General features: G+C 44.9%; 38 protein-coding genes and 1 tRNA gene (1 of these 39 running past the window's edge). 16 read left to right on the top strand and 23 right to left on the bottom strand.

Annotation, left to right across the window (positions count from 1 at the left end; translation table 11 throughout):
* Positions 1-3 precede the first annotated feature (3 nt).
* The 8 genes from ACFSKO_RS01840 to ACFSKO_RS01805 all read right to left on the bottom strand — a co-directional run bounded on the left by ACFSKO_RS01840 (position 4) and on the right by ACFSKO_RS01805 (position 7,805).
* The gene (locus ACFSKO_RS01840; RefSeq protein ID WP_380247799.1) at positions 4-492 is read right to left on the bottom strand and encodes a F0F1 ATP synthase subunit B family protein; all 489 of its coding nucleotides are present in this window, start codon (positions 490-492) and stop codon (positions 4-6) included.
* Positions 493-494: 2 nt separating this feature from the next.
* Positions 495-989 carry a F0F1 ATP synthase subunit B family protein gene (locus ACFSKO_RS01835; RefSeq protein ID WP_380247797.1) on the bottom strand — a complete coding sequence of 165 codons (495 nt, stop codon included), beginning with the start codon at positions 987-989 and terminating at the stop codon, positions 495-497.
* Between the two features lie 114 nt (positions 990-1,103).
* Positions 1,104-1,331, bottom strand: a complete 228-nt coding sequence (locus tag ACFSKO_RS01830) for a F0F1 ATP synthase subunit C (RefSeq protein WP_269423962.1) — start codon at positions 1,329-1,331, stop codon at positions 1,104-1,106.
* Positions 1,332-1,398: 67 nt separating this feature from the next.
* The gene (locus ACFSKO_RS01825) at positions 1,399-2,109 is read right to left on the bottom strand and encodes a F0F1 ATP synthase subunit A (protein WP_380249418.1); all 711 of its coding nucleotides are present in this window, start codon (positions 2,107-2,109) and stop codon (positions 1,399-1,401) included.
* A gap of 41 nt (positions 2,110-2,150) precedes the next feature.
* The gene (locus ACFSKO_RS01820) at positions 2,151-2,495 is read right to left on the bottom strand and encodes an AtpZ/AtpI family protein (RefSeq protein WP_380247795.1); all 345 of its coding nucleotides are present in this window, start codon (positions 2,493-2,495) and stop codon (positions 2,151-2,153) included.
* A gap of 286 nt (positions 2,496-2,781) precedes the next feature.
* The gene (smc, locus tag ACFSKO_RS01815) at positions 2,782-6,258 is read right to left on the bottom strand and encodes a chromosome segregation protein SMC (protein WP_380247793.1); all 3,477 of its coding nucleotides are present in this window, start codon (positions 6,256-6,258) and stop codon (positions 2,782-2,784) included.
* A gap of 226 nt (positions 6,259-6,484) precedes the next feature.
* The gene (locus tag ACFSKO_RS01810; RefSeq protein WP_380247791.1) at positions 6,485-7,102 is read right to left on the bottom strand and encodes a DsbA family protein; all 618 of its coding nucleotides are present in this window, start codon (positions 7,100-7,102) and stop codon (positions 6,485-6,487) included.
* Between the two features lie 100 nt (positions 7,103-7,202).
* Positions 7,203-7,805, bottom strand: coding sequence for a DUF721 domain-containing protein (locus ACFSKO_RS01805; RefSeq protein WP_380247789.1), 603 nt, complete (start codon positions 7,803-7,805; stop codon positions 7,203-7,205).
* 180 nt (positions 7,806-7,985) lie between these two features.
* Here ACFSKO_RS01805 and mutY point away from each other — a divergent pair, with 180 nt between their 5' ends.
* Complete coding sequence (gene mutY, locus ACFSKO_RS01800) at positions 7,986-9,056, top strand: A/G-specific adenine glycosylase (protein WP_380247787.1); 1,071 nt, start codon at positions 7,986-7,988, stop codon at positions 9,054-9,056.
* Between the two features lie 61 nt (positions 9,057-9,117).
* Here mutY and ACFSKO_RS01795 read toward each other — a convergent pair whose 3' ends face one another.
* The 6 genes from ACFSKO_RS01795 to ACFSKO_RS01770 all read right to left on the bottom strand — a co-directional run bounded on the left by ACFSKO_RS01795 (position 9,118) and on the right by ACFSKO_RS01770 (position 15,952).
* Entirely contained in the window at positions 9,118-10,221 is a 1,104-nt protein-coding gene (locus ACFSKO_RS01795; RefSeq protein WP_380247785.1) for a site-specific DNA-methyltransferase, read from the bottom strand.
* A 67-nt stretch (positions 10,222-10,288) separates the two neighbouring features.
* Positions 10,289-10,951, bottom strand: a complete 663-nt coding sequence (locus ACFSKO_RS01790) for a ribonuclease HII (RefSeq protein WP_380247783.1) — start codon at positions 10,949-10,951, stop codon at positions 10,289-10,291.
* 2 nt (positions 10,952-10,953) lie between these two features.
* On the bottom strand, positions 10,954-12,372 hold the full coding sequence (locus tag ACFSKO_RS01785) for a cation:proton antiporter (RefSeq protein WP_380247781.1): 1,419 nt from the start codon (positions 12,370-12,372) through the stop codon (positions 10,954-10,956).
* A gap of 70 nt (positions 12,373-12,442) precedes the next feature.
* The gene (gene moaB, locus ACFSKO_RS01780; protein ID WP_380247779.1) at positions 12,443-12,979 is read right to left on the bottom strand and encodes a molybdenum cofactor biosynthesis protein B; all 537 of its coding nucleotides are present in this window, start codon (positions 12,977-12,979) and stop codon (positions 12,443-12,445) included.
* Positions 12,963-14,870: a lytic transglycosylase domain-containing protein gene (locus tag ACFSKO_RS01775; RefSeq protein ID WP_380247777.1), complete on the bottom strand. Its 1,908-nt coding sequence runs from the start codon at positions 14,868-14,870 to the stop codon at positions 12,963-12,965. Before ACFSKO_RS01775 ends, moaB begins: the two co-directional genes overlap by 17 nt.
* 248 nt (positions 14,871-15,118) lie before the next feature.
* A complete protein-coding gene (locus ACFSKO_RS01770) occupies positions 15,119-15,952 on the bottom strand; it encodes a uracil-DNA glycosylase (protein ID WP_380249416.1) in 834 nt (277 codons plus the stop codon).
* A gap of 390 nt (positions 15,953-16,342) precedes the next feature.
* Between ACFSKO_RS01770 and ACFSKO_RS01765 the strand changes: the two genes are divergently transcribed.
* The 3 genes from ACFSKO_RS01765 (at position 16,343) to ACFSKO_RS01755 (ending at position 20,820) form a co-directional block, all read left to right on the top strand.
* On the top strand, positions 16,343-18,001 hold the full coding sequence (locus tag ACFSKO_RS01765; protein WP_380247774.1) for an electron transfer flavoprotein-ubiquinone oxidoreductase: 1,659 nt from the start codon (positions 16,343-16,345) through the stop codon (positions 17,999-18,001).
* A 167-nt stretch (positions 18,002-18,168) separates the two neighbouring features.
* Entirely contained in the window at positions 18,169-19,932 is a 1,764-nt protein-coding gene (locus ACFSKO_RS01760) for a tetratricopeptide repeat protein (protein ID WP_380247772.1), read from the top strand.
* Between the two features lie 21 nt (positions 19,933-19,953).
* Positions 19,954-20,820 (top strand): 4-(cytidine 5'-diphospho)-2-C-methyl-D-erythritol kinase, encoded by an 867-nt coding sequence (locus ACFSKO_RS01755; RefSeq protein ID WP_380247770.1) that lies wholly within the window; start codon positions 19,954-19,956, stop codon positions 20,818-20,820.
* Between the two features lie 27 nt (positions 20,821-20,847).
* Here the strand turns inward: ACFSKO_RS01755 and ACFSKO_RS01750 are convergent, their stop codons facing one another.
* A complete protein-coding gene (locus ACFSKO_RS01750; protein ID WP_380247768.1) occupies positions 20,848-21,612 on the bottom strand; it encodes a peptidoglycan-binding domain-containing protein in 765 nt (254 codons plus the stop codon).
* Positions 21,613-21,880: 268 nt separating this feature from the next.
* On the opposite strand from ACFSKO_RS01750, the gene ACFSKO_RS01745 reads away from it, so the two are divergent.
* Both ACFSKO_RS01745 and ACFSKO_RS01740 read left to right on the top strand, forming a co-directional pair.
* A tRNA-Gln gene (locus ACFSKO_RS01745) sits at positions 21,881-21,955 on the top strand.
* A gap of 252 nt (positions 21,956-22,207) precedes the next feature.
* On the top strand, positions 22,208-22,891 hold the full coding sequence (locus ACFSKO_RS01740; RefSeq protein ID WP_380247766.1) for a nitroreductase family protein: 684 nt from the start codon (positions 22,208-22,210) through the stop codon (positions 22,889-22,891).
* Positions 22,892-22,918: 27 nt separating this feature from the next.
* On the opposite strand, the gene ACFSKO_RS01735 is transcribed toward ACFSKO_RS01740, so the two are convergent.
* Positions 22,919-23,701 (bottom strand): GNAT family N-acetyltransferase, encoded by a 783-nt coding sequence (locus ACFSKO_RS01735; RefSeq protein WP_380247764.1) that lies wholly within the window; start codon positions 23,699-23,701, stop codon positions 22,919-22,921.
* Positions 23,702-23,899: 198 nt separating this feature from the next.
* Here ACFSKO_RS01735 and ACFSKO_RS01730 point away from each other — a divergent pair, with 198 nt between their 5' ends.
* The 5 genes from ACFSKO_RS01730 (at position 23,900) to ACFSKO_RS01710 (ending at position 30,792) form a co-directional block, all read left to right on the top strand.
* Positions 23,900-24,790 carry a fused MFS/spermidine synthase gene (locus tag ACFSKO_RS01730; RefSeq protein ID WP_380247761.1) on the top strand — a complete coding sequence of 297 codons (891 nt, stop codon included), beginning with the start codon at positions 23,900-23,902 and terminating at the stop codon, positions 24,788-24,790.
* Positions 24,791-24,862: 72 nt separating this feature from the next.
* Positions 24,863-25,300 (top strand): YaiI/YqxD family protein, encoded by a 438-nt coding sequence (locus tag ACFSKO_RS01725; RefSeq protein ID WP_380247758.1) that lies wholly within the window; start codon positions 24,863-24,865, stop codon positions 25,298-25,300.
* A gap of 139 nt (positions 25,301-25,439) precedes the next feature.
* Positions 25,440-27,248 carry a sensor histidine kinase gene (locus tag ACFSKO_RS01720; RefSeq protein WP_380247756.1) on the top strand — a complete coding sequence of 603 codons (1,809 nt, stop codon included), beginning with the start codon at positions 25,440-25,442 and terminating at the stop codon, positions 27,246-27,248.
* Between the two features lie 293 nt (positions 27,249-27,541).
* Positions 27,542-28,567 carry a TAXI family TRAP transporter solute-binding subunit gene (locus ACFSKO_RS01715; RefSeq protein WP_380247754.1) on the top strand — a complete coding sequence of 342 codons (1,026 nt, stop codon included), beginning with the start codon at positions 27,542-27,544 and terminating at the stop codon, positions 28,565-28,567.
* 110 nt (positions 28,568-28,677) lie between these two features.
* Positions 28,678-30,792: a TRAP transporter permease gene (locus tag ACFSKO_RS01710; RefSeq protein ID WP_380247752.1), complete on the top strand. Its 2,115-nt coding sequence runs from the start codon at positions 28,678-28,680 to the stop codon at positions 30,790-30,792.
* Between the two features lie 74 nt (positions 30,793-30,866).
* Here ACFSKO_RS01710 and ACFSKO_RS01705 read toward each other — a convergent pair whose 3' ends face one another.
* Entirely contained in the window at positions 30,867-31,529 is a 663-nt protein-coding gene (locus ACFSKO_RS01705) for a hypothetical protein (RefSeq protein WP_380247749.1), read from the bottom strand.
* 228 nt (positions 31,530-31,757) lie between these two features.
* Here ACFSKO_RS01705 and ACFSKO_RS01700 point away from each other — a divergent pair, with 228 nt between their 5' ends.
* The gene (locus ACFSKO_RS01700) at positions 31,758-32,897 is read left to right on the top strand and encodes a DNA alkylation repair protein (protein ID WP_380247747.1); all 1,140 of its coding nucleotides are present in this window, start codon (positions 31,758-31,760) and stop codon (positions 32,895-32,897) included.
* 225 nt (positions 32,898-33,122) lie between these two features.
* Here ACFSKO_RS01700 and ACFSKO_RS01695 read toward each other — a convergent pair whose 3' ends face one another.
* The 4 genes from ACFSKO_RS01695 to ACFSKO_RS01680 form a co-directional block, all read right to left on the bottom strand.
* The gene (locus ACFSKO_RS01695) at positions 33,123-33,632 is read right to left on the bottom strand and encodes a copper chaperone PCu(A)C (protein ID WP_380247744.1); all 510 of its coding nucleotides are present in this window, start codon (positions 33,630-33,632) and stop codon (positions 33,123-33,125) included.
* Between the two features lie 75 nt (positions 33,633-33,707).
* A complete protein-coding gene (locus ACFSKO_RS01690) occupies positions 33,708-34,142 on the bottom strand; it encodes a hypothetical protein (protein WP_380247742.1) in 435 nt (144 codons plus the stop codon).
* Between the two features lie 35 nt (positions 34,143-34,177).
* Positions 34,178-34,852, bottom strand: a complete 675-nt coding sequence (locus tag ACFSKO_RS01685) for a tetratricopeptide repeat protein (protein WP_380247740.1) — start codon at positions 34,850-34,852, stop codon at positions 34,178-34,180.
* Positions 34,853-35,013: 161 nt separating this feature from the next.
* On the bottom strand, positions 35,014-35,283 hold the full coding sequence (locus ACFSKO_RS01680) for a hypothetical protein (protein ID WP_380247738.1): 270 nt from the start codon (positions 35,281-35,283) through the stop codon (positions 35,014-35,016).
* A 459-nt stretch (positions 35,284-35,742) separates the two neighbouring features.
* Between ACFSKO_RS01680 and ACFSKO_RS01675 the strand changes: the two genes are divergently transcribed.
* Both ACFSKO_RS01675 and ACFSKO_RS01670 read left to right on the top strand, forming a co-directional pair.
* Positions 35,743-38,766 carry a phosphoenolpyruvate carboxylase gene (locus tag ACFSKO_RS01675; RefSeq protein ID WP_380247736.1) on the top strand — a complete coding sequence of 1,008 codons (3,024 nt, stop codon included), beginning with the start codon at positions 35,743-35,745 and terminating at the stop codon, positions 38,764-38,766.
* Between the two features lie 60 nt (positions 38,767-38,826).
* Positions 38,827-39,366 (top strand): DUF924 family protein, encoded by a 540-nt coding sequence (locus ACFSKO_RS01670; protein WP_380247734.1) that lies wholly within the window; start codon positions 38,827-38,829, stop codon positions 39,364-39,366.
* 100 nt (positions 39,367-39,466) lie between these two features.
* On the opposite strand, the gene ACFSKO_RS01665 is transcribed toward ACFSKO_RS01670, so the two are convergent.
* Together ACFSKO_RS01665 and ACFSKO_RS01660 are read right to left on the bottom strand one after the other, a co-directional pair.
* On the bottom strand, positions 39,467-40,441 hold the full coding sequence (locus ACFSKO_RS01665; protein WP_380247731.1) for a glutathione S-transferase family protein: 975 nt from the start codon (positions 40,439-40,441) through the stop codon (positions 39,467-39,469).
* Between the two features lie 21 nt (positions 40,442-40,462).
* On the bottom strand, positions 40,463-41,185 hold the full coding sequence (locus ACFSKO_RS01660) for a pirin family protein (RefSeq protein ID WP_380247729.1): 723 nt from the start codon (positions 41,183-41,185) through the stop codon (positions 40,463-40,465).
* Positions 41,186-41,356: 171 nt separating this feature from the next.
* On the opposite strand from ACFSKO_RS01660, the gene ACFSKO_RS01655 reads away from it, so the two are divergent.
* Positions 41,357-42,259: a LysR family transcriptional regulator gene (locus tag ACFSKO_RS01655; RefSeq protein ID WP_380247727.1), complete on the top strand. Its 903-nt coding sequence runs from the start codon at positions 41,357-41,359 to the stop codon at positions 42,257-42,259.
* Positions 42,260-42,587: 328 nt separating this feature from the next.
* Positions 42,588-43,065, top strand: the 5' portion of a protein-coding gene (locus ACFSKO_RS01650) for a GNAT family N-acetyltransferase (protein ID WP_380247724.1). It continues 68 nt past the right edge of the window; 478 of the gene's 546 nt are visible here — the first part of the coding sequence; its start codon is at positions 42,588-42,590; the stop codon falls past the right edge of the window.

Here is a 43,065-nt window from a genome sequence, read left to right as displayed (position 1 = left end):
AAATCAGTGGAATTTATCACCAAGAGAATTGATTGAATCGTCTAACAATGCTTTGGATTTTGCTTTTGTCATGCTGGCCGTCAAAAGATTTTTTGTTGCAGCCATAGCAATTTCAACAGCTTGATTGCGGACTTCATTCAGAGCAGCAGTTTCTGCTTGAGTAATTTTGTCCATTGCTTGTTGTTCGCGACGCTTTAGTGATTCTTCGAGATCCTTGGCAGCTTCGACATGGAGGCGTTTGGCTTCCTGTTTTGCGTGCTCAATGATTTCTTCTGCTTCACTCAATGCATCACGTTGCTTGCGTTTATATTCAGCAAGAGTTTTCTGGGCTTCTTCTCGTAATTTTTGAGCTTCATCAAGTGTCTTGCGGATAGCTTCGCCACGTGCGTCTAAGCTAGCAACGATTCCTTTGCCGCCTTTAACAACAACAATGAACACAAACATAAAGAAAGAAACGCCAACCCAAAAACCAGGATTATTTAAGAATTCCATAACTAGCCTTTCCCTCCCAGTGCATCGTCAACAGCTTTGCTGACTTTGGACTCGGTCACATCAGACCCTAGGAGTTTGCCAGTTGCTGCAGCAGCAACCTCAACAGCCACATCTTTGATGTGCTCCATTGCTTCGCTACGAGCAGCATTAATTTTGTCTTCTGCGATCTGGGTTTTGTCTGCGAGTTGAGCGTCGAATTCAGCCTGGCGTTTAGCACCAATTGCTGCGATTTCATCTGCAGATTCTTTCAGAGCCGCAAGAGCAGAAGCTCGCGCATCTGCAATAGCCTTTTGATAATCCGAAAGGACTTCTTCAGCTTCTTGCTTTAAGCGTTCTGCTTTTTCCAGATCACCAGAAACTCTGTTTTCACGTTCTTCCAAAATGGAAGTAAGACGTGGCAATGCAAGTTTGGCCATCAGGAAATAGAGCGCACCGAAGGTAACGATAAGCCAGAAGATTTGGCTTACGAACGTATCGATTTGTTCAAATTGTGGCATCGTGCTACACGCCTTGTTCAGTTATCAAAATCGGATCAGATAAAAGTCTGATAGGCCGACACACAACCAGACATCAAAGATATCTGTGAATATCGGCCTAACAATCTGTTTCGATTAAGCGACGAACAGAAGGATCAGAGCAACTAGTAGTGAGAATAGTGCGATAGCTTCTGTAACAGCAAAGCCGATCCAGATGTTTGCACCAATTTCGTCTTTAGACGCTGGGTTACGAGCAATCGCCTGAAAATAGCTTGACCATACGTTACCAACACCAACACCTGCACCAATCATACCAAGAGTAGCAAGACCAGCACCAATGAGTTTTGCAGCTTCTGCTTCCATAGTTCTCGAGCTCCTTATAACGCTGAGCGTTAGATAGATAAAAAATAAATCGATTTCTGAAATGTTCTTAGTGCAGATGGATCGCATCATGCAAGTAGATACAAGTCAGGATAGTGAAGACGTAAGCTTGTAACGCCCCCACCAAGAGTTCCAGCGCTTGAATACTGACGAGGACTGGCAAAACAAAAACGCCAAACACGCCAAGCATAATCAAGAAACCGCCAAGGACTTTCAGTAGAACGTGGCCAACGACCATGTTTGCAAAAAGTCTCACAGACAGGCTGATGGGTCGTGATAGATAAGAAACTAGTTCGATCGGGATCAAGATGACCGCAGTCCACAACGGCGCACCGTGTGGGAAGAAAAGGCGAAGAAAACCTGTTCCATGGCGGACAAATCCGATTACCGTAACAGCTAAAAAGATAACAATTGCCATCGCAAAAGTAACTACAATATGGCTGGTAAAGGTAAAGGTTCCCGGTACGAGACCAATAATGTTTCCAAAAAGGATAAACATGAAGAGCGAGAAGACAAACGGGAAGTACTGACGGCCGGCTGAACCGACGTTATCCCGGAGAAGGTTTGCAACCATCTCGTAACTCATCTCTGCCATGCTCTGCCAACGACCGGGAACCAATGCCCGTCCGCGGGTTGAATAGACAAGAAATCCTGTAATTAGAACAGTAGACAGCGCCATAAAGAGGGCTGAATTGGTAAAGGAAATATCGTAATTACCTAGTTGTATGGACACAAGCGATTGTATCTCGAACTGGTGCATTGGGTCGATTGAACCTGATGCCACGAGTCATCCCCTCTAATTTACTCTGCGTCATCTTCACGATTATCGCGAAGATGCTTCTTGTTTTCTAACTGTTTAGCGACCCTCAGTATATTTACAAAGGCCGCCCCGATACCAAGGAAGAAGAAAATAATCATCAACCAAGGTTTTGTCCCTAACCATATGTCGAGATAATAACCAATCCCGAAGCCCATGATCAGAGCTGCAACTATTTCAACCGATATGCGGAAACCTACCGCCATACCGCTTGCCGCCTCAGCTCGATTATTGGATACAGGATTATTTACCTGTTCATGACGCTCGCGAGCCGCGCGCAGTCTTTTATCCAAGTCCGTCAAAGACGAATGATCTTCAGGATTTGGCATATTTTAGCCCTCCTGATGGCTACTAATTGAGCTGAAGTAGCACCTGTTAAACGCGGGCGCAACATACTGGTAGGTTCATAGCTATGTCAAGAGAGAAACCGCCCTGTTTTCGCCCTAATTCGTGATCAAGTGCACCGTAATTTTATTGTAACTGAGTAGAAGGGCTTGAGAGCCGTGCATTAGGCGCTAATAACTTTGGTGGTAAATGCTTGATGCAAATAGAAACTTACATACTGGTCACTATAAAGCAGTAAGGGGGCTCTCAAGGATAAATCCTCTAGGTTTCCTATTTGTCAGGATTTGTTTCTTCTGCTAATTCATCAGCCGTTTCCAAATTTACCGAAACCAGCTGACTGACCCCGCGTTCACTCATCGTGACGCCAAATAAACGGTGAACACGGGCCATCGTCATGCGGTGGTGCGAAATGATTAAAAACCTTGTGGATGTGCTTTGAACAAGCTCTTCAACAAGCTTGCAAAAGCGATCGACATTTGCGTCATCAAGAGGAGCGTCAACTTCATCTAAAACGCAGATAGGAGCGGGGTTCGTTAAGAAGACCGCAAATAAAAGTGATAAAGCAGTAAGTGCTTGTTCTCCGCCAGACAAAAGCGACATAACTTGGAGGCGCTTTCCAGGCGGACTTGCCATAATTTCCAACCCTGCTTGTAGGGGGTCCTCAGCGTCAGTGAGGGCGAGATAGGCTCGTCCGCCGCCAAAAAGACGTACAAAAAGTTCGGAAAAATGTGTATTCACAAGATTGAAGGCCTTGAGAAGTCTTTCGCGACCCTCTTTGTTGAGATTGGCGATGCCCTGACGAAGCTTGTTAATTGCGAGAAGGAGGTCTTCTTTATCACTTAACGTTGTCTTGATTTGAGTATCGAGTTCTTCGGCCTCTTTTTCTGCCCTAAGATTCACAGGTCCCATATTGTCACGCTCAGAGGTTAATCGGGCGTGTTTTCTGGTGACATCTTCTTTGGAGGGAAGATTTTCGTCAAGTTTGATTTCTGCAATGGAGAGTGCTTTTTCGAGAGAGCAGCCTAACCTTTCTCTTACACGATCAATCAGCACTCCCACGGATTGTTTTGCTTGGGAAACTTCGGATTCTGCACGAATCATGATTTCTCGAGCTTGGAACAGGCTTTGTTCAGATTCTCTAAGCTGTCGATCTATTTCCGCTTGTTGTAATTCTGACACTCGGAGAGCCTCGGTTGCCTCTTTTTGTTCGTTCTCGGCTCGTTTGAGCGATATTGTTAAGGCTGTGCGCTGTTGTTGGAGCTGGTCGGGCTTTTTGTTCCAGATACTAATCTCTGATTCGATCCGTTGAATTCGGGTATCGATTTCACTTAAGTATTGCTTCGCTTCTTTTGTGCGTCGTGTCCAGGATATGAGCTCTTCCTTAATATTGGCAAGACGCTGTTTCCGCCTGTTGGTATCATGCTTAAACTGATCAAGCTTGGCCCTGTTGGATGCGAGCGCCTGTCTGTTTGTAGAGAGCTTTCTTTTTAAGTTTGATATTCGATTTTTTTCATTCTCAAGATTGGGTAAATTTTTTAATTCGTTCTTTATTTCTTCCAGATGGTTGAGGGTTTCCTTGTGGTCTTGGTTTAATCGCCCGATGTTTTCTTCTGCAACATTGAGCTGATGGACGAGGTGATCTTTTTCTCTGGTGAGTTCAATTTGTTTGTTTTTTAAAGCTGAGACATCGTTGAAGGCTTTGTTAGTTTTCTCCCGCAGATCTTTTTCTTGTTCCAATGACTTTTCTAACTGGCTTTTTATTTTGGAGTGTTTCTTCTGCGCGCGTATAAAAATGTTATGGGCTTTTTCTTTCAGATGATGAAGTTTTTCTAATCTGTTTTTCTGTTCTAATCTGACTGTGGCAGAGGATGGTGCGTCGTCGCGAATAGTTAATCCGTCCCAACGCCACAAGGTTCCTTCACGTGATACTAAGCGTTGCCCAGGGGCAAGTTGGGCATAGCTGTCTTTAGTTATATCCCCGGTTTCGATTAACCCGATTTGAGAGAGGCGAGTGTGTAACCGTACCGGTGCTGTCACGACCTCAAGCAGAGAAGGGATGCCTTGGGGGAGAGAAGGAAGACCTGTTCTTAGGGGGAGATCGTGCCAATGAGCAACGGCTTCTTCTTGCGATCCTGCATTTAGATCTTCGCCCAATGCTGCTCCCAATGCCTTTTCATATCCAGACTTTACGGTCAATTCTTCAAGGATGGGATCGGAAACACCACCAATTTCGTGATGAAGCATCTTTGTCAGGGCCTCAAACTCTGCCGTTATTTTTTGGTAATTATTTTGTGTCTCTTGAAGTGCATCTCTTGTTTCTCCCTCTTCTTCGCGGAGGGTTTGTAATGTCAATTCAGCGTTTGTTGCTTGGTTTTTGGTGTGATTGAGATTGGTTTCAGCTTGGTCTAGGTGCTGATTTATTTCAGTTAAGGTCGAATCACTTTTTTGTTTTGAAGAAAGATCTAAGGTTAATTTTTGTTGATTCTCTATAAGTTGTTCTAGGCGAGTAGTTTGATTTGAGAACTCTGAAATCTGCCGAGTTAAGCTGGATGTCTGTGCCTCATTTGTGGCAATCTGTGCCCCGATTTGTGCAATCTGTCCATCGGTTTCAGCGACCTCACTTGCGTTTGATTTACATAATTCTTCGATCTTTTTTTGATCTTGAGCAAGGTTTTGTTTTTTTTGTTCAATTTCAAAGTGCTCGTTTGTGAGGCGCTTTTCGGCGTCCAAGGCATCTTTATTTATGCTGGCTGCGCGTTCTTTGTCTTTATTTAACTGGGCGAGTAACTCTTGTGCTTGAGAGAGAGCCGTTATTGCTTGCCGTTCTTCTTGTTGAAGGTTTTCTTGGCTAACGAGAAGCTTCTGGAGCTGAGTTGCCGCTGATGTTTCTGTTTCTCTAAGGGAAGGTAGTGTCGCGGCAATTGTTACTTGTGCCGTTGATTTTTGAGCTGCTATCTTTGTTTTTTTAGAAACACTGTTTTGGGCAATTTTGAGTTGTTCTTCAGCGTGGCAAAGAAGGCTGTTAGCCTCAACGGATTCGTAATGAAGCAATATGGCTTCATGTTGCCTAATGAGCTGGGCAAGGTTTCGGTAACGATTAGCTTGTCGGGCTTGTTTTTTGAGGCCTTGAAGCTGGGCATCAAGGGTAAGGACGACATCTTCCAGTCGCTCAAGATTGGTTTCTGCCGCTTTTAATCTTAGCTCTGCTTCGTGGCGTCGGGAGTGCAGGCCGGTAATTCCCGCAGCTTCTTCGAGGAGGCCGCGGCGGCTAATAGGTCTGGCATTGATGATTTCCCCAATTCTCCCTTGGCTTACGAGGGCCGTGGATTGTGAGCCACTGGCGGCGTCAGCGAAGAGAAGCTGCACGTCGCGGGCGCGGACATCTTTACCGTTCACTTTGTAGTTCGATCCACTGCCCCGTGAAATGCGTCGAATAACCTCTATTTCTTCATAATTATTAAAGGCCGCCGGGGCAGTCCGGTCGCTGTTATCAAGGAGAAGGCTGACTTCGGCAATGTTTCGGGCCGGGCGTGTTGCTGATCCGGCAAAGATGACGTCGTCCATTTCACTGCCACGCATCCGTTTGGCGGACGTTTCCCCCATAACCCAACGCAGGGCTTCAACCAGATTGGATTTGCCGCATCCATTCGGTCCGACAACCCCGGTCATGCCTGAAGTGATCAGAAGTTCTGTCTGATCTACGAAGGATTTGAATCCGCTGAGGCGTAGTTTTTTAAACTGTACCAACTGTGCGGATCTCCGGTTTTTGGTATATCCCCCCGTCAGGACGAACCTTACGGATATATGCCGTTGTTTCAGTTGTCATAATGAAAAGAGTAGCTTGAAGAGTATATCTCTGCAACAGCGGGGAACGATCTCTTGTTAGGGTATAGGCCAGAAATGAGACTGATCGAGCACAAAAAAAGGCCCCTTGAGACATCAAGAGGCCTTTTGTTTTCTTGCCAAAAGAGACTTAGCTTGCGTCTTCGAGCAGATCGTTCATAGCATCGTAATCTCTGCCGCCGGCAAAAACTTCGCCATTAATGACAAAGCTTGGGGTTGAGTTGATGCCAAAGACAGATTTCCCGTCGCGGGCTTGAGTAATAATGCGGTTGGCAACTTCTTTGTTGTTCAGGCATTCCTCAAAGCGTTCTTTGTTCATGCCTGCGAGTAGGGCGATCTTTTGCAAACCATCCATTGGGTTTTCACCAAAGGCCCATACTTTTTGCTGTTTGAAGAGTAATTCCAAGAATGGGAAGTAACGGTCATCTTCAAAACACTCAGCGATGATCGAACCGCGTAAGGCCACACCATCCAAAGGCATGTGACGGTAAACCAGCCGGGCTTTTCCGGTATCAATCCAGTTTGCCTTGATATCAGGCATAATAGTTTCGTGGAAATTAGCACAGTGTGGACAGGTGAGAGAGGCGTATTCGATTATTGTGACCGGGGCATTAATGTCACCGAGAATACGATCTTGATCTGTCACTTCTCCTGCAGCATGGGCCGATGTGACGGAGGTAAGGGATGCTGCGAGAGGAAAGCCTAGGGCAAAAGTTGCAGCATTACGGATGAAAAGCCGTCTATTCATTGTCTGTAAAATTCCTGAACTGCTAAGAAAATATGTGTGTCTTATTATTGGTAATCTAGTCTAGTGGTAACTGTGGCGGCAATAGGGCAATGTGGTCGGATCACTTTTTATTGATCTTGTTCTTTGCCTTTAGCGTTTGGGCAATTCGTTCCAACGATAGCCTAAGGGCTTCGTTTTTAACGTCTGCGAATTCGGTTTGGATCGTCTGTTGTTCAATTTTATTGAGCATAGGTAATTTTGGGGGCGTTTTTCTTTCAACTTTATAAAGCGGCCCTTGCTGTATGGAGAGCTTAGCAATTGCCCTATACCCAAAATGACTGTTTACCCGTTCAATTAACTGCGGTGCTTGTTGTTGAATTACGAGGGCAAAAGCAGGATCGGCCTTGATCAGTAGAGTGCCATCATTACGCACACCTTGGCTTGGGTAACGCAATTTGATAGGAAGGCATTGAGTGGAGAGCTCCTTGCCGACAATGGCGCTCCAATCTTCTATTAGTCCTGCCTCGGCAAAACCTCTTTTTCCTGTAAGTTGTTTTGTTAGACGGGGCAGGGAGGCGGCGATCGGACGCATGGTTTTTTGGCGGCGAATGGGAATGTCATTCTCTGGTTTTGTGCTCGATATCGTTTTTGTTCCCTTACTGGTACTCGGGCTTATACCGGGCCTTGTTCTAGGGATCTTTTTCTTTGTAGGGGCTTTAACCATTATTTCTACGCGTTCTTTCTGGCCATTCAGTCCATTGAGTTCATTTGATCCCAACCGGATTGAGACGCAGTATAGTCCAGTCCTGTTTATTTGACAGTGGCGATTCGCATCATTTTTATGTGTTAGTTCTTATTTTAAAAGCGAGGTTTGACCTGAGTGTGTGGTGGGGAAGAGTTGGGGATGATTTCTGAGAGTCTGTTGCCGTGGTACGACAAGCACGCACGTGATCTACCTTGGCGGTTGTCGCCGAGGCAACGCTGCGCAAATCCTGAGCGACAATTTACAGACCCGTATCATGTTTGGTTAAGCGAAATTATGTTGCAACAGACAACTGTTGTAACGGTGAAGTCTTATTATCTTAAGTTTTTGGATTTATGGCCCACTGTTCATGAACTTGCCGCAGAGGAACTCGATAAGGTTTTGAGTGCGTGGGCAGGACTTGGCTATTACGCGCGTGCACGGAATCTTCATCGGTGTGCCAAAATGATTTCTGAAGATTTTGGCGGAGTGTTCCCGAATAATGAAGAAGATTTGTTGGTGTTGCCTGGGGTTGGTCCCTACACCGCTGCGGCGATTTCAGCAATTGCGTTTGATGAACCATCAACGGTTGTTGATGGTAACGTGGAGCGTGTGATTGCTCGTTTCTATGCCCTTAAAGACCCCTTGCCTGGGGTGAAGGGGCAGATGAAGGCTTGTGCTGCGAAGCAAACACCAGCTCAACGTTCAGGAGATTATGCGCAGGCGATGATGGACCTTGGCGCAACAATCTGTACGCCCCGCTCTCCTGCGTGTGTGATTTGTCCCATCCAGGAAAATTGCAAGGGTCGTAAGGGGGGTATTGCGGCAGATTTGCCCAAAAAAGCTCCAAAAAAGATAAAGCCGACACGTCGAACCTATGCTTATGTTTTTAAGGACAACAAAGGGCGTGTCTTGCTGCGCCGCCGACCTGATAAAGGGTTGCTCGGCGGGATGACAGAGGTGCCAACGAGTGGCTGGTTAGAAGGGCAGGACCCCCTACTTGATCCGACGTTGGAGGTCCTGGCCGAGTGGGATTCCTTTCAAGGGATTGTTAAACATACCTTCACCCATTTTCACTTTGAGATTGTGGTGCGCAGTGCAGAGTTTTCGCAAGATGTATCTAGGCTTGCAAAGGAGCTGGGGGCGAGTTGGCACAGTGAAGATGACTTTGGAGCGTTGGCCCTGCCAACGGTGATGAAAAAAATACTTCGGCATGCTAAATTATCTACTTAATTCAACATAAAAAAGCCCGCTCATGCGGGCTTTTTTATTATAGTTAATATGGATGAGAAAGTTAGTTCGTCATTTCTGCGCGAACTTGTTGGCGGAGGACATCAATAGAGACTTCACTCCCCTCGGCATCCATGTGCCAGTAGGTCCAGCCATTACAGGCTGATGCGCCTTGAACCATGGCACCAACCTTATGAATCGAGCCTTGGAATTCTTTTGATATTAGGCTGCCATCGGCTCGAACCTTTGCGGAGAATTTTTTCTTTGGTCCGTAAAGGGTCGTTCCTGGTTCCAATAGCCCGCGTTCAAGGAGGGTACCAAATGGAATTCTGGGTTGTTCGCGTTTTTGTTCGATGGTTACAAGATCAATATCATCAAGTTGCTTAACTTGTGAAATTCGTTTTTCAGCAATCTTGACGTATTCTTCGTCTTGCTCAATACCAATATAACTGCGGCCCAATCGTTTGGCGACAGCACCTGTTGTGCCCGTGCCAAAGAAAGGATCGAGAATAACGTTACCGGGTTTCGTCGAAGAAAGGATGACCCGGTGAAGTAAGGATTCTGGCTTTTGGGTAGGGTGAGCTTTGTCGCCGTCGTTATTTTTTAGGCGCTCTCCGCCATTGCAAATAGGCAAGAGCCAGTCACTTCGCATTTGTATGTCGTCGTTTAACGCCTTCATGGATTCGTAATTAAAGGTGTACCTAGACGTTTTAGACTTTGCGGCCCAAATCATGGTTTCGTGGGCATTCGTAAAGCGTCGACCCCGGAAATTTGGCATTGGGTTTGATTTGCGCCAGATGACATCGTTCAGCATCCAGTAATCCAAGTTTTGTAACAAGGCCCCGACGCGATAGATGTTGTGGTAGCTGCCAATGACCCAGAGTGTACCATTGTCTTTTAGAACTCTGCGTGCCGCCTGAAGCCATTTCCAGGTGAACTCGTCGTAAGCCCGGAAGCTATCAAACTTGTCCCAATCGTTATTGACGGCATCAACCTTGGAGTTGTCCGGACGTGTAAGTTCACCCGCTAACTGCAGGTTATACGGAGGATCCGCAAAGATCACATCAACTGACTTTTCAGGTAAGCTGTTCATGATCTCGACACACTCACCGAGATGGACAACATTTTTCTTCACTAAGGTAGACTCCTCTTGACTCGAGTCCCCCATTTTGAGTCACCTTGGAGTCGCGGTCAAGTGATTTTTCTCGTAAGAGTCAAGTAAAGAGTCATAAGAGTCAGTCGGTTAGCTCGAGTCGCTCCCGGATAGGACGAAATGTGCGACGATGAGCAGGTGTAACCCCAAGATCTAGTAGGGCGGCCTGATGTTCGGGTGTTCCGTACCCCTGATTTCTTTCCCAGCCATATCCTGGGTATTGAATCGATAATTGATGCATTTGCCGGTCTCTATTTACTTTGGCGACCACGGAAGCGGCGGCAATTGAGAGGCTAATGCTGTCACCCTTAACAACGGCTTTCCCAGGGCAAGGTAGTTCGGGGAGCCGATTTCCGTCGATTAAAATAGCGTCAGGGTGAAGAGCGAAGGGAGGTCGGCTCAAGTTGGTGATAGCCCGCTGCATGGCGAGCATAGATGCTTGGAGAATATTTATTTCATCAATTTCTTCAATTGATGCCTCGCCGAGAGCAATTTTAACAACACCAGTTTTATTTAATAATTGGAGTTGTGTGTCGATTTGTTCGCGTTTTTTTATTGAGAGCTTTTTTGAATCATCAAGCAGGGCAACCAATTTTCTCGGGAGTCTTTTACGATTGAGCCATGCCGCTGCAGCAACAACAGGGCCAGCCCAGGGGCCACGCCCAACTTCGTCAACGCCCACAATAATTGCGTTTTTAAGATCATACTCTTTCGCAATTTCTCGTTCTTTTGAAAAATCAGGCATTTTTAATCTGGATTAATATTCTTTTTCGCAGGGGATGTTTTTGAATTTTTGGCAAGGCTCGTGTCACTGGTCTCAATTATATTTGTGCTGTCGGGATCCTGAGCATTCGGAGTTTCTGATGTAACCTGATCTTTTGTTTGTAACCATTTGCCAAATATTTTTTGAAAAGTTCTCTCAGCAAGAGAAGTTGTTCTTATGATAGCGCCGACCTCAGGACCATATGTTAGGCGCATGGTCTCCGCGCCCGAAGTGATGCCGAGCTTTTTGATTTGATGTAATCTTCTTGCGGTGAAAAGCCAAAAGGGGCTTGTAAATAAAGAGATAACGGTTACGGAAACGACAAGACGATAGTCATCGTCTCCCAATACGCCTGCCCCAACACCCAAGGCGGCTAGGATAAAGGAAAACTCACCAAGTTGGGCGAGCAGAGCGCCGGACAAAAAGGCTCGCGGCCAAGTTTCACCTAGAAATCTTATAAGTGTGATGTTCAGCGCAGTTTTAAACACAGCAACAAAAAGAACCAACATAAAGACCAGTCCAAGGTTGTTCCAGATGTATTGGCCATCCAAGAGCATGCCGATGGAGAGGAAAAATACCATAAGCAAAATGCTTTGGATTGGGCCTACTTGCCGTGACATTACCTTGTGGCTTGCTGAGTTTCCCAGAATCAAACCTGCTAAAAATGCACCGTATGCTGCGGACAAACCAAGCAAGCCGGAAAGAGCTGAAGCTCCAAAACAAAAAGCCATACCAGCTAAGGGTGTGAGGTCTTCATTATCACCAATGGCGCGGGCAAAGGGAATTTGCAGGCCGCGTTTTTTACTTAAAAAGATAAAAAGTACAGCGAGAAGGGCAATTGAAACACCAACTTTGATAAAAGCATCGCTACCAATTCCAGCCTCGTTCCCAAAGGAGCTTACGAATAACATCATAGGAACGACAGCAAGGTCCTGAGCAATCAAAATGCCAATGGTGACCTGGCCAATGCGGGTGTTATATTCATTAATCTCCTCAAGCATTTTGACGGCAACGGCCGTACTTGAAAGCGCAAAAACAAAGCCAAAAAACAAGCTGAGTTCCAAGCTCCAATCCATCAATGCGCCAAGAGCAAGCATGCCTCCAACTCCGACGCCAATCTGTGCTGCGGTGGTAATGACTGCAACTTTCCAGACTTCTTTTATGCCGCGAAGAGAGAGGTGCATACCAATGACGAACAGCAACATGAGAACGCCAAGTTCGGCAAGTGTGGAGATGTTGTCGCGGTTCTCAACCAAACCAAGGCCTGTTGGTCCTAAGAGGACGCCAGCAAGAATGTACCCGAGTACAGGGGGTTGTTTGAAGCTACGCATGGCAATACCGCACGCCAACGCGCCCAATACGACAATTGCGAGGCCTGTGAGGCTACCACTATGATCTTGCATAAATAATTTTTACCACAATTAGAGGTATAGGAAAATGGCGCACATCAGATAGAAGGTTTGGATCTAATGTTTAAGATAAGTGCTCTTGTAATCGAGGCATGAGTTCAACCAAATTACAGGGGCGATGACGATTATCCAATTGAGAGCGGAGGATCTCGCTCCAACCATCTTTGCATGCAGAAGGTGATCCTGGGAGGGCAAAGAGATAAGTTCCTTTTGCTACACCTCCGATTGCACGGCTTTGCATTGTGGAAGTCCCAATCTTAGCAAAGCTAATCCAGCGAAAGAGTTCTCCAAAACCTTCGATCTCTTTTTCCATAACCTCTTTGATTGCCTCAGGCGTGGTATCGCGCCCGGTAACCCCAGTACCGCCAGTCGTTATGACAACATCAATGTTCGGGTCGTTGATATGTTTATTTAAGGCAATGATAAGATCTGGTAAGTCGTCTTTTACGATGGCACGCGCCGCAACATGATGTCCGTCCTCGTTAACCATTTTATCAAGGAGGTTTCCGGATTTGTCGTCTGCTTGAGTGCGGGTATCTGAAACTGTGATAATCGCAATGTTCACTGGAAGGAAAGGGCGCGTTTCATCTAACTTTGGCATTTTCAGCGAGATCCGATTCTGAGGAATTTTGAGAGTTGTCTAAGGCTTCATACCGAGGCCAGTGCCCCGCGGCAAGAGTATCTAGAGAGGGCGAGTATTGATTTAATCTTGCACGATAAATCCAAAGGTTGGTTAATACTCTTTCAATAAAAAGACGTGTTTCTCGCGAAGGTAGGCTTTCGATGAAAAGAAGAGGATCATTATTGTATGTGATGTTACGTTCCCATTTTCCCAAATTTCCGGGGCCACCATTGTATGCGGTTGCTAGTTTAAAAAGGTCACCTTCTACATAACTATGACTTAGAAGGTACTCCAAATATTTCTGACCAAGTTCAAGGTTCAACGAAGGGTCATACAATTGGTTTCGGTCTTTACCTAGGAAACTACGGTCCTTAGCAATGTAATCTGCTGTTTGCGGCATCAGTTGAAGAAGGCCTCTGGCGCCATCGGGGCTTTTCGCATCGGGGTTGAAAGATGATTCTTGACGCATAAAAGCAAAGACAAGTGCGCGATCTACTTCGAAACCGCCATTGGGTTTCCATTTGGGGATCGGGTAAAGCGCTGCGTCTATAATACCCCTGCTTGTTGCAGGAGGCTGTTGTTCTATTTTTTCCTCAGCTGCTAATCGAGCGCCTAGTCTAAAGGCTAGTTCTGGCATTCCTACTTGTTCAGTAAGCCGAATGAATGCATGTATTTCATCGCCATCAAGGCTGCCGATCAAACGCTTAAGTTCTTGCTGAGCTTCTTCGCGCTTATCAAGTTGTAAGAAAGCCAGAGCTCGACGGCTCGACGTATGGTTTTTTAGCGTTTCTGCTGTGCTCTGTGCGAGTAATTTGGCATCATCGTCAAACGTCAAATCAAGGCCAAGAGCTCTTCGCGCGAGAATCCCATAGAAGGTTCTTGGATATTCAGCGGCCAAATAGAGGTTTTTACTGACATTTTGAGGGGATTTGAGCTTTAAGTTCGTGCGGGCTGCCCAATAAGCACCTGCTGAACGCATCCAGCCATTGGCTCTGCTCGCTTGAGCGAGGTGTGTAAAGTGACTACGTGCCTTTTCTGTTTCCCCCATTCGCCAAGCTGCAAGTCCTGCTATCCAGTCGGCAGAAGGGACATATTTTCGGGATTGAGTGGCTTTGGATGCAAGGTCGTAGGCCTTTTGATCTTTGTTGTAATAATACCAAGCTGCGGCAAGGCGTGCATAGGTTTGATTTATTTCAATTGGATCAAGCAGGCGCTTGGCCTTGTCGTTTTTGATTACGTCTTCGGTTATGGATAGGCGTGTGTTAAGTACGTTTCTTTTTAGTTGGGTCTTGAGGCGGAGGGCTTTTTTATGATCTTCTTTTGAAAGTTTTTTGCTGGAGCGGTAGCTATAGTTTTTCCCGTGGGCGCGATAGGCTGCGCTTTTGAATTGTATAGGGCGGTTAGGACGTGTGTAGTTTTTTGGGCGGCGTTGTAGTGCTAATTTGTAAATAATGTCAGCTTGGGGATGGTCTGCATAATTCGACAACCATGCTTTCAGCTCTTTGTATTTAGAGCGATAGGCTGTTGGGTGTAAGTATCTTTGGGCCAATACGTGTCCCAGAAGAATTTTATCATCAAGTCGGGATATTTTTTTATCTGCATCTTTCCACCTGCCTTGTGCTTGTAGAGCGAAAATGCGTCTGTATAAGCTAAGATCCTCTTCACTCAACAGGTCAAAGGTAATAGTTTTGTTACCCTTTTTGATCGGGCCGTTGTTTACAGGGGATGGGCTCGTTGACGATAATACAGTTTTTACGGGATCAGGAACAGGAGTTGAGGCTGCTACGCTGTGTGAGATAAAAATCAGTCCGATTACGAGAAAAAGCGCGCGCGAAATTGTTTTTGAAAGCAGTAAGCGTTGTACCAACATTGTCTATAAATATTCCCCAGAAAACTCTGCAAGTTTCGTGATTTCAAAACCCCATTCACCACAACCAGCCTAGATAATTACCATAACTAGGGCAACAGTAAGGCTGTTAGTCGAAAATTTGTCTTGTATTTTAAATACATCACCGATCTTACGAAAAGGTGAAGATATTTGTCGGGCAGCCTTAATGGCTAAGATTAAAACGACATTGGTGTTTAAAATCTTTGGAGCTTTTAAAATACGTTAATCATTTATATTTGGGATAATTGTTGTTTAACGGCGCGTAAATCCTGCCACGCCAGTGCTTTTTGCCGTGGGGTGTTCAAGAGCATGTGCGGTGCAAATGTCGAAATCATTTTTGTAGAAATTGCGCCTTCTGGGGTATTGTAATCGCTCCACTTGCCGCGTTGTCTAAGCAGGGAAGCATCAGGATCAGTAAAGCTACGAAGAGTTGTTTCTCCCAGTAACATCAGTACTTTGGGCTTTGTCAAGGAGATCTGTCTGTCGACAAAAGGTTTGCAATAAGCAAGATCGTTGGCTGTAGGTTTCTTGTCTCCCGGGGGGCGCCAGAATACGCAAGATGTTAAATAAACCTGTTCAATATCTAACCCGATTGATTTGAGCATATTGTTCAAAAGAATACGGTTTAACCCTGCGACAGTTTTGCCTTCTCGGTCCTCGTCTGCCCGTGGAGTACCCATAATAATCATGAGCTTTGATGTTTCTGTACCTTCATTGAATACAGTGCTGATCGCGGTTTTCTTGAGCGAGCAGCCATCAAAATTTTGTAATGCAGCTTTGAGTTCGGAAAGAGTATTGGCTCCGGTGGCCAGATTGTTTGCTTCTGCGAGTGTTTTTTGAAGCGATTGAAGAGCTTTTTTGGCTTGGCTTGGCTTTGCTGTGAGGACTTTGTTTGTCGGAGCTTGTTCTTGTGCCGCCTTTGGCTGTGTCGCTTTCTCCGCAAGCTCAAGTGTAAGGGTATAACTGTCTACAGGGTTTTCCCCTGTTGCTTCATCCGCACCAAAAGAAAGCTGCCATTCCAGAGCAGCTAGGAGTTCGTCGCGGGTCCAGTCGTCAGTTGTCATATCGTTCACTTGTGCAACACCAAATACCGCCTTCAATCGGACGATTCTACTACTTCAGTACATAAAGCAAAGTAGCAAGATGTTCCATGTAATGTTTGGGGTAATCTCAAGTTTGTTATGTTAAGGAGATGAAATAAACTCTACAGGGTGCAAAAATGCAAATCCTGTTCGTCTTTTTTGACCCTTCCTTGTCGTTATTGTTAAATTGCTGCAACGCGAAAAATTCTATAAATTGAGTTTAGATGGTGGGGATAACAATTTTTTTTGGCACTTGGGCAATAAAAATGTGGTCATTTGTGGAATTTTGTTGAATTCTTGTGGTTAAATTTGGTTTTAAGATAAGCGACAGAATAAGTCGCAGAGATCTAGGCAGGAATCGGAGAGAATACTTTGGAACGCGAATTTATGGAATACGATGTCGTTATCGTTGGTGCTGGTCCCGCCGGGCTTTCTGCTGCGATTAAGCTTCGTCAGTTAGCAGCTGAAACCGGAAAAGAGGTTTCTGTCTGTGTCCTCGAGAAAGGCTCTGAAGTCGGAGCTCATATTTTTTCAGGGGCCGTTTTTGAACCTCGTGCGCTTGATGAATTGATTCCGGACTGGAAAGAAAAGGGTGCTCCTCTTAATGCTCCTGTTAGTGATGAAAAGTTCATGCTGCTGAGTGAGAAGGGATCCTGTGAAATTCCCGTAGGCTTATTGCCGAGCCAAATGCACAATGATGGCAACTACGTTATCTCTCTTGGTAATCTCTGTCGCTGGCTTGGCGAGCGAGCCGAAGAATTAGGTGTCGAAATTTATCCAGGATTTGCCGCTTCAGAAGTCGTTTATCACGAAGATGGTCGTGTTAAAGGCGTTGCGACAGGTGATATGGGTATTGGCAAAGATGGTAAACAAAAAGACAGTTATACGCAGGGAATGGAGCTGCACGGTAAGTACACCTTCTTTGGTGAAGGTTGTCGTGGCTCACTGAGTAAGGGCTTAATGGAGAGGTTTAACCTCAGAGAAAACTCCGATCCACAGACATATGGGATCGGTATGAAAGAGCTTTGGGAACTCGATCCTGCGAAGCACAAGCCTGGGACTGTTGTCCATACTGCAGGCTGGCCGATGAAAAGCGATACATGGGGTGGGTCTTTCATCTATCATCTTGAAAATGGCCAAGCTTATGTGGGCTATGTTGTCGGTTTGGATTATGAAAACCCCCACCTCTTTCCGTTTGGTGAATTCCAGCGTTTCAAAATGCACCCGGCCATTGCTGAGATGCTTGAAGGCGGAAAGCGAGTTTCCTACGGTGCACGCGCACTTAATGAAGGTGGGTTACAGTCTGTACCGGATCTAGCCTTTCCTGGTGGTGCCCTTATCGGTTGTTCCGCGGGTTTCTTGAACGTTGCCAAAATCAAGGGCAGCCATAATGCTATGAAAACAGGTATGCTTGCTGCTGAAAGTGCATTTGCGGCTGTAACCGAGAGCGGAGAGGAAATGCCCGCTGCAGTGCTTGCAAGTTACCCCGAAGCCTATAAAAAGTCGTGGGTTTATGAAGAACTCTACAAGTCACGTAACTTCCGCCCAGCTTTTAGTAAGTTTGGTCTTTGGGGATCAATGCTTTACTCGGGTATTGATCTCAAAGTGTTTGGCGGAAAACTTCCGTGGACGTTCCGTCATAAGCACCATGACCATGAGTGTCTAAAACCTGCAGCTGATATGCCTAAAATTGAGTATCCAAAGCCAGATGGAAAAATTTCTTTTGATCGTTTATCTTCCGTATTTATTTCCGGGACAAACCATGAAGAGGATCAACCCTGCCATCTGACGCTTAAAGATGCTTCAGTGCCGATCAATCACAACTTGTCTATTTACGATGCGCCGGAACAAAGATTTTGTCCCGCGGGTGTGTATGAGATTGTGCGTGATGACGATGGTAATAATCCACAATTACAAATTAATGCCCAAAACTGTGTGCATTGTAAAACATGTGACATTAAAGACCCGACCCAGAATATAAACTGGGTAACGCCCGAAGGGGCTGGGGGGCCGAATTATCCTAATATGTAAAAGACTAAAAATAACATCGTTTAGTTAGCAGTAAATCAGCCCAATATCAGTGATGTTGGGCTGATTTTTTATATAAGTAACTTTATCTTGTGCAACAGATACTTGGCGGGACGGTTGTTGAGGGGTAGAGTGATTTCACTTCTTGTCCAGGCGAAGAGGAGGATGATTTGCCTCGCCGTGGCTCCGTACTCGTAAAACAAAATTTTCGTAGGTTCCTAGCGCTTACTGGCACGGCCCTTATTGTAAGTGCTTGCTCAGTTTCGCAAAGTGAATCAGATACATCGGCTAACTCTGCCGTAACCACCGCAGAATATCCGCTTATTAGTCCCTATAGCTCTCCTTCAGGGACCTATTTAGCTGGGCTCGTTGCGGGACATAGCCGTGACTATTCTATAGCTGCAGATCTGATGCTGCATGCTCTTGAGGCGTCCCCTGAAGACCCTCAACTTCTCGCTAGATCCTTCCTCCTTACGGCCAGTGTTGGTCGAGACCAAGAGGCGATCGATCTTGCTAAACGCTTACTGGTTGTGTCGCCAGATCAGGCTTTAGCTCATTTGATTCTTCTTATTGATGCCGTAAAACGTGAAGATTGGGACGAAGCTCAATCGAGAAACGAAGCAGCACCAAACGTTGGAGTGAATACGGTTTTGCAACCGATGTTCTCGGCGTGGACAGATCTTGCTAAAGGGAACTTAGACAAAGCGCTTGAAAAACTTGAACCTTTGTCGAAAAAAGATGGTTTTAAAACTCTTTATGGTATTCAAATTGCCTTACTCAAAGATTTAGGCGGTCGTCCCGGCGATGCGAAAGACGATTATCTGACCTTGTTGAGTTCAACGGAACAGCCAACTTTACGTCAGGTGAATATTGTTGCTGATTTTTTGAACAGACAAGGTGATCAGGAAGCCGCTAAAGGGTTATTAGAGACTTATTTACAAACTAATCCTGAGAATGCCATTGCGATCCATGCCTTGGAGCAGTTAGGCGCGGAGAAAGGGTTGGAACGTGTTATAAGTAAGCCAGGTGATGCCTTTGCTGAAATTTTGTTTGGTTTTGCTAGCTTGCATGCTCAAGAAAAGGCCTATGATACTGGGTTGGTCTACGCCAATCAGGCTTTAAGGTTACGTCCGGAATATGAGGAAGCCAAAATTCTCGTGGGTGAGATTATGCAAACCCAAGGGCGGAGTAGAGATGCTATTAATCTTTATAAAACGATTCCTTTGCAATCTCCTTATGCCTGGACGGTAGGCCTTCGAATTGCTGATGAAATGGATGTATTGGGGCTGGAAGCAGAGACCCTGGAAACTCTGGATCAGCTGACAACTTTGAGACCTGAACGGTTTGAACCGTATCTCCGTAAGGGAAATCTACTCCGTGCTTCAGAAAAATTTGATGCGTCAGCAAAGGCTTACGAGCAGGCGATTAATCGAATTGATGCACAAGACGCACGATTCTGGACGTTGTTTTATTTCAGAGGAATTTCGTTTGAGCGGACAAAACAGTGGCCCAAAGCTGAAGCTGATTTCTTAAAAGCTTTAGAGCTTTCCCCTGATCAACCTCATGTTCTCAATTATTTAGCTTACTCTTGGGTCGAGCAGAATAAAAACCTGTCTGAATCCGAGCAAATGCTCATAAAGGCGGTCGAACTCCGCCCAGAAGATGGTTACATCGTTGATAGCTTGGGGTGGGTTTATTATCAGCTGGGCAAATATGAAAATGCAGTGGAGTATTTAGAGCGCGCTATTGAGCTAAAGGCTGAAGACCCCGTTATCAATGATCATCTAGGAGATGCTTATTGGCGGGTTGGGCGATACCACGAAGCCCGGTTCCAGTGGCGCAGGGCTTTAAGCTTTGATCCCGAAGACGAACAGGTTGAGATGATAAATACTAAAATTGATAAAGGGATGAGCCCTTCTGTAACAGATATCTAATTAAGGTCGTTATCAACTGTTATGGAAAGTATATTCGAACATGCACCTGCAAAGATCAACCTGACTTTGCAGGTGGTTGGGCGTCGCGATGATGGTTATCACTTATTGCGAAGTCTTGTTGGCTTTGCAGGAGTGGGTGATCTTCTTTATTTTTCTACCGCCAAAGAATTATCTCTTAAAGTTACAGGACCTTTTGCTGAAGAGTTAAAGGGCCAGAATTTTGATGATAATTTGGTTCTCCAAGCGGCTAGAAAGCTTATGGTTACGAGCGGCGTGCAGCTGGGAGCAGAAATTCATCTCATTAAAAACCTCCCGATAGCGTCTGGAATAGGGGGAGGGTCGGCGGATGCGGCGGCAACGTTGCGAGGTCTCATTCGGCTGTGGGAATTACATGATTTCTCTGAAGAGCGCCTAGGTGGCCTTGCGCTTGAACTTGGTGCTGACGTTCCTGTTTGCTTGAAGAGTACTTGTAGCTGGATGGAAGGCATTGGAGAACGATTGGAACAAGGCCCGGAACTTCCTAATCTCCATTCTGTTCTTTTAAATCCAGGCGTAGGCGTCTCGACACCAAAAATTTTTCAAAACCTCAAAGGATCTTATTCTTCAGCAAAGAAGAAACCGGTTAGTTTTTCATCGCACGAAGATGTTACCGAATACCTTCGGCTGGTGGGAAATGATCTCGAAATTCCTGCATGTCGATTGGAGCCTGTTATTGTTGAGGCTCTTGCTGAACTTACTGCGCAAAAAAGTTGCCTTCTTTCTGCTATGTCAGGAAGCGGGGCAACCTGCTTTGGTTTATTCGCATCTGCTGAATGTGCACAAAAAGCCGCTCATGATATTAAGCTAAAACACTCAGGCTGGTGGCTATCATCCACCGCTTTTTATTAAAGATTACCTTGTCATATCAGCTTCTATTTATTCGACCTTGAGGAGTTGTTCTACCGCCTTTAGATCAACGAGAAGATCTGGAGAAGGGCGTCCATCTACTTGTAAACCGGATATTTCCTGAAACAGGCTGATGGCAGCTACGGATTCGTGATCAATATCTCCATCTATACTTCCAGGGTCAAGATTGAGCCTAGCGAGAAGAGTTTCGATTTCTTTGAGCTGCTCTACGCGCATACCATAAGGTGAACTGGCGTTTGGGTTGGGGGCTTCAGCTTGTGTTGCAGGAAGATTAGAAGCTGTTTGGTCTTCTTCACTGACGGGATCATTCCCTCGCAGAAAAACAAAAAGGACCCCAAGGAATAAAACGGCAGCAACCGTAATCATTCTTGAAAATGATTTCTTTTTACTGAGTTTGGGTGCCGGTCCATTTTCTGGTTTTGCTGAGAGTGGAGGACTCGTCTTTTTACCTTTGTTTTTTGAATCCACCTTTGGGTCATTTGTTGCCACTAGTGGTTCTGGTGAATCGGCTTTTTTATCATTAGGTTTTACAGCTTTTGTGACCTTGGAAGATTTTTTACCTGACACTTGGGAAGCAGGTGTTTTAGCCTTGGGCGCTTTTCCTGTAGAGGCTTTCGCCTTTTTAGTTTTTGGATTCGTAGCAGAGGTTTTGCTTTGAGCTGGTGATGTTTTTGTTTTTTCAGTCTTAGATTTTGGTACTGCAGGTGTTTTTTTCTCAGCAGTTTTGCCGTTGGCAGGTTTCGTATCTTCTGACTTGAGCTTGTTGTCGCTCATAAATTTCAGTTCCCTGTTAACTTAATTTTGGCGTTTGAAAGCGTGAACAGCTCTCATAAGGTTGCCTTAAAAGGCAGGTTTCGTCTGAATATCTCGATATGGCGTGACATAGGATAATCAATAAGAAGGCAATGGGTAAAGCAATCTGGTTTAAAAGTGGTAAATTTCCATTGCGAGGCTGCAAATTTTTTAGAAATAAATTAAATTTTTTTTTACTTTAACCCATTGACTTCCTCGGATCTGACGCTATTTTCTGACCCACAATTGATGGGACGTCGCCAAGTGGTAAGGCACCGCTTTTTGGTAGCGGCATTCGCAGGTTCGAATCCTGCCGTCCCAGCCAAAGTAAAAGACTCCTTCGGGGGTCTTTTTCTTTTTCTACTTCAATATTTTTTTGAGATCTCTTCTCCTTACCTTGTTGAGCCCGCTTTAATGACATCGCCTTATTGATGTCATTTTTTACCTAATTGTGTTAGTCTTTTTTTCAAAAATCAGTTGTTGCTGTTATTCTGCGGAGCCAATTCAGGCACCTAATCTACACGCGACCTTTAACTCTACTAATTGTGAAATAAAGCCATCAGGGAAAAGCTAAACAATGTTTGCGGATTATAAAGTCGTTCCATTTTCAGGTTTGCCTAATTATTCACCGACTGAAATGGAAAATCGTAGTAATGAATTTTTAAAACTTATGCAGGGACGTCGTACAATTCGAGATTTTTCTTCTAAACCTGTGGCGCGAGGAATTATTGAAAATGCTGTTCGATCAGCTGGACTAGCGCCCTCAGGGGCAAATCGACAGCCATGGCACTTTGTTATTGTCAGTAATCCCGTACTGAAGCGTAAAATTCGTGAAGCTGCAGAGGCTGAAGAACAAGAGTTTTATGCCGGGAAGGCAGGAGAGCAATGGTTGAAAGATTTGAGCTCTCTGGGGACGGACTCAAATAAACCGTTTCTTGAAATTGCTCCTTATCTTATTGTGGTGTTTCAGCAAAACTATGATGTTGATCAAGAAACTGGCGAAAAGATTAAACATTACTACATACAAGAATCTGTAGGGTTGGCGAGTGGGTTTCTGATTACAGCGTTGCATAACGCGGGTCTAGGTACCTTGACCCACACACCTAGCCCGATGGGCTTCTTGAGGGATATTCTCGGCAGACCAAAGCATGAAAAACCAGTCATGATTATTGTTGCAGGGCATCCCGCAGAAGATGCCTCAGTTCCTGAAGAAGCTATGAATAAAAAAGATCTGAATGTAATCACCAGTTGGTTTGAGTAATCAGATACTTTGATTGCAAAGCGTGGTTCAAAGAGTACCCTTGGAAAGGGCGTCTTGCGTTAGCTTAGATAAACTGGTTTTTTGTTTGCCTTTGGCATCAAAATTATCTGGTGAAAGCCAAGCTTCAAAGGCTTCTTCAATAGCAGGCCATTCACTGTTGATAATGGAAAACCAAGCAGTATCACGGTTTCTGCCTTTATTTATATCGGCCTGTCTAAACGTTCCTTCGTAGGTGAAACCGAGGCGTTTGGCTGCTGCTTTAGAGCCTTCGTTCAGAGCATTGCATTTCCATTCGTAACGGCGGTAACCAAGTTCGGTGAAAACACGACGCATCATAAGATACATTGCTTCGGTCGCTATGATAGTTTGCTGTAGGGCGGGGGAGAAGTTTATATGGCCTACTTCAATTGATCCGGCTGTTGGGCTAACTCTCAAATAGCTGGCGACGCCCAGTGCTTTATTCGTTGCTTTATCCAAAATAGCGTAAAAGAGAGGATCAGCTTTTCTCTGATATTTTGATACCCAAGCTTTGTAGTCAGTTAAATTTGAGTAGGGACCATAAGATAAATATCCCCAAATTTGTCCTGTCATATCAAGTTTGTTTGCTTCGAACAGGTCTTGGGCGTGTTTTTCGGTGTCCAAAATTTCAAGGCGTGTGGCAATCCCTTCCATTTTGGTTAAAGGTGGAAGAAGGCGTTCGCTCCAATTATTTACCGGGGCACCAATAGGTTGGCCATTTTCGTTTATATGCATGATGAAAACCTGTATGACAGAGTGAGAAGGTATTAAGTCATAAATTGGTTCTGTCATTAAGGGCCAATTCCGTATATCTCAAAGAGCCGATTCTCAGTGGGATTCTCAGTGAGTATCGAATCACAGTTTGTCGACTGGTGTGGGACCTGATTTTTCGTGCGTTAAGTCTTATGCTATTCGTGGTTTAATTGTGTAGTGCATTGGAATTTAGTATAAATAGTTGCCGAGCAACTTAGATTTGAAGGATATGTCATCGTGCACAACAAAATAGATTTCACGACATGGTGGCATGAGGATCCTGGTGCGATAGGGTTTACCCACGCGATGAAAATGGACCTGCTGCATAGCGAACAAAGCCCTTTTCAAAAAATTGAAATTTTTGACCACAAGGATTTTGGCCGGGTCTTGGTGCTGGATGATCTTATTCAAGCTTCAGAAGCCGATGAATTTATATACCATGAGATGGCCGTTCACGTACCGCTTTTGGGGAGAAAGCGTGAAAATATTCGAGCGTTGATTGTTGGCGGTGGTGATGGGGGATTACTGCGCGAACTTTTAGCCCATGATAACATTGAAAAGATTGTCATGGCTGAAATTGACCGGCGCGTGATCGAGCTAAGTAATGAATATTTAAAGATCAACGGAGATTACGACGATCCGCGGGTCGAATTAGTTTGTGACGACGCGGCACGCTACGTCATTGAAGCTCTGGGGCGAAACGAGCAATTCGATCTGATCTTTATGGATATAACGGAACCTGTTGGCCCGTCCGCGAGCCTCTTTACAGAGGAATTCTTGGATAATCTGGTTGCGATATTAAAAGATGACGGCGTTTGCATTGATTCTGACAGTATCTTTATTGGGAAGGACCGGATCAGGTTCCTGCAAGAGGCATCGAGTGAAGAAGAACATAGTTTACTTGAAATTATGCGTAGCGGACGTTTCTTCCCACACTTGGACGTTTACCGCTCTATTGTACCGATGTACCCAGGTGCTGAATTCGGTTTCTTCCTTTATACCAAAGACGGGCATAGCTACGCTGAACCTCATAAGGAGTATGATGGCAAGCATTATAACGCTGCTGTTCATAAAGGAGCCTTTGCTCTACCTAACTGGTGGAAAAATGAACTGGGTTTTGGTAAATAGAAGGCCGCGATAAACAGAATTGAGTGGTTCGTTTCGAGCCTCGACTTTGTTTTGTTGTGAGAAGTGATGGTAATGGAAATTTATGTTGATGGCGATGCTTGCCCTGTAAAGGACGAGGTTATTAAAGTCGCTGAGCGTCATGAGTTGCAAATCCACATGGTAAGCAATACCTGGCTTCGATATGGGCGACACCCCTTGGTGAACGCAGTTGTAGTGCCGGAAGAACCTGATGCAGCAGATGATTGGATTGCTGAACATATTAAAGCTGGAGATATTGCAATTACAGCGGATATTCCTTTAGCGTCTCGTTGTGTCGGTGAAGGTGCTAAGGTGTTGGATCCCAAGGGAAAGATCTTTACAGAGGATAGCATGGGCATGACATTGGCTGTGCGTGATCTTATGACTAACTTAAGGGAAACGGGCGATGTTAAGAGCTATTCGCCTGCTTTTAGTAAGCAAGATCGCTCCCGGTTTCTTTCTTCACTGGATCAGCTTATTTGTAAAAAGTAACTAAGTTTCTCAGCTCCTTGGTCTAATTCTTGAAATACTGAGTTCGAAGAATAGAACAAATCAGTGTCACCCCAAATTTTCTGACAGCTAAAAAATACTCTGGTAATGTTAGAGTACCAAAAACATCGTGTGTATATTTATGTCTTTGCTGCCACGAAAAATATCATGGAAAACCTTTACTCTTTGGCTGGCGTGTCTCGGTGTTGGTCTGACCTTTGTGTCAGGAGTCGTGCAGTGGGTGGGCATTGATTCTGCCCGTGATCTATCAAAGGTAGGTTTTGACCGTCTATCTTTATATCATGGGACACTACATTCAGCGCTTGAGAAGCATCGTTATCTTCCTTTTGTTCTCTCTAGAGATGAAGAGATCAGAGAACTTCTGAGTACAAAAGATGGTCGAGGAGGTTTGATACTATCTGTTAATCGTTCTTTGAACGCGACTAATCAGAAAGCTGAATCTGATGTGCTCTACGTGCTCAATAGTGAAGGCACAACCTTAGCAGCATCGAACTGGTCAGAAGAACGCTCTTTTGTTGGACATAATTATGCTTTCCGACCCTATTACAAAGATGCAATCGAAGGGAAAGAAGTCGGTTTTTTTGCAGTTGGTGCGACCACCGGCGTCCCTGGTTTTTTTATGTCGCACGCTGTTGTTAATGAGGCGGATGTCAGTGGAGTAATTGTTGCCAAGGTTGATCTTCGGCCTCTGCAACAGCAATGGCGCGACGGCGGAGAACACGTTATCGTCACAGATCAAAACGGGGTGATTTTTTTATCAAGCCGGGACAAATGGCGATATAGGACGGTGTCGCCAATTAGCGAAACCTCAATGGCAAAAATTAGGACAAATCGACAATTTGCAGGAGCTGGCCTAGCGCCGCTTGAACTGAAAAAGTTAACAATTTTTGGCCAAGACGTTTTCGAAATTGATGGCGAGCGTTTTCTTGTTCTTACCAGGGATGCAGGTAAGCCCGGATGGTCTATGCATTTTCTCATACCTTTCAAATTTATTCGCGAAAAACAACAGACCTCCTTGTTGATTGGGATGGTGCTCCTGGTACTCTTTCTTATGGGAGGGCTTTTCATTCGTGAGCGGCGGCAAAAATTAAGATCCGCACAGCGGGCACGTGAAGCTGATCGCTTTCAGGCGATTAACGAAATGTTGCAAATTGAGATTGATGAACGAAAACGTACTGAGGAAGAATTATTGAAAACTCAGGCAGATTTGGTCCAAACTGGTAAACTGGCCGCGCTGGGTCAGATGTCCACGGCTATCGCACATGAGATTAATCAACCGATGGCAGCAATACGAACATTTACCGCAAGTGCGCGATTATTATTAGGTAAAGGCAAGCCGGAGCAAGTGGGGCAATCCCTAGAAGAAATTTCTTTTCTTACGGAACGAATGGCAAAAATTACCGGAGAGCTCAAAACATTTGCACGAAAGGCACCGGTTGAATATCAGATGGTTGACTTACGGGAAGCTTTAGGACGAGCCATTACTCTGATGCAGACAGTATGCGAGCAAGATGGTGTGATCGTGGAGCTACGGGACCTGGGAGATTCTGTCCCTGTTCGCGGTGATATTGTTAGATTAGAGCAAGTGTTTGTGAATCTTATACGAAACGCTGCTGATGCCATGCATGACTATAATGAAAAAAGAATCTTGGTAACGCTTCGAAACATTAATGACCATGTCATTATTCTTTTTGAAGATAGTGGTACGGGAATAGAACCTGGAATTATTGCTCAGTTGTTTGATCCTTTTTTTACAACAAAAGATGTTGGTAAAGGGGTGGGCTTGGGATTGTCAATTTCATATGGAATTGTAAAAGATTTTGGTGGAAATATTCGTGCCGAAAATCTTGATGATGGAGGGGCGAGGTTTGTCGTCGAGTTTCCATGTGCCACCTCTCTTAAGCATCAACGGCTCAAGTACACGGTTTGACGGTTTTATTCAAAGAGTAGCAATTAGGTGACTTTCTCGGCGGATTACCGCCGATTAAATCGAAGTTAATCGGCGATTAATTGCTTGATGATTTTTTGAAATTTATAAAAGTCGTTATTTTTCAATTAGTTGTTTCTTCTTTGTCGTGGCACATTCTTTGCCCTACTATTGATAGGAATATTACGAACCTCAAATTTTAAAATGGGGATACGATTGCACTGATATTTTACTTATTCAGATGTATTCAATTCGAGTTGTAGAATTAAACAAAAAAATGCCTTAGGGAGGCTTTGATGAAAATGTTAAACGCAATTAAGGGTGTTGCAGCAGTTGCAACAATTTGTGGTACCCTAACAACGGGTGTTGTCGCACACGCGGCTGAAGCACGTGATTACCTAATGGCCACAGCAAGTACAGGTGGTACTTACTATCCTGTAGGTGTGGCGATTTCGACTTTGGTTAAAGTAAAGTTACAGCCAAAACAGAAAATTGGCCTCTCTGCGATTAACTCTGCGGGATCAGGCGAAAACGTTAAGCTTCTTCGGGAAAATGAAGTTCAGTTTGCAATCCTTCAAGGTCTTTATGGCTACTATGCCTGGAACGGAAAAGGCCCTGTTGAAAAAGATGGTCCTCAAACAAAGATGCGCTCTGTTTCCATGTTATGGCAGAATGTAGAGCAGTTTACTGTTTTATCTGAGTTCGCAAAAACCGGTACAGTTTCTGATTTAGTCGATATGAAAGGTCAAAGTATGGCCTTGGGGAAGAAGAATTCGGGTACTATTGGTTCGAACTCCGTTCTTCTTAAAAACCTGGGGATTGATGCTGCCACAGATTATAGCTTAGTTCACGTTGGATATGGCCCATCTGCTGATGCGCTTCAAAATGGTCAAATTGCTGGTATGGGGACACCTTCTGGTCCACCAACAGGTGCTGTAACAAAAGCAATGGCAGCAATGGGCGACAAGATCACTCTATTGAATTTCACTGCTGAACAGGCAAAGCAGGCAGATGGTGGGTTGGGTCTTTGGACTCCCTTCACAATTGCAGCGGGAACTTACCCTGGTCAGGAAAAGGATGTAACGACAATTGCGCAACCTAACTTCCTCGCAGTGGGTGCAGACGTTGATGAAGATGCAGTTTATCAGATCACAAAAACGATCTATGAAAACCTTCCGTTCCTAAATGCGATCCACAAAGCAACTAAAGCCATGAGCACAGACGCTGCTCTTGCTGGTTTGCCAGTGCCATTGCACCCAGGTGCTGTGCGTTACTACAAAGAAATCGGTATGGAAATTCCTGCAAATTTGATTGCAAAATAATTTCATAAAATTATTTTGTTTCAATGCTTTATCGGGCGTCTGATCTTTCGGACGCCCGTTCTGTAAGTGCACCGTTCTATCGGTCGATACTGCTTTCTCTCGGGGAAATTATGTCACAACAAACGAGTACGCCAGAAGTTGAGTTGGGTGAACACGAAGCCATTGTGCGAGGTGATGGTGGGTGGATTGGGAAGGCTGTCTTTGGCCTTGGCGTCCTGATCTCCTTAATGCACATCTATTTTAACGTATTTGCTGTTATTCCGGGCCTTTGGCAAAACGCTCTGCACTTTGCTGGCTTTGTCCTTATGGGCGCACTTATTTATCCGATGTTTGGGAACGGTAAAAACAAACTTCTCATAGGTGTCGATATTTTCATTGGGTTGTTGGGGGCTTTTGCTGCGCTCTATATGATCTCCATGGAAGACGCTATATATGCCCGTGGCGTGCGGTTAGATACAACTGAATGGATATTAGGGACAATCCTTTTACTCATGGCCATTGAGTTTACCCGTCGGACTACAGGATGGATTATTCCAGTTCTTATTATCCTTGCCTTGACCTATATCGGCTGGTGGGGTGCGCTTATAGACGGCGTCTTTAAGTTTAAAGGCTTGCATACTGAAACCATTTTGTTCCGAAGTGTTTTTGGTGATGATGCCCTTTTTGGGAACATTGCTAGAATTTCCTCAACATTTGTTTTCATGTTTATTCTTTTTGGTGCGTTTCTGGTTCGCTCTGGGGCAGGTGAGTTTATCATAGATCTTGCACGCGTCGTTGCTGGCCGTAGTGTCGGTGCGCCCGGTCTGGTTGCTGTTTTCGCTTCTGGGTTAACGGGTACAATTTCAGGATCAGCCGTTGCGAATACCGCATCGACTGGTGTTATTACCATTCCGTTGATGAAGAAGGCAGGGTTCCCCGCTCGTTTTGCTGGGGGAGTTGAAGCCGCGGCCTCTACCGGGGGGCAGCTTATGCCTCCGATTATGGGGGCGGGCGCCTTTGTGATGGCGAACTACACTCAAATTCCCTACACCACAATTATCGCCGTGTCATTTTTACCAGCCATACTTTATTTTGCTACCGTCGCATTTTTTGTTCGCATGGAAGCGAAACGAAGTAATGTCCATGTGGTTGAGGGTGAAATTGAAACCGCGAAGGAAGTACTCAAACGTGGGGGGCTTCCTTTTCTTCTACCTATTACCTTGTTGATTGCATTGCTTACGATTGGCTATACACCAACTTATGCAGCCGGATTTGCGATCATTGGTGTCATTGTAGCGTCTTGGTTAACGCCGAATAAAATGGGTATCCGAGCTGTCTTGGAAGCGTTGGCGCTGGGTGCACGAAACATGGTCATGACAGGTATTTTACTATGCGCTGTCGGGTTAATTGTGAATGTTATTACCACGGCTGGTATTGGAAGCACTTTCTCTTTGATGATTACCAGTTGGTCCGGTGATAGTTTGATTATCGCGATGGTTCTTATTGGATTGGCGTCGCTTGTCCTTGGTATGGGGCTTCCGGTGACAGCGTCCTACATCGTTCTTGGAACACTTTCTGCGCCAGCTCTGTTCGCTCTGATTGCTGACGGTATGTTAGTTGATATCATTGCTTCAGGAGCTTTGAGTGACGAAGCCAAGGCGATCTTTATGCTCGCTGCTCCTGAGCGGTTGGCCGAGATAGGGTTGCCAATGTCAACAGATGCGGCAAGAGGAATCCTCGCGTTGGTGCCTGTAGATATGTCAGGCACATTACGTGAGATGGTGCTGGATGAAGACACAAAACTCTATGCGTTGCTTTCTGCACACATGATTATTTTTTGGCTCTCTCAAGATAGTAATGTAACCCCGCCACTTTGTTTGACTGCTTTTGCCGCAGCTGCGATTGCGAAATCTCCACCTATGGCAACGGGAGTACAAGCCTGGAAAGTCGCCAAGGGACTGTATATTGTGCCACTTCTATTTGCCTACACCCCTTTCCTTGGTGGAGAATGGTATGAAGTCTTGCAGATTTTTGGTTTTTCTTTCGTTGGCCTTTACGCCGTCACGGGAAGTTTGCAAGGATATCTTGAGGAAAAATTGAATTGGCTCGAACGCGGCTTTGTTCTTGTAATGGGGGCGGTGTTATTATGGCCAATTGGGTTGGAAATTCATTTGGCTGCTCTTGGAATTTTTGTACTTTTCTTTTTCTGGAATAAGAAAGAAGCACCAGAGCTTATTGCTTCCTAATAGTTATACTCACTTCTGAATAAAGGCCGGAGGAGACTTTCTTCCGGTCTTTATTGTATCTGTGGTATCGGAGATTAGAGGCCTTTATTCTTCATGATGATTGCCATTTGTTCAGCGGCAATATTGAGACCACCTTCGTGATGGTACCAGACTATTCTACCGTCTTTGTTGAGGTCTTCTCCGATAAAGAAGGCTTCCGTGAGTAGTTTTAACTCTTGCACCTGATCTGCGGCAGAGGCTGCATCTTTGGCCTTTAATATCAGTTTTGCCAGGTCTATCGCGTGTTTTGTTCGTTTGGCTGTGTTGCGTCCGACAGAGGAAACCATGATTCCTGAGACCCTGATTACATCCGTCGCGCCATCGGTTTCGCTTGCGAGTTCGGCGTGGGTTGCGACACCTTGGGCTGCTTTGTGTAACCCATAACCTCTTCCGGGGCCATTTGGTTCTAATGAGCTATCTAAAGCATGGAGTACGTGATGGGCGTGGAGCTGCATTGAGCTTAAGTCATCAAGGTTTGAGGCGGCGTAACCTGCGTGGGTTTTAGCTACCTCAGCTTCTGCCAACGCGATCGGTAACAAACCTTGTTCATCAGGTGTGTCGTTCCAATGTGCCATGATGTGACCGATGTGTGTCTGAGCATCGTTTGCCGTCGCCGGAGCGGAGATCGTTGATAAAACAATACCGAGGGCGAACCCAAAAGCGCATAAAGAAGGTTGCAAGGTGGGCGTTGCGTTCATGGAGTTTCCAATCAAGAGCGTAATTTAATAATTTTAACTCATGGTATCGATTTTGATCGAATTGTGGGGAAACGATCTATCAAAAGACTGTGATAACGGCTTTTATCTATTGGTACATAAGAATTGATTGAGATGAATCCCCTCTAGCATAATCCTACTGACACAATGCTGTCAGGAGTAACGGGGTAGAAGAAGATTATCATAAACTTATAGTGACACTGAACCATAATGGAACCATTCAAAGAAGTTTTTAATCTCTCTTCAATTACAGCCATGGCAAATCATTTATGTAGGAGGCAAGGAGATTTCGATAGGGAAGGTTTTATTGCATTTGCTACAGAAGGTCTTGCCGAGCTTGAACTTAAACAGCGCTCAGATCAGATTACAACAGCCTTGTATCGCTATCTTCCAAATGATTTTTGCTGTGCCGCGGAGATTTTGCTTGAAACGCTTCAACCTGAGGAAAATGTATCAATTAGTGATCAAGCGACCACCGACACAGGTGTCGCCGGGTGGTTGGTGATGCCGATGTGTGATTATGTCGCTCGGTATGGCCAGGAGTATTTTTCCCTCTCTATGGAATTGCTCAAAGAAATGACCAAAAGATCGAGTTCAGAGTTTGCTATTCGGCATTTTTTGATTTCTTCTCAAAAAGAAACTCTTAGTGAGGTTCTCTTATGGGCAGAGGATGATAACTATCATGTTCGTCGTTTGGCATCAGAAGGCACCAGACCAAGGCTGCCTTGGGCGATGCAGTTACCAGATTTTATATCAAATCCAGTGCCCTTAATTCCTTTATTGGAAAAGTTACGTGATGATCCTGAGGAATATGTGCGGCGTTCGGTGGCGAACAACTTGAATGACATCGCAAAGGATCATCCTGATTTGGTTGCGGATATAGCACATAAATGGATGAAAGGAGCTTCGAAAGAGCGGCAAAAACTAATACGCCATGCTTGTCGAAGCTTAATTAAGTCTGGTCATCAGGGGTGTTTATCTGCGTTGGGATATAAAGAAGCAAAGGTTCATCTTGAAAGCTTCAAAGTACTTACATTGGTTGTGATTTACGGGCAGGTCCTTGAATTCGAAGTGTCCATGAATTCTCATGAGAGAGGCGATCAGGATCTGATTTTAGACTTTGTTATTCATCATAAAAAAGCTAACGGCAGCACGACCCCGAAAGTCTTTAAGTGGAAAACATTTAAATTGTCGGCAGGGGAAAACCATAAAGCGGCGAAAAAACACGCGATGAAACCGATAACAACACGTAAATATTATCCGGGGTTACACAAGGTTGAGCTCGTCGCCAATGGTAAATCCTTAGGGATTAGGGATTTTGAACTCGTGATGGAACCGTCCAGCGTATAATTTATTATTTAGTGATAGATTGGAAAGTAGACATCTTGTGTTCTGCGGCCAACTATTTTTGCTGTTGAATTCATCATTTCTTCAATTTCTTCTACAAGCTTTAATCTAATAGTAGGTGACGTTATTGCGAAGTCTTTGACGGGAAATGACATAAAAGCCAGTTGAGACATACAACTGGCTTTTATGGAAGGTCTCTTTACTTAAAGATCACGTAAGTGTTTCGCTCTAGTGAGCGGTGTGGTCTGTCTTCGCGCCGTCTTTTGATTCTCCGGCCATTGGCTTCATTGCGCCGCCTTTTTGAACATGGACCATAATGTCTACAGAGCCGGATTTTTCAAAAGTAAGAGTCAAAGGGAACATTTCACCTTCTTTTAGCGGGGTGGATAATCCCATCATCATGATGTGAAAACTACCAGGTTTCAGTTCAACCATAGTTCCTGCCTTTACAGGAATACCACCTTCGACCTGTCGCATTTTCATGACACCATCAATCATCGTATGTGAGTGTAGCTCTATCCGTTTTGCAGCATCACCTGTGGCTGAGATCAAGGTGTCATCTTCGCTTCCCATATTGTGAAGAGATAGGAAGGAAGCACCATTTTTCATTTGGCCGAGGGTTGCACGTGCCCAAGGTTTTTGAACGGTAATGTCACCGGCTTTCTTGTCGTCTGCAGAAGCAAGAGAAGTCAAAGACAGGCAGATGATAGCTGCAAGGGCTGTAAATAGTTTCTTCATGATAACCTCGAAGTGTGGCCCAGACGCAATTGCGCTCTGGTTATTTGATTAATGTGTTCGTGAATTTAGGGGAGCTTAAGCTACTGGAGGCGCTCTTGATGCGGGAAGAGAATAGCCTTTGATGATTACGTTGTTCTGCTCTGTAATGTGCCAGAACTGGAGTTGGTTCAGTAAGAACGAAGCTTCCGCTTGAAACGTTGTATCATCAAGAGAAATAAAGCCGCCTGTAATGCAGTGGTCACAATGGCCTAGAAAGGCGTTTGGAGTACTATTGTTCGTCCCCTCGGCCAATAAGATCCCGGTTGGTGTACAAATAAACTGGAGTGCCGCAACGAGTTCTTGTGCACTCTCAGTTGCAGTATTGTAATGTTGAGTCTGGGCCGAAGCTGTATGTGATATAAAAAAGGCTGTAATAAAGGGAAGCAGAGTTTTTAAGCAAACGGCAGCAATTGAAAGAACAGCTAAGCTGCATCGATCGTGATTTGACTTGTATGAAATGCTCTTGTGCATATAGAGCTCAAGTGTTGCTAAAAAGTATCTTTTGCTTAGCGCTTTGGTAGAGTTTTGGCAAGCTCATCGCCCGATTGAATTTGTATTTCTGTCATCTTTGCGCGCAATTGTCGCATGTCTTGAGTACTGTAGGTGTTACCCTGTTCAGAGGCGACCTTGAACCAAGCATAGGCCCTTATTGTATTGGCGGTGACACCGCGGCCTTTTTCATAGAGACGGCCAAGATTACGTTGGGCAATAGGGTGTCCTTGTTGGGCTGCTTTTTCATACCAAATAGCAGCCTTACTATAATCCGTTTTTTGACCTAAGCCGTTCTTAAGCATACTGGCGAAACTGTTTTGTGCAGCTGGGTCTCCAGCCTCGGCTGCAAGTTCGAGCCAGTGAGAGGCCAATTGCAAGTCCTGCTTAACGCCAATACCGTCAGCGAAATATAGACCGATAAAACTTTGAGCTTTTACATTGCCTTGTTTTGCTGCTTGAAGATACCAGTATGCCGATTGTTTATAATCTAATGGCTTCCCTTGCCCTTCGCGATAAATATGTCCCATGTAAAGCTGCGCAACGGAATTACCCTGTTTAGCAAGTGGAAACAGTTCTGAGGTAGCAATTTTATATTCGCCATTCTTATACGCTTCCAGTCCAACTGATGTGTCGGCTTGGGCGTGAAAGCTAAAGGATAAGTAAAAAAGAACTAGGACTAAGCGAAACATATATTTTCTCATTACGTCAGATGGGGACTTACAGGAGTATAAGCTAGGATATCCAGAAAACGACAGCAAAATATCGGACTTTGAAGCAAGGCACAGTGAGGTTTAGTGCGAAGCTAACAGCTGTATAATATTAAGGTAAGGCGGGATGTGGAAACGTAATTTTAGATATCAGGAGCAATAATCAAGATATGATCATTGTCATGGTAAAGCGTCATGCCGTTGGCGAATTGACTGTAAGTCAGGCCATTAACTTCTGTGCCTGAAGCAGTAATATGAGAATCTTCAACAATTCCTGTTTCAATAAGCGGAGTATTCGCTTCGATTTTCAGTGGTTCATCACGCGCGAACAAAACCACCTCTCCCGCATCATCGGGAAGAAGATCTGCTAGTTGCAGGATAATTTCGTCATCTGTTTCAAAAAAATTACTCATGTTTAAGTTTTATTACTTTATGATTCTCTATGCAATGGTTTTTTATAGTGATTCCAGTGACTTTTCTGTGTCAGCTATAGCTTTTAACTATATTTATGTCGCCTTTGGAGCGGATGATTCCATCAATATGTTGGTATGTTTTTTGGAAACGGAGGCTGATCCAAGATAGGATTTATTCGTAAATAAAATTAAAGATGCTTAACGAGTTGAGATAAACGATATAAACCTACTTCATCAAAATGTGTGGGTTATGAAATTCTTTGCTACCAAACGAGGTTTCTTTTATAAGCACTTTGAAATTGGCGATGGTCACATAAAAGCCCCCAGCACGACAGATCCAAAAATAAACCCGAAAAATCGGGAAATAAATAATAGTGACCATCTAATCGTGAATACATGTTTGCAGTAAATCTGCACTGATGACGTATATCCAAGCCGTGTATGGGAAGGCAAAAGTTGATGGCAAAATCAAAAACCCAAAAAGGGTTCGCTCTAAATAAATTACTCTCGCGTTTGAAAAATGATGACAAGTTCACATCTGCAACGGAATTGCGAGACGAACTTGAAACTCGTTTGGTCGCAATGCGTCATGAAGCGGTCAGCCACCCTTTAAGTAACCCGGTACTGGAATTGGCTCATGATCTATCTGAGCGCTTGGCTGCGGGACATATTTCTGTGGATTTGCTGACTGAACTGGTTCAGTTGGTCTCTGTAGAAGCCTTTGCTGATCGTGCGGAACGAGTAGGTGATTATGTCGGTCTTGCCGGGATCGACGAGAATAAAGCCAAGCTGTCTGTTTTGTTTAACAATCTGGCCCAAAAAGAAGTGGCTACTGATATTGCGAATGGGATGGCTATAAAGACAGGCGAGCTGGTTTCATTCTCTGAATTCCAAAAGAGAATTGAACGAGAAGCCTTTGGGATTGTGATTACAGCTCACCCGACTTTTGGTCTGACCAAAGAGCATTATCAAGCGTTAGCTCAACTCGCTGCTGATGAAAATAGTGCAGGTCAGGTACTCTCAGAGCAAGAAATTGACGGCCTAAACCAGTTGGTAATAGAGAACTCTCACGAGCCAGATCAAAAGATTGATTTGTTGGCTGAACATGCTCAGGCCATGTTGGCAATAGAATCAATTCAACAAGCGATGAGAGAGATTTATGATGTTGCTTTAAACGTTGCAGCCGAACTCTACCCTGAAAACTGGACAGAATTGTCACCTAAAATTCTCTCTATTGCCAGTTGGGTTGGATACGATCTTGATGGACGAACGGATATTACTTGGGCGACTACTCTTCATACCCGGCTCAAGGTTCAGGTTGTTCAGCTCCGCTATTATATTACTGCCTTGTCGAAAATTATGATTGATCGGAATACAGATCAGGATGAACTCGGCACAACTTTGGCATTGATCAAGAGTCGCGTATCTCTAGCGCTTCATGTCGCGGAAAAGGAAACCAGCTTTTTTGGTCAAAGTGCTACGACGGAAGATGCCTTAAAAGAAATTTCCCGTAGTATTGCCTCTGATGATGGTGCGCGTCTGGTCCAAACGGCTGAACTTATTGAAGCTCTTAACCGTGCGATAAGCTTAACTGAAGATGATGGACTGAAACGCTGTTTGATTATCTTGCGGTCTGAGATTGCAAACTATGGCCTTGCCAGTTCGCACATGCACGTGCGTTTGAACTCAGTACAGCTTCACAACGCGATTCGTAAAAACATTGGTATGGAAGGTGAACCGGATGATCCCGGGCGTCGTCGGGGCAATTTTAGAGCACTTTCCAGTTTGTTGGATGAAGTGCGACCAATACGGATCAACTTTGGCTCTTTATCAGCTGAGCATACAACAGCCAAACGGATGTTCATGTTGATTGCGCAGATGATCAAATATGTTGATGCATCACGCCCTATTCGATTTCTAATCGCAGAATGTGATACACCTTTTACTATTCTTACTGCCCTGTATTACGCAAAATATTTTGGTGTTGATGAACACTTGGATATTTCACCTCTGTTTGAAACCGGTACCGCCCTTGAGCGCGGAAGTGAAGTTATTGCTGAGCTTTTGGACAACGAACATTATCTTGCCTATGTGAAAAACCGTGGCCGCCTCTGTATCCAAACGGGTTTTTCAGATGCAGGTCGATACCTAGGACAAGTATCCGCTTCCTTGGCCATTGAACGGCTTCATATGAAGCTTGCGCGGCTTCTTGCTGATCGAAAAGTAACTGGTGTGGAGGTGGTTATCTTTGATACGCATGGGGAATCTATGGGGCGTGGGGCGCATCCCGTGAGTTTCGCTGATCGTTTGAAATATGTGTCCTCACCGATGACAAGGTCCCTGTTTGCCAAAAACGAAATCCCCTTGAAGCAGGAAGTCAGCTTTCAGGGGGGGGATGGTTATCTCTATTTCGGCACACCCAAGCTTGCCCTGACGACCGTAACACGTTTGCTTGAGCATGCTTTGGGACAGCCTGAAGTGGATGAGGATGATCCTTTCTATACCAACACGGATTATTCGCTCGATTTCTTCCTGTCGTTGAAGGGGTTTCATGAGGCGACGCTGGAAAATAAGGACTACGCGTCCCTTCTTGGGTCTTTCAGTACGAACTTGCTGTACCAAACAGGTTCTCGCAAAAGTAAACGACAGCACGAAAAACACCACGGTATTGACCGAGGACACCCGTCGCAAATTCGGGCTATTCCCCACAATGCGATTTTGCAGCAATTGGGGTATCTGGCAAATACTGCCGGTGGGTTTGGAACCGCAATTTCCCGTGATCTCGATGCTTTTGTTAAACTGCATGGCGAATCAGATCGGGTGCGCCGCTTTATGGATATGGTTTCCTATGCAAAGGGCTTGAGCAGCTTGAATACGCCGGAAGCTTACGCTTCTTTGTTTAACCCTCGTTATTGGTTGGCAAAGGCCTATGCGGTTAAGCACACAGAACGGGCGCGCGATCAGCTCAGGTTATCCAACCTCGTCGGCGTAACTGGCCGTTATGATGGTATGAGCCGGATGCTTCAAAGCTTCCGTCAGGATGCAATCCATCTGCATCGGGGGCTTGACGCTTTGACAGCGGATGGTCAGGAAAAGGTCTTCCCTTTTGATACACGACGTCGGATTAATCTTATTATTCTGCACATCGTACGGCTTTGCCTGATACAGGAAATTTTCTTGTTATCCATGAGGATACCTTCTTTTGCGACCCGGGATGATCTCAACCTTGACGATTTGGTCCAGGATATTCTGGCGATGGAAATCCCATCTGCCCTTGAAGAGTTAAAGGCAACCTTCCCTGTCCACGAGGGGCAAACCAATTTCTCGGCTAAAGATTATGGTGAACCGAGTGATTATAGTGATAATGAAACACGCGATTATTCGGAAGAGCATCAAAAAATATTCGCCCCAATAGAAGAATTGTACGATTTATGTCGGCGGGTTTCTGTGGGAATATCAAACAGTATTGGTGCTCATGGCTAAAGCTGCGGAGCTCGTCGAATTTTGGGGTGTAATGGTGTGTACTAAAGTGGAGACTATACTGTGATCAAGGATGTTTTGGACTTCTGGTTTGCGGAAGGCATGGAGCAAAAATGGTTCGTTAAAAACCCTGAATTTGATCGCGAGGTGGAGGAAAAACTCTTCCCTCTTTATGAAAAAGCATGCAGTGGCGAGCTAAAAGAATGGGAAGCTACAGCAGAGGGTTGTCTGGCATTGTGTATTCTTTTGGATCAAGTGCCGCGTAACCTTTTTCGAAATGATCCCAAGACTTTCGCGACAGACACAGCAGCCTTAGAGATTGCGCAGTCCGTTGTGGCAAAGGGGTGGGATAAATCTCTCACAGATTATCAGAGAGTCTTTCTCTTTTTGCCTTTTGAACACAGTGAGGACCTCACGGTTCAACAGAGATCTCTTGATCTTTATCGAGGCTTTGGTGAAGAGTCTACTTGGTATGATTACGCGCTTAAACACGAAGTCATCGTTAGAAAATTTGGTCGCTTTCCTCATAGAAACGAGGTGCTTGGTCGCGAAAGTACTCCGGAAGAGATCGCGTTTTTAAAGCAACCAGGTTCATCCTTTTAATTTTTGATTTAGCTCGATTTTTAACGGGTGAAATGCAGCAAGGGCGAAACAGAAATGTTTCGCCCTTGTTTGGAATTCTATCTCAGATTTCACAAGCTGCTTATCTGTTGTGTGGAGCATTAAAATCTAGTTCAGGTCCGCTAGGGATGATACCTGTCGGATTGATGGTGCCATGGCTTCCATAATAATGTGCTTTAATGTGTGGAATATTTACGGTCTCCGCAACACCTGGATATTGATAGAGTTCCCGGGTTAAAGCCCAGAGATTCGGGTAATCAACGACGCGCTTTTTATTGCATTTGAAATGGCCGTGATAAACCGGATCAAAACGTAGAAGGGTTGTGAACAATCGCCAGTCAGCTTCTGTAAGCTGGTCTCCCGCAAGATACTTCTGTTGATTTAACAGCTCTTCCAGCTGGTCCATGGCATCAAAGAGAGCATTGTATGCGTCTTCATAAGCTGTTTGAGTGGTTGCGAAGCCATTTTTGTAAACACCATTGTTGATGTTGTGATAGACGAGCTCGTTCACCTTGTTGATCTCTTCTCTCAGGTGAAGAGGGTAAAAATCCGGCGTGTCATTTTTGGCAAAGGCATCAAATGAGCTGTTGAACATGCGGATGATTTCAGAAGATTCGTTACTGATGATGGTTTGTTCTTTTTTGTCCCAGAGAATAGGAACGGTTACCCGACCTGTGTAATAAGGATCTGCCTTGGTATAGATCTGATAGGCGTAATCAAACCCATGAAGGTGATCTTCTGTGGAGCCCAGGTCTCCCGGTCGGAATTCCCAACCGTTTTCTTTCATTTCCCAGTGGACGACGGACACTGAAATTGCATCTTGTAAGCCCTTGAGGCTGCGAAAAATTAAAGTCCTGTGAGCCCAGGGACAGGCGAGGTTGACATAGAGATGGTATCGACCGCTTTCTGCCGGATACCCTTTTTCTCCGTTTGGTCCATCAGAGCCATCTGCTGAAACCCAATTTCTAAACTGTGCATCTTTACGTTGGAACTTACCGTCACTGCTTTTTGTGTCGTACCAGACGTCGTGCCATTTACCTTCTACGAGCTTACCCATGGGGTTATTCCTTTTGTCTTATTAAATTGTATTTGTTTCTGCGGTATCTGGCAGGTCGGCAAAAATCAATTCTGCGGCCCCAACGGCTTTTATATTCAGAATGTCTTCGTTTGCGATAACTGCGCCATCCCGTTGGCCCAAGTGATGCCCGTTCAATTCGATGGCACCGGAAGAAACCACAAGATAGCCCAACCTTTGCTTTTCTATTTGTTGAGTGATCTCTTCGCCATCAAGCAGGTGCGTGCCATAGAGCGTGGCATCCTGATTGATACGCAGAGCGTCAGCGTACTTTTTCTCACCAGAAGCCAGTGGAAGGAAACCACCTTTATAGTCTTCTTTAGAGAAGGTTTTCTGATCCCAATGCGGCGTTAGGTTTCTCTCGGAGGGCTGTATCCATATTTGGTAAAGCCCCGTAATCTCGGCTTCGTGGTTATATTCACTGTGCAGGATGCCTTTACCCGCGGTCATGACCTGTATGTTTCCGGCTGGCGTTTTACCTTTATTGGATAGATGGTCTTCGTGGGCGATTGCGCCATAACGCACGTAAGTAATGATTTCCATGTCGCGGTGGCCATGCATTGGAAAGCCGCCTCCGGCTTGAATTTCATCGTCATTCCAGACAAGGAGCGGGCCAATCCCGGTACGGGTGGGGTCCATATAATTGGCAAAGCTAAAATGGTAATGAGCATTGAGCCACTCATTTTGAAAGCGTCCCAGAGTTTTGAATGGGCGTACATCAATCATTTGGATCTCCTGTAGCAAAATAGATTACGATTGTTTCATTAAAGATAGCTATGACGCCAAAAGATTATAATCTGTAGTTTTGGAATAATATTGTTTCCTTGAAGAAACAATTGAGTGTAATTTTTAGATAATGAAATTTAGGGCGTGTGTGATTATTGAGTGAGGGTGATTATGGATTTAAATGAAATGGCAGTCTTTGCCACTGTCGTTGAAAACGAAAGCTTCACAGCATCCGCAAAAATTTTAGGCCTGAGTAAGTCCGCGGTCTCAAAGCAGGTAAGCCGCCTAGAAGATAGATTGGGAATCCGGTTACTGAACAGAACGACCCGAAGACTTTCTCTTACAGAGGCTGGGGGAGTATTTTTTGAAAAATGCCAAACCGTTATGTCGGTTGCCGAGCAGGCAGAATATGCGGTTTCTAGATTATCAAATGTGCCCAGAGGGCTTTTAAAAATAAATGCACCGATGTCATTCGGCATCAAACGCATGGCCCCTTTGTTATCAAGCTTTAGAGAGCAATTTCCTGAAGTAGAAATCGATCTTGTTCTAAATGATCAAGTTGTTGATTTAGTCGAAGAAGGTTTCGATGTAGGGATACGGATCGGTCGTTTGATGGATTCTAGGCTGATGGCAAAAAAGATATCCAGCTGTAAAATGGCTCTTGTGGCGTCTCCGTCTCTTTTCCAGAATAAAGCTATACCAATCGTTCCCGCAGAACTGACGGGGGTTAATTTTTTACACTACTCCTATGTTTCCAGAGCATCAGGGTTAAAGTTAGTCGGAGATAGCGGGACAGTGAATATTCCTGTGAAAGGGGATATTACGGCAAATAACGGAGATTTTATTCTTTCAGCAGTGCAGGGCGGGCTAGGATTTGCGTGCCTGCCAACTTTCATATGTGGAGATCTTATCCGAAATAATACGTTGATCAAACTTTTGCCCGCATGGGAGATAGACAATGAAAATGCGATTTATGCGGTGTATCCTGTAAATCGGAATTTGTCACCGAAAGCCAGAGCTTTCATCGATTTTCTCTCTAACTACTTTACCGATATTCCTGAATGGGATCGATAATGTTTTAGAATTGTAAGTGAGTAAAAAGTAAGGCCTTGTTTTTTCTTTCTTTGACAGCCTGAAAATTCGTGATATCGAGAATGAGTAAATCGTTTTAACTTGAATTTAGGCACGCACTTTTGATGTGTACTTGTACTGAACATCTCCGACGACGACGGACCTGCCCACGAACGACTGTTCGTCGGGCTGTTAGTCTGTGTGTTGTTATGGATTGTTTGGTCGCCTGAATTCGGGTGAACCCTGCACTAACCAGAGACAGCAGCTAACATTGTTTCTCTGAATAACGAACGTTACGGCCTTTAAGGCTGGTGCTACTGCAGGATCTACCATGTGTGATTACGCGATTACTCTCCAGACCGCTAACGATGAAAAGTATATCGATCCCTTACTAAACTTAACCTTTGGTGAAGGCCGGATTTCACGCCCCTCTTATGCCTTTCGGGCTGGTGTATTGCCTGTTTCTGAACTTTGTTTTGCGGTGAAATCTTTAGATGGAGACCTGATAGCCACTCTACGATTCTGGCCAGTTTCAATTGAAGGTGAAGAAGCTCTTTTGCTTGGGCCACTAGCAGTGCAGCCTAATTTGCAGGGCAAAGGTATTGGTAGAAGACTCGTTGCGGAAGGTCTGGCCAAAGCCAAAGCCATGGGATATCGGCTCTGTTTTGTGGTCGGGGAAGCTTTTTATTATGGGCCCTATGGCTTCGAGCTTGCTCATCCTCTTGGTTATGACATGCGCGTCCCGGTCAGTGGAGATAAGTTTCAGGTAGTCGCCTTACAGGGAGACCTCTTTGATGACCTTCCAAAGG

The organism is Kiloniella antarctica, assembly GCF_042682825.1.
GTDB lineage: Bacteria > Pseudomonadota > Alphaproteobacteria > Kiloniellales > Kiloniellaceae > Kiloniella > Kiloniella antarctica.
Note: the sequence above shows the minus strand (reverse complement) of the source record. Positions and strands in the feature narration are given on the sequence as shown.

Coding starts and splice junctions, on each gene's coding strand:
- ACFSKO_RS01840 (WP_380247799.1), bottom strand. CDS start 492: ATGGAATTCTTAAATAATCCTGGTTTTTGGGTTGGCGTTTCTTTCTTT.
- ACFSKO_RS01835 (WP_380247797.1), bottom strand. CDS start 989: ATGCCACAATTTGAACAAATCGATACGTTCGTAAGCCAAATCTTCTGG.
- ACFSKO_RS01830 (WP_269423962.1), bottom strand. CDS start 1,331: ATGGAAGCAGAAGCTGCAAAACTCATTGGTGCTGGTCTTGCTACTCTT.
- ACFSKO_RS01825 (WP_380249418.1), bottom strand. CDS start 2,109: ATGCACCAGTTCGAGATACAATCGCTTGTGTCCATACAACTAGGTAAT.
- ACFSKO_RS01820 (WP_380247795.1), bottom strand. CDS start 2,495: ATGCCAAATCCTGAAGATCATTCGTCTTTGACGGACTTGGATAAAAGA.
- ACFSKO_RS01810 (WP_380247791.1), bottom strand. CDS start 7,102: ATGAATAGACGGCTTTTCATCCGTAATGCTGCAACTTTTGCCCTAGGC.
- ACFSKO_RS01805 (WP_380247789.1), bottom strand. CDS start 7,805: ATGGTTAAAGCCCCTACAAAGAAAAAGATCCCTAGAACAAGGCCCGGT.
- mutY (WP_380247787.1), top strand. CDS start 7,986: ATGATTTCTGAGAGTCTGTTGCCGTGGTACGACAAGCACGCACGTGAT.
- ACFSKO_RS01795 (WP_380247785.1), bottom strand. CDS start 10,221: ATGGGGGACTCGAGTCAAGAGGAGTCTACCTTAGTGAAGAAAAATGTT.
- ACFSKO_RS01790 (WP_380247783.1), bottom strand. CDS start 10,951: ATGCCTGATTTTTCAAAAGAACGAGAAATTGCGAAAGAGTATGATCTT.
- ACFSKO_RS01785 (WP_380247781.1), bottom strand. CDS start 12,372: ATGCAAGATCATAGTGGTAGCCTCACAGGCCTCGCAATTGTCGTATTG.
- moaB (WP_380247779.1), bottom strand. CDS start 12,979: ATGCCAAAGTTAGATGAAACGCGCCCTTTCCTTCCAGTGAACATTGCG.
- ACFSKO_RS01775 (WP_380247777.1), bottom strand. CDS start 14,870: ATGTTGGTACAACGCTTACTGCTTTCAAAAACAATTTCGCGCGCGCTT.
- ACFSKO_RS01770 (WP_380249416.1), bottom strand. CDS start 15,952: ATGACAACTGACGACTGGACCCGCGACGAACTCCTAGCTGCTCTGGAA.
- ACFSKO_RS01755 (WP_380247770.1), top strand. CDS start 19,954: ATGGAAAGTATATTCGAACATGCACCTGCAAAGATCAACCTGACTTTG.
- ACFSKO_RS01750 (WP_380247768.1), bottom strand. CDS start 21,612: ATGAGCGACAACAAGCTCAAGTCAGAAGATACGAAACCTGCCAACGGC.
- ACFSKO_RS01740 (WP_380247766.1), top strand. CDS start 22,208: ATGTTTGCGGATTATAAAGTCGTTCCATTTTCAGGTTTGCCTAATTAT.
- ACFSKO_RS01735 (WP_380247764.1), bottom strand. CDS start 23,701: ATGACAGAACCAATTTATGACTTAATACCTTCTCACTCTGTCATACAG.
- ACFSKO_RS01725 (WP_380247758.1), top strand. CDS start 24,863: ATGGAAATTTATGTTGATGGCGATGCTTGCCCTGTAAAGGACGAGGTT.
- ACFSKO_RS01720 (WP_380247756.1), top strand. CDS start 25,440: ATGTCTTTGCTGCCACGAAAAATATCATGGAAAACCTTTACTCTTTGG.
- ACFSKO_RS01715 (WP_380247754.1), top strand. CDS start 27,542: ATGAAAATGTTAAACGCAATTAAGGGTGTTGCAGCAGTTGCAACAATT.
- ACFSKO_RS01710 (WP_380247752.1), top strand. CDS start 28,678: ATGTCACAACAAACGAGTACGCCAGAAGTTGAGTTGGGTGAACACGAA.
- ACFSKO_RS01705 (WP_380247749.1), bottom strand. CDS start 31,529: ATGAACGCAACGCCCACCTTGCAACCTTCTTTATGCGCTTTTGGGTTC.
- ACFSKO_RS01700 (WP_380247747.1), top strand. CDS start 31,758: ATGGAACCATTCAAAGAAGTTTTTAATCTCTCTTCAATTACAGCCATG.
- ACFSKO_RS01695 (WP_380247744.1), bottom strand. CDS start 33,632: ATGAAGAAACTATTTACAGCCCTTGCAGCTATCATCTGCCTGTCTTTG.
- ACFSKO_RS01690 (WP_380247742.1), bottom strand. CDS start 34,142: ATGCACAAGAGCATTTCATACAAGTCAAATCACGATCGATGCAGCTTA.
- ACFSKO_RS01685 (WP_380247740.1), bottom strand. CDS start 34,852: ATGTTTCGCTTAGTCCTAGTTCTTTTTTACTTATCCTTTAGCTTTCAC.
- ACFSKO_RS01680 (WP_380247738.1), bottom strand. CDS start 35,283: ATGAGTAATTTTTTTGAAACAGATGACGAAATTATCCTGCAACTAGCA.
- ACFSKO_RS01675 (WP_380247736.1), top strand. CDS start 35,743: ATGGCAAAATCAAAAACCCAAAAAGGGTTCGCTCTAAATAAATTACTC.
- ACFSKO_RS01665 (WP_380247731.1), bottom strand. CDS start 40,441: ATGGGTAAGCTCGTAGAAGGTAAATGGCACGACGTCTGGTACGACACA.
- ACFSKO_RS01660 (WP_380247729.1), bottom strand. CDS start 41,185: ATGATTGATGTACGCCCATTCAAAACTCTGGGACGCTTTCAAAATGAG.
- ACFSKO_RS01655 (WP_380247727.1), top strand. CDS start 41,357: ATGGATTTAAATGAAATGGCAGTCTTTGCCACTGTCGTTGAAAACGAA.